General features: G+C 46.8%; 51 protein-coding genes and 1 pseudogene. 32 read left to right on the top strand and 20 right to left on the bottom strand.

Annotated elements, in window-relative coordinates; translation table 11 throughout:
- The first annotated feature begins 79 nt into the window (after nucleotides 1-79).
- Entirely contained in the window at nucleotides 80-1,603 is a 1,524-nt protein-coding gene (locus GWK48_RS00530) for a 4-hydroxyphenylacetate 3-hydroxylase family protein (RefSeq protein WP_174628623.1), read from the top strand.
- A gap of 304 nt (nucleotides 1,604-1,907) precedes the next feature.
- Here the strand turns inward: GWK48_RS00530 and fdhD are convergent, their stop codons facing one another.
- Genes fdhD through fdhF form a run of 3 tightly spaced genes read right to left on the bottom strand, consistent with a single transcriptional unit; the run spans nucleotide 1,908 to nucleotide 5,909 of the window.
- Complete coding sequence (fdhD, locus tag GWK48_RS00525) at nucleotides 1,908-2,672, bottom strand: formate dehydrogenase accessory sulfurtransferase FdhD (protein WP_174628620.1); 765 nt, start codon at nucleotides 2,670-2,672, stop codon at nucleotides 1,908-1,910.
- Complete coding sequence (locus tag GWK48_RS00520; RefSeq protein ID WP_174628618.1) at nucleotides 2,653-3,009, bottom strand: helical membrane plugin domain-containing protein; 357 nt, start codon at nucleotides 3,007-3,009, stop codon at nucleotides 2,653-2,655. The genes fdhD and GWK48_RS00520 overlap by 20 nt, the downstream gene beginning before the upstream one ends.
- Nucleotides 2,973-5,909, bottom strand: a complete 2,937-nt coding sequence (gene fdhF, locus GWK48_RS00515; protein ID WP_174628617.1) for a formate dehydrogenase subunit alpha — start codon at nucleotides 5,907-5,909, stop codon at nucleotides 2,973-2,975. Before fdhF ends, GWK48_RS00520 begins: the two co-directional genes overlap by 37 nt.
- Nucleotides 5,910-6,167: 258 nt before the next feature.
- Here fdhF and GWK48_RS00510 point away from each other — a divergent pair, with 258 nt between their 5' ends.
- The gene (locus tag GWK48_RS00510) at nucleotides 6,168-6,794 is read left to right on the top strand and encodes a ferritin family protein (RefSeq protein WP_174628615.1); all 627 of its coding nucleotides are present in this window, start codon (nucleotides 6,168-6,170) and stop codon (nucleotides 6,792-6,794) included.
- A 396-nt stretch (nucleotides 6,795-7,190) separates the two neighbouring features.
- Here the strand turns inward: GWK48_RS00510 and GWK48_RS00505 are convergent, their stop codons facing one another.
- On the bottom strand, nucleotides 7,191-7,643 hold the full coding sequence (locus GWK48_RS00505; RefSeq protein ID WP_174628613.1) for a peroxiredoxin: 453 nt from the start codon (nucleotides 7,641-7,643) through the stop codon (nucleotides 7,191-7,193).
- An 84-nt stretch (nucleotides 7,644-7,727) separates the two neighbouring features.
- Here GWK48_RS00505 and GWK48_RS11630 point away from each other — a divergent pair, with 84 nt between their 5' ends.
- Nucleotides 7,728-7,853, top strand: a complete 126-nt coding sequence (locus GWK48_RS11630; protein WP_281359986.1) for a hypothetical protein — start codon at nucleotides 7,728-7,730, stop codon at nucleotides 7,851-7,853.
- Nucleotides 7,854-8,024: 171 nt separating this feature from the next.
- On the opposite strand, the gene GWK48_RS00500 is transcribed toward GWK48_RS11630, so the two are convergent.
- Complete coding sequence (locus tag GWK48_RS00500; protein ID WP_174628611.1) at nucleotides 8,025-9,191, bottom strand: glycosyltransferase family 4 protein; 1,167 nt, start codon at nucleotides 9,189-9,191, stop codon at nucleotides 8,025-8,027.
- A 231-nt stretch (nucleotides 9,192-9,422) separates the two neighbouring features.
- Here GWK48_RS00500 and GWK48_RS00495 point away from each other — a divergent pair, with 231 nt between their 5' ends.
- Entirely contained in the window at nucleotides 9,423-10,604 is a 1,182-nt protein-coding gene (locus GWK48_RS00495; protein WP_174628610.1) for a mandelate racemase/muconate lactonizing enzyme family protein, read from the top strand.
- Nucleotides 10,605-10,673: 69 nt separating this feature from the next.
- On the opposite strand, the gene GWK48_RS00490 is transcribed toward GWK48_RS00495, so the two are convergent.
- Nucleotides 10,674-11,300, bottom strand: a complete 627-nt coding sequence (locus GWK48_RS00490; RefSeq protein WP_174628608.1) for a PIG-L deacetylase family protein — start codon at nucleotides 11,298-11,300, stop codon at nucleotides 10,674-10,676.
- A 340-nt stretch (nucleotides 11,301-11,640) separates the two neighbouring features.
- Nucleotides 11,641-11,766, bottom strand: coding sequence for a hypothetical protein (locus GWK48_RS11625; RefSeq protein WP_281359985.1), 126 nt, complete (start codon nucleotides 11,764-11,766; stop codon nucleotides 11,641-11,643).
- Between the two features lie 437 nt (nucleotides 11,767-12,203).
- Here GWK48_RS11625 and GWK48_RS00485 point away from each other — a divergent pair, with 437 nt between their 5' ends.
- Genes GWK48_RS00485 through GWK48_RS00475 form a run of 3 tightly spaced genes read left to right on the top strand, consistent with a single transcriptional unit; the run spans nucleotide 12,204 to nucleotide 14,185 of the window.
- Nucleotides 12,204-12,845, top strand: a complete 642-nt coding sequence (locus GWK48_RS00485; protein WP_174628606.1) for a type 1 glutamine amidotransferase — start codon at nucleotides 12,204-12,206, stop codon at nucleotides 12,843-12,845.
- Between the two features lie 32 nt (nucleotides 12,846-12,877).
- A complete protein-coding gene (locus tag GWK48_RS00480) occupies nucleotides 12,878-13,531 on the top strand; it encodes a cyclase family protein (protein WP_174628604.1) in 654 nt (217 codons plus the stop codon).
- A gap of 42 nt (nucleotides 13,532-13,573) precedes the next feature.
- Nucleotides 13,574-14,185, top strand: coding sequence for a helix-turn-helix domain-containing protein (locus GWK48_RS00475; protein ID WP_246263847.1), 612 nt, complete (start codon nucleotides 13,574-13,576; stop codon nucleotides 14,183-14,185).
- Here the strand turns inward: GWK48_RS00475 and GWK48_RS00470 are convergent.
- On the bottom strand, nucleotides 14,168-15,229 hold the full coding sequence (locus tag GWK48_RS00470; protein ID WP_174628602.1) for a nitric oxide response protein: 1,062 nt from the start codon (nucleotides 15,227-15,229) through the stop codon (nucleotides 14,168-14,170). The two genes, GWK48_RS00475 and GWK48_RS00470, sit on opposite strands and share 18 nt — an antisense overlap.
- A 91-nt stretch (nucleotides 15,230-15,320) precedes the next feature.
- Between GWK48_RS00470 and GWK48_RS00465 the strand changes: the two genes are divergently transcribed.
- Entirely contained in the window at nucleotides 15,321-16,046 is a 726-nt protein-coding gene (locus tag GWK48_RS00465) for a hypothetical protein (protein WP_174628600.1), read from the top strand.
- 40 nt (nucleotides 16,047-16,086) lie between these two features.
- On the opposite strand, the gene GWK48_RS00460 is transcribed toward GWK48_RS00465, so the two are convergent.
- A complete protein-coding gene (locus GWK48_RS00460) occupies nucleotides 16,087-17,094 on the bottom strand; it encodes an aminobenzoate oxygenase (RefSeq protein WP_174628598.1) in 1,008 nt (335 codons plus the stop codon).
- Nucleotides 17,095-17,421: 327 nt separating this feature from the next.
- Here GWK48_RS00460 and GWK48_RS00455 point away from each other — a divergent pair, with 327 nt between their 5' ends.
- From GWK48_RS00455 to GWK48_RS00435, 5 genes are all read left to right on the top strand, one after another.
- Nucleotides 17,422-18,750 carry an MFS transporter gene (locus GWK48_RS00455; RefSeq protein WP_174628596.1) on the top strand — a complete coding sequence of 443 codons (1,329 nt, stop codon included), beginning with the start codon at nucleotides 17,422-17,424 and terminating at the stop codon, nucleotides 18,748-18,750.
- 95 nt (nucleotides 18,751-18,845) lie between these two features.
- A complete protein-coding gene (locus tag GWK48_RS00450) occupies nucleotides 18,846-19,712 on the top strand; it encodes a bifunctional 2-dehydro-3-deoxy-phosphogluconate/2-dehydro-3-deoxy-6-phosphogalactonate aldolase (protein WP_174628594.1) in 867 nt (288 codons plus the stop codon).
- Nucleotides 19,709-20,656, top strand: coding sequence for a bifunctional 2-dehydro-3-deoxygluconokinase/2-dehydro-3-deoxygalactonokinase (kdgK, locus tag GWK48_RS00445; protein WP_174628592.1), 948 nt, complete (start codon nucleotides 19,709-19,711; stop codon nucleotides 20,654-20,656). The genes GWK48_RS00450 and kdgK overlap by 4 nt, the downstream gene beginning before the upstream one ends.
- A gap of 5 nt (nucleotides 20,657-20,661) precedes the next feature.
- Nucleotides 20,662-22,179 carry an NADP-dependent glyceraldehyde-3-phosphate dehydrogenase gene (gene gapN, locus GWK48_RS00440; RefSeq protein WP_174628590.1) on the top strand — a complete coding sequence of 506 codons (1,518 nt, stop codon included), beginning with the start codon at nucleotides 20,662-20,664 and terminating at the stop codon, nucleotides 22,177-22,179.
- A gap of 317 nt (nucleotides 22,180-22,496) precedes the next feature.
- The gene (locus tag GWK48_RS00435; RefSeq protein WP_246263846.1) at nucleotides 22,497-23,225 is read left to right on the top strand and encodes an SRPBCC family protein; all 729 of its coding nucleotides are present in this window, start codon (nucleotides 22,497-22,499) and stop codon (nucleotides 23,223-23,225) included.
- A gap of 81 nt (nucleotides 23,226-23,306) precedes the next feature.
- Here GWK48_RS00435 and GWK48_RS00430 read toward each other — a convergent pair whose 3' ends face one another.
- The 3 genes from GWK48_RS00430 to GWK48_RS00420 all read right to left on the bottom strand — a co-directional run bounded on the left by GWK48_RS00430 (nucleotide 23,307) and on the right by GWK48_RS00420 (nucleotide 25,778).
- Complete coding sequence (locus GWK48_RS00430) at nucleotides 23,307-23,477, bottom strand: hypothetical protein (RefSeq protein WP_174628588.1); 171 nt, start codon at nucleotides 23,475-23,477, stop codon at nucleotides 23,307-23,309.
- 101 nt (nucleotides 23,478-23,578) lie between these two features.
- A complete protein-coding gene (locus GWK48_RS00425; protein ID WP_174628586.1) occupies nucleotides 23,579-24,637 on the bottom strand; it encodes a glucose 1-dehydrogenase in 1,059 nt (352 codons plus the stop codon).
- Between the two features lie 169 nt (nucleotides 24,638-24,806).
- Nucleotides 24,807-25,778 carry a radical SAM protein gene (locus GWK48_RS00420; protein ID WP_174628584.1) on the bottom strand — a complete coding sequence of 324 codons (972 nt, stop codon included), beginning with the start codon at nucleotides 25,776-25,778 and terminating at the stop codon, nucleotides 24,807-24,809.
- A 1,156-nt stretch (nucleotides 25,779-26,934) separates the two neighbouring features.
- On the opposite strand from GWK48_RS00420, the gene GWK48_RS00415 reads away from it, so the two are divergent.
- Nucleotides 26,935-28,392 (top strand): ABC1 kinase family protein, encoded by a 1,458-nt coding sequence (locus GWK48_RS00415; protein WP_174628583.1) that lies wholly within the window; start codon nucleotides 26,935-26,937, stop codon nucleotides 28,390-28,392.
- On the opposite strand, the gene hsp14 is transcribed toward GWK48_RS00415, so the two are convergent.
- The gene (gene hsp14, locus GWK48_RS00410; RefSeq protein ID WP_174628581.1) at nucleotides 28,373-28,744 is read right to left on the bottom strand and encodes an archaeal heat shock protein Hsp14; all 372 of its coding nucleotides are present in this window, start codon (nucleotides 28,742-28,744) and stop codon (nucleotides 28,373-28,375) included. The genes GWK48_RS00415 and hsp14 overlap by 20 nt on opposite strands.
- 166 nt (nucleotides 28,745-28,910) lie before the next feature.
- A complete protein-coding gene (locus GWK48_RS00405) occupies nucleotides 28,911-30,575 on the bottom strand; it encodes an AMP-binding protein (RefSeq protein WP_174628579.1) in 1,665 nt (554 codons plus the stop codon).
- A 308-nt stretch (nucleotides 30,576-30,883) separates the two neighbouring features.
- Between GWK48_RS00405 and GWK48_RS00400 the strand changes: the two genes are divergently transcribed.
- The 4 genes from GWK48_RS00400 (at nucleotide 30,884) to GWK48_RS00385 (ending at nucleotide 35,861) form a co-directional block, all read left to right on the top strand.
- A complete protein-coding gene (locus GWK48_RS00400) occupies nucleotides 30,884-31,714 on the top strand; it encodes an SMP-30/gluconolactonase/LRE family protein (protein ID WP_174628577.1) in 831 nt (276 codons plus the stop codon).
- 273 nt (nucleotides 31,715-31,987) lie between these two features.
- Complete coding sequence (locus GWK48_RS00395) at nucleotides 31,988-33,673, top strand: MFS transporter (protein WP_174628575.1); 1,686 nt, start codon at nucleotides 31,988-31,990, stop codon at nucleotides 33,671-33,673.
- A gap of 144 nt (nucleotides 33,674-33,817) precedes the next feature.
- The gene (locus GWK48_RS00390; protein ID WP_174628573.1) at nucleotides 33,818-34,528 is read left to right on the top strand and encodes an ABC transporter ATP-binding protein; all 711 of its coding nucleotides are present in this window, start codon (nucleotides 33,818-33,820) and stop codon (nucleotides 34,526-34,528) included.
- Nucleotides 34,518-35,861, top strand: a complete 1,344-nt coding sequence (locus tag GWK48_RS00385) for a hypothetical protein (protein WP_174628571.1) — start codon at nucleotides 34,518-34,520, stop codon at nucleotides 35,859-35,861. Before GWK48_RS00390 ends, GWK48_RS00385 begins: the two co-directional genes overlap by 11 nt.
- 40 nt (nucleotides 35,862-35,901) lie before the next feature.
- On the opposite strand, the gene GWK48_RS00380 is transcribed toward GWK48_RS00385, so the two are convergent.
- The gene (locus tag GWK48_RS00380) at nucleotides 35,902-36,108 is read right to left on the bottom strand and encodes a zinc ribbon domain-containing protein (RefSeq protein ID WP_246263958.1); all 207 of its coding nucleotides are present in this window, start codon (nucleotides 36,106-36,108) and stop codon (nucleotides 35,902-35,904) included.
- Nucleotides 36,108-37,241, bottom strand: a complete 1,134-nt coding sequence (locus GWK48_RS00375; protein WP_174628568.1) for a thiolase family protein — start codon at nucleotides 37,239-37,241, stop codon at nucleotides 36,108-36,110. Before GWK48_RS00375 ends, GWK48_RS00380 begins: the two co-directional genes overlap by 1 nt.
- 281 nt (nucleotides 37,242-37,522) lie before the next feature.
- Between GWK48_RS00375 and GWK48_RS00370 the strand changes: the two genes are divergently transcribed.
- From GWK48_RS00370 to GWK48_RS00355, 4 genes are read left to right on the top strand one after another with little or no spacing between them, the layout of a single operon-like run.
- A complete protein-coding gene (locus GWK48_RS00370) occupies nucleotides 37,523-38,932 on the top strand; it encodes an ABC transporter substrate-binding protein (RefSeq protein ID WP_246263845.1) in 1,410 nt (469 codons plus the stop codon).
- 5 nt (nucleotides 38,933-38,937) lie between these two features.
- The gene (locus GWK48_RS00365; protein ID WP_174628566.1) at nucleotides 38,938-39,762 is read left to right on the top strand and encodes a carbohydrate ABC transporter permease; all 825 of its coding nucleotides are present in this window, start codon (nucleotides 38,938-38,940) and stop codon (nucleotides 39,760-39,762) included.
- Nucleotides 39,759-40,559 carry a carbohydrate ABC transporter permease gene (locus GWK48_RS00360; protein ID WP_174628564.1) on the top strand — a complete coding sequence of 267 codons (801 nt, stop codon included), beginning with the start codon at nucleotides 39,759-39,761 and terminating at the stop codon, nucleotides 40,557-40,559. The genes GWK48_RS00365 and GWK48_RS00360 overlap by 4 nt, the downstream gene beginning before the upstream one ends.
- Complete coding sequence (locus tag GWK48_RS00355; RefSeq protein ID WP_174628562.1) at nucleotides 40,556-41,530, top strand: ABC transporter ATP-binding protein; 975 nt, start codon at nucleotides 40,556-40,558, stop codon at nucleotides 41,528-41,530. Before GWK48_RS00360 ends, GWK48_RS00355 begins: the two co-directional genes overlap by 4 nt.
- A gap of 150 nt (nucleotides 41,531-41,680) precedes the next feature.
- Here the strand turns inward: GWK48_RS00355 and GWK48_RS00350 are convergent, their stop codons facing one another.
- Entirely contained in the window at nucleotides 41,681-42,760 is a 1,080-nt protein-coding gene (locus GWK48_RS00350) for an MFS transporter (protein ID WP_174628561.1), read from the bottom strand.
- Nucleotides 42,761-42,935: 175 nt separating this feature from the next.
- Here GWK48_RS00350 and GWK48_RS00345 point away from each other — a divergent pair, with 175 nt between their 5' ends.
- On the top strand, nucleotides 42,936-43,937 hold the full coding sequence (locus GWK48_RS00345; RefSeq protein ID WP_174628560.1) for a hypothetical protein: 1,002 nt from the start codon (nucleotides 42,936-42,938) through the stop codon (nucleotides 43,935-43,937).
- A gap of 1,260 nt (nucleotides 43,938-45,197) precedes the next feature.
- On the opposite strand, the gene GWK48_RS00340 is transcribed toward GWK48_RS00345, so the two are convergent.
- Nucleotides 45,198-46,388, bottom strand: coding sequence for a divalent metal cation transporter (locus tag GWK48_RS00340; protein WP_174628558.1), 1,191 nt, complete (start codon nucleotides 46,386-46,388; stop codon nucleotides 45,198-45,200).
- Between the two features lie 82 nt (nucleotides 46,389-46,470).
- Nucleotides 46,471-47,043: a DNA protection during starvation protein gene (gene dps, locus GWK48_RS00335; RefSeq protein WP_174628556.1), complete on the bottom strand. Its 573-nt coding sequence runs from the start codon at nucleotides 47,041-47,043 to the stop codon at nucleotides 46,471-46,473.
- 186 nt (nucleotides 47,044-47,229) lie between these two features.
- Between dps and GWK48_RS00330 the strand changes: the two genes are divergently transcribed.
- Complete coding sequence (locus GWK48_RS00330; protein ID WP_174628548.1) at nucleotides 47,230-47,562, top strand: Rieske (2Fe-2S) protein; 333 nt, start codon at nucleotides 47,230-47,232, stop codon at nucleotides 47,560-47,562.
- Here the strand turns inward: GWK48_RS00330 and GWK48_RS11805 are convergent.
- Nucleotides 47,555-47,869: pseudogene (locus GWK48_RS11805) on the bottom strand (acid phosphatase); the annotation flags it as partial. The gene GWK48_RS00330 and the pseudogene GWK48_RS11805 sit on opposite strands and share 8 nt — an antisense overlap.
- Nucleotides 47,870-48,508: 639 nt before the next feature.
- Between GWK48_RS11805 and GWK48_RS00325 the strand changes: the two are divergent.
- The 8 genes from GWK48_RS00325 to GWK48_RS00290 all read left to right on the top strand — a co-directional run bounded on the left by GWK48_RS00325 (nucleotide 48,509) and on the right by GWK48_RS00290 (nucleotide 57,608).
- Nucleotides 48,509-50,017 carry an APC family permease gene (locus tag GWK48_RS00325; RefSeq protein WP_174628546.1) on the top strand — a complete coding sequence of 503 codons (1,509 nt, stop codon included), beginning with the start codon at nucleotides 48,509-48,511 and terminating at the stop codon, nucleotides 50,015-50,017.
- Between the two features lie 363 nt (nucleotides 50,018-50,380).
- A complete protein-coding gene (locus tag GWK48_RS00320; protein WP_343044014.1) occupies nucleotides 50,381-51,403 on the top strand; it encodes an AAA family ATPase in 1,023 nt (340 codons plus the stop codon).
- 34 nt (nucleotides 51,404-51,437) lie between these two features.
- Nucleotides 51,438-51,671, top strand: coding sequence for a hypothetical protein (locus GWK48_RS00315; RefSeq protein WP_174628544.1), 234 nt, complete (start codon nucleotides 51,438-51,440; stop codon nucleotides 51,669-51,671).
- Nucleotides 51,672-52,098: 427 nt separating this feature from the next.
- A complete protein-coding gene (locus GWK48_RS00310) occupies nucleotides 52,099-54,156 on the top strand; it encodes a xanthine dehydrogenase family protein molybdopterin-binding subunit (protein ID WP_174628542.1) in 2,058 nt (685 codons plus the stop codon).
- Between the two features lie 151 nt (nucleotides 54,157-54,307).
- Nucleotides 54,308-55,306 carry a tellurite resistance/C4-dicarboxylate transporter family protein gene (locus tag GWK48_RS00305; RefSeq protein ID WP_174628541.1) on the top strand — a complete coding sequence of 333 codons (999 nt, stop codon included), beginning with the start codon at nucleotides 54,308-54,310 and terminating at the stop codon, nucleotides 55,304-55,306.
- Nucleotides 55,307-55,495: 189 nt separating this feature from the next.
- Nucleotides 55,496-55,858: a DUF302 domain-containing protein gene (locus GWK48_RS00300; RefSeq protein ID WP_174628540.1), complete on the top strand. Its 363-nt coding sequence runs from the start codon at nucleotides 55,496-55,498 to the stop codon at nucleotides 55,856-55,858.
- A 429-nt stretch (nucleotides 55,859-56,287) separates the two neighbouring features.
- Entirely contained in the window at nucleotides 56,288-56,440 is a 153-nt protein-coding gene (locus tag GWK48_RS00295; protein WP_174628439.1) for a hypothetical protein, read from the top strand.
- Between the two features lie 181 nt (nucleotides 56,441-56,621).
- Nucleotides 56,622-57,608: an alcohol dehydrogenase catalytic domain-containing protein gene (locus tag GWK48_RS00290; RefSeq protein ID WP_174628539.1), complete on the top strand. Its 987-nt coding sequence runs from the start codon at nucleotides 56,622-56,624 to the stop codon at nucleotides 57,606-57,608.
- Nucleotides 57,609-57,671: the final 63 nt, after the last annotated feature.

Genomic DNA, 57,671 nt, shown 5'->3' with positions numbered 1-57,671 from the left:
CAATCTACATCTTTAAATTGAGTATCATGAACAAGAACATTATACTAAACTTTAAAAACTTTAAACCCTACTCTATCTCATGGTCGTTAGAACGGGAGATAATTACCTTCAGTCCATAAGTAACCGTTCAAAGGTAGAGATCTATGTCATGGGGAAGGAGGTGAAAGACGTGACCAAGCACCCCTTCCTGAAGCCCTCCGTTATGTCTTTTAAGGCAACCTTTGACGCGGCGTGGGAGGAGGACACTAAGGAGCTGGGGAGGGCGTGGAGCCCCTTCTTGGAGGAGGAGGTTAACAGGTTCAACCACATCCACAGGTCCCCGGAGGACCTAGCTGCGAAGGTGAAGTTACTGAGGAAGCTGAGCCACAAGACCGGGGCCTGCTTCCAGAGGTGCGTAGGTTGGGACTCACTTAACACCCTGAACATAGTCACGACAATGATGGCCAGTAAGGGGAAGAAGGAGATAAGGGACAGGTTCGTGGAGTACCTCAAATACGTACAGAAGAACGACCTAGCCCTAGCCGGTGCTATGACAGACGCCAAGGGGGTCAGGAACCTGAAGCCCAGTCAACAGCCCAACAAGAACGCCTACCTGAGGATAACGGAGGTCACAAAGGACGGTATATACGTCTCCGGTGCAAAGGCGAACATAACAGGAGTAGCTGCCACTGAGGAGATGGTGGTCCTTCCCACTAGGGCGATGGGACCAGAAGACAAGGACTACGCAGTGGCGTTTGCCCTGCCCACGGACAGCGAGGGGGTGAAGATAGTCGTGGGGAGGCAACTGAACGACGCTAGGAGGATGGAGGAGGGGGAGATAGACGGCCTACCCTACTTCTACAACCACGAGGGTCTGGTAATCTTCGACAACGTGTTCGTGCCCATGAACAGGGTCTTCCTAGCTGGGGAGTGGGAGTACACTGGTACTCTCGTGGAGATATTTTCAGCTTACCACAGGCAGGGCTACGGTGGTTGCAAGGCAGGGCTTGGGGACGTTATAATAGGGGCGAGCGCGGACCTGGCGAAACAGATAGGTGTGGACAGGGCCTCCCACGTCCAGGACAAGCTTACGGAGATGATATTCCTGACTGAGACCATGTACTCAGCTGGGATAGCGGCTAGCCTGAACGCGGTGAAGATGTGCGACACCTGCTGGTGGGTAAACCCAATGCACGCCAACGTCACCAAGCACCTCGTAGCGAGGTTCCCAGCACAGATAGCTCAGCTCTCCATTGATCTGGCAGGGGGAGCTGTAGGGACTGCCCCGAGCGAGTGGGACTTAAAGAACCCCAAGCTGAAGGAGTACATCTCCAGGTACCTGCAGGGGGCTGAGGACTTCACTGCTGAGGACAGGTTGAGGATGATAAGGCTAGTTGAGAACGTGGCTATGGGAGTAGCGTTCCAGATAGAGTCCGTCCACGGGGCTGGTAGCCCAGCTGCGCAGAGGATAATGTTCTCGAGGCTCTACGACATCAACTTCGCTCAGGAGGTGGCTAAGAAGCTTGCAGGGAGGAAGAGCGAGGTCAAGTTCACGCCCAAGGCTGAGCCCTGGAGGGACAGCCAGTCTGAGGCAGAGGCTAAGGAGCTAAAGACCAAGAGTTAGCTGAGAGACCTTTTTTGTTGTTTGGCTTAATGAATGATCAACGCCATTAGGGGCTTCACCCTAGCTCGACGTTTAACCCCTAAAGTCCTAGTAGGTCATGGACTTAAACGACTGGGTACCTGTACCCCCCTCAAAGGGTCGGTCTCTCAGACCAGGGAGTTCATCGGTTCCCGAGTTAGCGAACTAGAGAGAGTCCTGAAGTGCAAGGCCATGGGGGTGCGACGTCATTGAAACTTCTAGGTACAAAGTTCGGAGACTACGCTCTTCACCGTACCGTGAAGCTTCACCTGCTCACCGGTAACCACTAGATCAACCTCTCACCGTGCGCATAAACGTTAAAGTAGCCATCCCTCAGGAACCCTATCAAAGTTACACCTGATTTCTTTGCAATCTCCACTGCGTAACTTGTGGGTGCTGAGATCCCGCTTACGATCGGGATCCCCGCCATCACTGCCTTGCTGACTATCTCATAACCTACCCGACCGCTGACCTGGAGGACGTATTGGCTCGCAGGTAACCTGTCCTCCCTGAGGAGGCTACCCACTACCTTGTCGACAGCGTTGTGCCTCCCTACATCCTCGGAAATCGCGACCAAATCTCCGGAAGTGTCCAGGAGGGCCGCAGCGTGGAGCCCACCAGTCACGTTGAAGGCGCTCTGGTATTCCCTCAGTTTACGTGGGAAGGAGAGTATAGCCCTCTTCTCTACCTTGACTTCACTCTTCAATATCTCCAGGGTGTAGAGGAGCCTCCTACCGCAAACTCCGCAACTCGAGTTCACCACTATGTGTCTGGGCTCAATTTCAGCCCTTCTGGTCAAGTATACCCTCACCTCACCGTCACCTGCTGTAATCTCGCGTACGTCCTTCGAGTTATCTATTACCCCTTCCGAGAAGAGGAAGCCCAGGGAGAGCTCCTCGTCTTGGCCTGGAGTTCTCATGATGACGGCGAAAGTCCTGCACTCCTCCTCACATATCTTGATCTCAAGCGGTTCCTCTACAGCTACGTAGTCCTCCTCGAGGCTCTCCCCGTTTTCCCTGACCTTAAGGATCTTAACCTTGTCTACTTGCACTCCCTATCGCCCTTAACACCTTTAGTACCAGTCTTAGACCTCTCCTCACGTCTGGATCGTTCAGCTCCTTGATCAACTGGGTAAGGGACGCGTCCTCCACCTCCTCATCCCCGTTGAGTACTGAGTACAGAACGCCCAGGGTTTTGATTAGTCCCCTATTCTCCTCTGACAGGGTGGAGAGCGTCCCCTCAAAGTTTTCCAGTAGCCCAGTCATCAACTGTAAAACCCCGGACTTGTGGAGGGCCCTCACGAACCTCAGGAACTGCTCTAGGGATTCAGAGTCCTCCCCAAGCAGAGAGATCACTCTATCAAGGGTCTGAACTCCGTCCTCTTCCATTTCTTCTCGACCTCTATGCCTACCTGGCTCCTCCTCTCCTTTACGTGGTATCTCCAGTTGTCCCTGGGCAACGGTCTGTCCCCTGATTGGCTGAGCTTCTCGATCATCACTGGCGTGTCCTTGTATCCGGGTGTCCCGGAAGCCTTGTCCACCTCCGTCCCAGTTAGGTTGTTCACGGCATTCCTAGGGTCTGAGGCGAAGAGAGGTATGAAAACCTCCTCCCCTGTCACGCTATCGCTGACCAACGCCCTAGCTTTTATCTCCCCTCCGGACTTGGACTTAACTAGGATTAGATCTCCGTCCTTTATGGAGTACCTCTCGCTTAGCTCTTTTGATACCTCTACGAACGGTTCAGGGAACTTTCTCCTCAAGCCCTCAACCCTCCCAGTCATGGTCCCACCGTGAAAGTGTTCCAGGACTCTCCCAGTGTTCAGGGTGATTGCGTGGGTCTGGTCCCTCAGGGAGCTTGGCCTCCAACTTAGCGGATAGAGCGTGGCCTTCCCGTCGGGAGTAGCGAAGGAGTTCACATAGAGCAATGGGGTGTCCCCCTCCTCAGTCACAGGCCAGACTAAGCTGTTGAAACCCTCTAACTTGGAGTAGCTAACTCCTGAGAAAACTGGGGTCAGCCTAGCCACCTCGTCCATTATCTGGGACGGGTGGGAGTAACTCCAGTCTGCTCCTAGAGCGTTCGCTATCATCTGTATGATCTCCCAATCAGGTTTTGCGTCTCCCAAGGGTTCCATAGCCTTATAGAACCTCTGTATCCTCCTCTCGGTGTTCACAAAGGTACCCTCCTTCTCCAGGCTGGGAACAGCCGGTAGAATGACGTCTGCGAGCTTAGCAGTCTCAGTCATGAACACGTCTTGGACCACTAGGAAGTTAACGCTCTCTAACGCCTTCTTGGTAAGGGGCGTTCCGCAGTCCACCATTACTGTGTCTTCCCCTACTATGAAGAGGGCGTGGATCTTTCCCTCCAGGACGCCCTCTATCATCTCCGGTATTTGGAGACCAGGCCTTCTGCTGAGCTTCGCCCTCCAGGCGTCCTCGAACTTGGAGATCACGTTCTCCTCGAGCTTCTGGTAACCGGGGAGGTAGTTTGGCAGGCACCCAAAGTCGCTTACGCCCTGGACGTTGTTGTGGCCCCTCATGGGAAAAGCCCCAGTCCCTGGCCTCCCGTAGTTCCCCGTGAGGAGGAGTATGTCAGAGATTATTGTAGAAGTGTCCGCTCCACCAAGGTGCTGGGTGACCCCCATCCCCCAAAGGAAGGAGACCGACTTAGCCTCGTGTATCATCTCAGCTAGCCTCACCAACTGCTCCCTCGGGACCCCTGTGACCGACTCCACGTAGTCTAGGGTGAAACCTTCCACTGACTTCTTAAACTCATTGAAACCCTTGACCCTTTCCAGGAACTTGTGGTCGACCCAGTCCATGTCTATCAAGTACTTGGCCACTCCAGCGAGCACTGCAGCGTCAGTACCGGGCTTAGGTCTTATGAAGAGGTCAGCCCTCTCAGCCATCTCGTGCTTCCTTACGTCTACAACTGCTATCTTAGCCCCCCTGATCTTCTTCGCCCTCTTTACCTTGCTACCAACCACTGGGTGGCTCTCTGTCGTGTTGTGTCCTACTATGACTATCAGGTCAGAGCTCTCTATGTCCTTAATTGTCCCAGAGTCAGCCCCAATACCTACGGTCCTCCACAGGCCCACAGTGGCTGGGGACTGACAGTACCTAGACGAGTTGTCGACGTTGTTTGTGCCCACAACTGCCCTAGCCAGCTTCTGGAGGAGGTAAGCCTCCTCGTTGCTCATCTTGTCTGAGGCGACGAACCCCAAGGAGTCAGGACCGTACTTCTCCTTGATCTCCTTCATCTTCCTAGCTACTAAAGAGATCGCCTCCTCCCAAGTTGCCTCTCTGAACTTGTCCCCATCCCTAATCAGGGGGACCCTCAGCCTGTCCTCGCTGTTCACGAAGTCCCAGCCGAACTTCCCCTTGACGCAGGTGAGGACTCCGTTGGCTGGGGACTCCGGCCTAGGTTCTATCTTCAGGATTTTCCTCCCCTTAGTCCAGACCTCGAAGGAGCACCCTACCCCGCAGTAAGTGCAAACGGTCTTAGTCCTCTTTATCCTGGTCTCCCTAGCCTTAGACTCCAGCTCGCTCACCAACATGAGCAGGCTGAAGTTGTCCTCAGTCTTGCCCACGTCCTCGATTAACTTCCTCTTCACGTCATCCCTCATCCACGTGAAGAAACCAGCCTCTCCCAGCATCCCCTTCTCCATGAGGGCGTTGACTGGGCAAACTGTAACGCAGGTACCGCAGTTCACACAGGAGGAGTTCCCAATGGGGTTACCGTTGTCCCACACCACCCTAGGGGGGTCCAAGTCCCAGTCTATCCAGATAACCTCGTTCACTGCGAAGTCCTGACAGGCCTCCACGCACCTTCCGCAGAGGATGCACTGGGCAGGGTCGTACACGTAGAAGGGACCAGCGTCTACCGAGTAGGGCTTCTCCCTATAGCTCTGGTGGTAAACCTTCTCCCTTATGACAGCCTCATGTAGTTGACAGCCTAGGTTGTTGTCGCAGAGGGTGCAGTAAAGCTTGTGGAGCCCCAGGATCCTGGAGATCGCCTCCCTCCTAGCCTTCTTTGCCCTTTCGCTTTCGGTCACTATCACCATGCCTTCGCTTACCTCCGTCGAACAGGCCCTCCTTAACTTTCCGTTGACTTCGACAAGACAGGTGTCGCAACTGTTCAGTGGTACCAGTCCCTCACTGTAACACACGTGGGGCACGTAAGTCCCAGACCTCCTCAAAAAGTCAAGGACGGTCTCGCCTGGGTTCGCAACTCCCTCTCTTCCATTTAACTTTACAGGAATCGACACATTTGTGGATTGATATTTTAACATAAAAGAGTTAGTTAGGAACATTAGGAAAAAGATATTCTCCTTATTTTTTATTTTTTGGAGATAAACCTTAACTCGTGGACGGACTAGTAGACTAGGCCCTTTCCCCAACTCTGGTTCAAGATCTTCCTCACTTAGTACCTTCCTTGGAAACTTTTCAATTTTAACGACCTTTCATGAAAACAGTTAATAGTGATAAAAGTTTTCTTTAATATGGTTTTTATGAAAAAATATTTAAGTTCCTCTTTCTTTAGATATAGTATGGACAGCAATTGGGGCTCAGTCCCATCAGAGGTAAGGTTTGGGATAAGGTATCTGTCTGCCCACTTCTACCCAAGGAAGTATATGTCGAGGTGGGGGGTCCTTAAACCTCTTTCCGTTAAGTTCGTAGGTAAGGTGATGGGGTACTCCCCTCAGCAGTACCAAGAGGAGCTTCAACACTTCGATTTCTTTGAGAGGTACTTCAAGGGCGAACCTCTAGACCTGGAGTTGCCCGAGTCATATATACGCTTTTTCGATAACCTCACTGAGGACTTCAAGAGCGGTGACGTCCAGAGGATAGTCACCAGGTTTCACATGGTGACGGAGGGGGTGTTAGCTACCACAGGACTTCACCTACTGAGGGAAGCGGGGGAGAGATATGGGCTTAAGGAGTTCACAGCTGGTATCAGGAGGATAGTGGAGGACGAAGCTAGACACATTAACTTTGGTCTATCCCTGGTGACCGATAGGGAGTACGCAGTGAAGAGGATAGAGGAGCTCTACCCTGAGGCCCTTCAGATCGTCCTGGACGGGAAGGAGACGCTCAGCTCGTTGGCTCCATTCGAGGAGATCTTGGGGATGATGGAGGAGCTTAAGAGGGCTAGGCTAGCTAAGGTTATGTCGTGAAAGTCCAGGGAGGAATTGACTTCTTCCCTGCCCTGCGAGGGGTCCCTCAGTTTGTGATTTTCCATGGGCTTTATCTGAGGCGACGCTCCCCCTTTTAATACCTCGGTTTAGATACCTAGGGGCCAGGGTCTTCGTTTTCGTCCATCGGTTTAGCTACAACCATTTAATAGTCGAGGGGCGATAGAATGTCTTGGTAGATGGGTTCACGTCCACTTAAAAACATACTTTCCACGGTCTTATCCCTTGGAGTAGTCCCACAGAGTAGGTTTATTGAAGACCTTGGCTTAACCCCAACTGAGCACGTAGGTAAGTTAGTTCGATTGGATCAATATGCTTTAAGGTACCTCCATTCAGCTATCCCTGTCTCTTATCAAGGGGGAGGACAACCTCCTAGCTTTACCTTTTTTCAGGGATTGGCAGCACCTTCAGGACTTCCTTGACGTGAGAGGTCGGGTTCATCTGGGAGGAGTAGACCAGCCTGACCTTACCTTCAGGGTCAATTACAAAGGTTACCCTCCCAGGGATTAGGAAGCCCTTAGCTCCATAAAGCTCCCTTATTCTGTCACCCTCATCACTGATTAAGGAGAAAGGGAGCCCGTACTTCTCCTTGAACTTCCTGTGGGACTCAGGAGAGTCTCCGCTGACCCCTAAGATCACTGCCCCCCTCTTAACAACCTCGTCCCAGTTTTCCTTGAAGCTTAGCGCCTCTGCCCTGCAACCTGGTGTGTCGTCCTTAGGGTAAAAGTAGAGCACTACGTATTTCCCCCTAAGGCTCGAAAGCTTTATCTTTTCGCCGTTCTCGTTCACACCCTCGAAGTCTGGAGCAATGTCCCCGACTTTAATTTTCATGATAGAAATAATGGTGAACTCGGTTATATGTCCTTTTTAATAAGATTATAAAAAGAAAAGGAGAACCTCGGTACTTTAAACGTAATGAGACTGGGGATAAAGAAACTCGTAAGCGTACTAAAGAAGCTCTCCTTCCTCATAGTGTCAAACGTAGTAACTCCCGTAAAGGGGAGTAACACTTTAGACCTCGGTGGAACCCTCGCCCTTTAGGGCGGGGAGGAGGTCAGATTCAAATAAAAATAAATCTCAGCTACACTTCAAAAAAACTTAACGCGATTGTCAGCGTGCACTTCATACCCTCGGATCCACAGTCCTGCGTCCCAGGATTTATAGGCTAACCGTCCACATACTGAAATGGGATCTGATCGTCCCATCAAATAATTAACGGAGAATAAAGTTTCTTATCCTCATTATGGACATAAGCTCGGCTTCAACGACCCTGTCCCACGAGAGAAACTTCCGCACGAATCCCTCCCCTACTTCTGCGTTCAACCTTAACGCGGCCTCAGCCATCCCCTTGATATTGTCCTCCTCTATCTTTACCACTCCCCTCTCCTCTCCAAAGATTTCCATCATCGCTTGGGTCCTGTAAGCCAACACTGGCGTTTTAAGACCAAGTGACTCTAAAACGACTAGGGAAAAACTATCGTAATGTGAAGGGTACAACGTAAACCTTGCCCTCGACACTACCCTATATAGGTCCTCCCCCTCCTTGAAGCCCAAGTATTCAACATTAACCTTGAGCCTGTCCACCATGTTCAGGAAGTCCACCTTGTCCCTCTCGTCTTGGAACTCCCCCATGACGTAGAGCCTCACGTCCCTCCTCTCGTTCACCCTCTTCCAGATGATGGGGACCTCAAAAAGTCCCTTCTCTGGGATAAGCCTAGTGAAGTATACCGCGAAGTCCTCCTTTTCGTCCTCCCTGAACTTCATTATCCCCTCCGGTAAGGCGTTGGCTGGGGAGGGGACCTCGTACGGTAGGTAGGAGTCTAGGCCTGAGTTCAGGAGAGGGATTCTGCTCACCGAGATCGCGAAGTTCAGGTTTCCCTCAGAAATTAGGCGGAGCCATACCTCTCTCTCCCTTCTGGATTCCCTAAGAGCCCTTTCGAACTTCTCCAGGGCTCGCCCGGTAGGGCCCCTGAACTTTATCCTAAAGAGGGTCGAGTCCCTTAGATAGAAGGGCTCGAGTTGAAGTTGTACCCCCAAAGGGGCGTCAGTAATTTTTCTGGCAAGTCTCACGTTCTCGGAGGAGTTGCTGTAGACGACCGCGACGTCGTACTCCTCCTTCCTTAAGCGTGACTCAAACTCCTCAACGGAGTTGGAATCCCTTATGTTGTCCATGAGCTCCCCAGATGTGGAGTTCAGACCTTTCAGGACGGAGACCAATTCCCCCTTCCTACCGTAATTAAAGGCGTAAGAGAGGTTTCTAATGGAGGGAACTATGTTAACTTTGGCGAGCTTTGGGAGCCTGCCCATTATCTCTAGATTCCTTTGATATCCCCCACTTCTCTCGTTCAAGCCGAAGTCGACAACGGCAAGAATTTTCAACCGAATTCACTAAAACTGGGTAGGTAGTAAAAATAAAGTAGACTACCTTAAACCATGTTAGCGTTTAAAGGTGGGAAAGCCTGGCCCTTTACGGCAGGGAGTTAGCCAAGAGGGCCGGCAAATTGAACAAGGGAGGGATCCCTCATCGTCTTTCGGACGTTTTAAATCCCTTTAGATTTTGAAACTCAGGTTATGAAATGATTTTTATATAGAGTTGAAATAATAATGTCTATGAAAATCCAAGAAATCACCCCAATAGTACTCTCCTCTAAGGAGAAAGGAGCTGCCACTTGGGCTTCCACAATGATAGTGGTGAAGGTAGAGACCACTGACGGAATGGTGGGCTATGGAGAGGCTGTCCCTACCCTGAGGGTAAGTCAAGTGTTCAGTGCCCTCAAGCAGGTGAGCAAAGGCTTCATGGGCCAGGAAGTGGAGAGGGTCGAGAGAAACTACCACAGGTGGTACACTCAGGACTTTTACCTGTCCAGGTCGTTCGAGTCAGCGACATCCTTGAGCGCCATTGATATAGCCCTTTGGGACCTATTGGGAAAGGAGCTAGGTGCGCCTTTGAACAAGCTCCTTGGAGGAAAGTTCAGGGACGAAGTCCCAGTCTACGCCAACGGTTGGTATAAGGACTGCGTCACACCCCAGGACTTTTCCGTGAGGGCTAAGGAAGTCGTAGGAAAGGGGTACAAAGGGTTGAAGTTTGACCCCTTCGGCGCATACTTTGACTGGATAGACGAGAGGGGACTTAAGCAGGCAGAGGAGAGGGTCAAAGCAGTGAGGGAATCGGTGGGAGACGAGGTTGAGATCATGATTGAACACCACGGGAGGTTCAACGCTAACTCGGCCATCTCCATAGCCAAAAGGCTCGAGAAATATAACCCGCTCTTCATGGAAGAACCTGTCCACCACGAGGACATAGAGGGCTACAGGAAATACAGGTCACACACCCAAGTTAGGGTAGCAATGGGGGAAAGGCTGATCGGTCTCAAGGAGACCCTCTTCTACCTGAGGGAAGGTTTGGTCGACATCCTCCAGCCCGACATAACCAACGTTGGCGGTGTCACAGTGGGTAGGAAAGTGGCGAGCATGGCTGAAGCCTTCGATGTGGAAATAGCCTTTCACAATGCGTTTGGATCAATACAGAATGCCGTCTCCATCCAGTTGGCATCAGTTATACCGAACCTAGTTATCTTGGAGAACTTCTACGACTGGTTTCCTAAGTGGAAGAGGGACTTGGTCAGGAATGGGACTCCCGTGGAGAACGGAAGGGTGAAGGTCCCCGATAGACCGGGTATAGGTGTAGAGGTAGATGAGGAGCTCTTGGAGGAGCTAAGGGCAGATCCTGTCCCCCTGGAAGTCTCAGATGAACCAGTGTGGGTGGTTGGAGGTACCTGGAGAGGTTATTGAGGGTAGGAAAAGGGCTGGCTCCAGCTAAATCAAGTCTCAAATCCATTCGTAGATCAACCAAAGCCAGTCCTAAGACCGTACGAGCTGGTAAAACGTCTCAGTTTTCCCAGTAAATCGCCTCATCATGTCTCCAGACAGACCTCCCAATTGGGAGGAGTAGCACTTCATTGCCCTGAGTTTAGTCTCCCTATAGCCCTCAATGTCAACTATCACTTTGCTCCACTTTCTCAAGTAGACTAGACCTCTCCTCCGTGGGTCTAAAGACGTTGGAACCCAGATGATGTAGAACCTAGCTCGTGGGAACAGTCCAAGAGTTATTTTGCCAAGAGTTGCATGATCGTCGTGCATATCAAAGGGAACCGGTGAGTACACTATTTCTGGGGATAGCTCCTTAATCCTCCATCTGAGTGCCTCCTGTGCTTCCCTCCTCCTCGACTTTACCCTTCCGTCCTCAAATCCTAAGTACCTAACATTTGCCTTATCAACTCCCAGGACACTGAGGGCACACTCGATCTCCCTTGTCCTAATCCTCACCAACTCTTCGGAACCTCTCAGCTGCTGATCCGGAGACCCATATCTTCCATCGGTCACTACATCCACGTAAACTTCGTCACCTCTTCTCAAGTGGTTCAAGATGCTTCCGCCACAGCAGAACGTCTCATCATCTGGGTGAGGGGTAACAACTAGAACTCTCAAGCTTAGCCCAAAATTATTTTCTTCACGTTAATAAAAAGTTCACATTAACCAGTTTTCCCTCTATGACCTCTTGGAAATATCCTGAGGTTATATGAGATAACCTGAGCCAGCCCATACTACGACGAACGTGGTTGCTATGAATACCCCATAACCCCACCGTGTTCCACCGTTGATCCAGGAAAGGAAACTCGCACTGCACCCCTCTGTCCTTGCTTGGACAGAAGTAAGCCGAGAAGTTCCAAGGACCCTATTATGAAGGGGTTTGGGTTTCATCGGGTCTCATATAACTTGCTATAAACCCTCAACCCTTGGGCTTCACGGGAGTCGAGCGGGTCTTCCTTCACCCTCCTCCGCCCCAAGGGGTAACCCCGACCCATCTAGATGGGATACCGTCTAAGTGGGGGAACCCGCACATCTTGGGCTGTCCATGAACACGCCTTTCGGGATACATACCCACATCCGGCATTATGTAAAAACATTAGATGGAGTTATGCTTAGCCCTAGAAGGAAAGCCAAACTCCTCAGAGCGAAAAAAGAGACCTTCGAGCCCTCAGTTGCGTGGAAACATGGATGAGTTCTAGGAATACGAAAAGGATTACTCCTAGATTTATCCCATAAAATAGAGAGATCCTAGTTTTGTTGAGCGCCTCACGCAGTTGGATAGGCTATCCAAATATAAAAGTCTTGCCCTCTAGACGAGGTCTTATACGTCGTTTAGTTCCACACCGTGACCTCTGGAGTTTACCAAGGCCCTAGGCTGACCTCCTCCCCGCCCCGCGAGGTTTACTGTTCTTCTATCAGCTCCATGAACGCTGTATCCTTGACTTTATAAAATTAATACTTTAATATAATTAATAAAATCTGAACAAAAAGGTTAATAAACGGCATAGTTGAGCAGTATTCATGTTGGTGGTTCTCAACCATCCGGAGGAAGGGCCTGGGACCTTAAAGGAGATGTTAACAAGTCTAGGTTTTGATGTGAAGGAGAAGCACGGAAGGGAATTAACCGGAAAGGAGGATCCTGACGATTTAGTCGTGATGGGGGGACCCATGGGGGTATACGAAGCAGAAAAGTACCCATTCTTGATCAAGGAGGTGAATTTGATAAGAAGGGCGTTAAGCGAGGGCAGACTCGTACTAGGGATATGTTTGGGCTCTCAACTTCTCTCCTTCGCCTTGGGAGGTGATGTAAGGAAGGGAAGTTTCGGAACCGAACTGGGAGTTGGTAAGGTTAAGTTACTCGATGAGTTTAAGGAAAGGATTGGTGATGAAGTGGAGGTTTTTCACTTTCACGGGGACACGTTTACGATACCCATGGGAGCTTCTCTGCTGGCGTATTCAGACAAATATTTTCAAGCTTTTTACGCAGGGAAGGCCTTAGGTTTACAGTTTCATGTTGAAGTTGATGGTAGAATGATCAAGAGGTGGGCTGAGACCTACGGTTTAGACACAAAGCTGGTAGAGGAGGTCAAGGAGAGGGAAGAGGAGTTTAGGTCAACGGCGTCCATTATTTTAAAGACCTGGTTGGAACGGTCAGGTAGGTGAGCTTATTTAAACTTTAGGGAGAATTTACCATCATGAAAATAAAGAAAATTTTCGATTTAAGCGTGACTCTATCTCCCTATATGCCAGTTTGGCCTACCAACCCACTGGTTGACATAAAGCCTACTGGAATACTAAGCAGGGACGGTTACAACGTGGAGTTCGTTTCCTTTGCGACCCACACTGGAACCCACGTTGACGCCCCGTATCACTTTGACGAGAGGGGGGCCACTGTGGACAAGCTTGACCTCAACGTTCTCATCAGTCCTGGATACAGTATCTCACCTAAGGTATCGCAAGGGGAGATAGGGGAGCGGTCCTTGAGGGAAATATGGAGGCCTGAGTACGATAATAAGGCGATCCTCTTGAGGACAGGTTGGGACAAGAAGAGGGCATACACCAAGGAGTTCCTCTACGAGTTCCCAGGGCTCTCAATGGACGGAGCTGAGTTCCTAATAAGCAGGGGGGTCAAGCTCATAGGTATTGATACTTTGGGTATCGAACCCTACTCTCACTCAGACTTCTCAGTCCACAAGAGGCTCCTGAAGCAAGGGGTGGTAGTAGTGGAGGACCTTGCTAACCTAGACCAGTTACAAGAGGGTAAGGAGTACCTTGTCGTGGCTCTACCCATAAAGATCCTTAACGCCAGCGGTTCCATGGCCAGAGTGGTAGCCCTGGAACTTGAATGACGTCTTGAGGCTACAGTTCGCTCCCTCGTTTTGGTGTGAGCTATGAGAGGACCCATAGAGGTTGACCTTTACGTGCGGAGGGGAGACTGCAGAGTGATGGGAATCCTGGGTGATAAACATACTGTCATAGAGAAAGTTGACCCCCAAACGGACTTCACCAATCACATAATAAAGGTAGACCTCCTCGATAGGGAGACCAAGAGACTCCTCACAATTGGAGGAGTCAGGATCGTTGAGCTTAAAGGTGGGAAGCAGATATGGGCTAAGGCGCCCTCCTGTTCCTCATGTAAGTTTCTCTCCAAGACTGAGGTGATGATCCTTAACGCCAAACCCTTAAGTCAGAACGAGATCGTTTATAAGTTACTTGTCCCCTCTGTAGGCTATCTTAAGACTGTCATCACTGAACTGAACTCCCTGGGATTGAAGCCGAGGGTTTTAAAGACCGACAAGCCTAGGGAGGACGATCTGGAGTTAACAGATAGGCAATTGCAGATACTTCTTCTCACTTACAAGAAAGGTTATTACGACGTTGAGAGGAAGGCGAGCTTAACTGAAATAGCCAAGGAGCTCGGTATCTCACCCTCCTCAGCAGAGGAACTTCTGAGAAGGGCTTTGAAGAAGGTAGTTGGCAAGTACCTAAACGGAACTTTTTAGTTGAGGTAGAACTTGCCTGAAGACGTTTAGGTAAAAGGAGAGTATACCAATACCTTGAAGGGGAGCTGAGGCAATGAAGAGCGAAGACGAGATCCCCAGATCGTAGGCTATCCTCATGGAGAGCCCTATATTGAGCAATATTATGGGTAAGTAGGAAGGTCTAATGGATAACCTCTTACCAGAGATTCCTATGAGCATGTCCATGAGGACAGCATCTACGCCGAATACAGTGTCAAAGAGGAAACCTACAGCTATGGAGTGCACAAAGGCGTCATAACTTAACAAGGAGAAGAGTGAGGAGAGAAGCAACCAAGTCCACGCGATACTTAGGCTCACCCTAGGGTACAGCCTCCCCTTTGACCTCAAGATCCCAGATCCGTGCAGGGAGAACACCCAGCTCAGGAAGAGGAACAAAGACGAAGCGTAGGTCGGGTAGGTCACTATCCCCAAGAGTAGGCTGAGATAGGCCAACGTCATTTCTTCACCGTTTATCTTTTTCCCTCCAAAGACCAACCCTATATCCCTGCTCATTATGGCGAAGATCGTTAAGGATGGGAAGACCAGTGAAACCCAGGGGATATCCATTACCGTTTGAAAGGAAATAACAAATACTGTGATGATCAAGGTAATAAAGAGAAGGTAATTGTAAGTGGTGGGTTTAAGCCCTAATTTTGAGGGGGAGAGATAAACCCTAGAGTAGAAAATGAGCGTTCCGATGGGTAATAATAGAACGTACAAACTGTAAGGAATTAGGTTAAGCTCAGACATTATCACTGCTATCAGAGCTGAGACCCCAGTCACCGCTATGTAGACCTTGGGAGCAGGTCTCCCTCTCCATTCGTTGCTCAACGCTACCAGGATTTCGTTTCCAATCAGGGTTAGGAAGAACCCGTACACCATGACTATCCAGTGAGCGTTGAAAAGCGAAGTTGGTAAGGGATAGGGAAACCCCTGCATATCCATGAAGTTAAAGACTGCCGGAATCCCCCCAATCAGGAGGAATGATATTCCTTCAATTAAAAGAGCTAAGTTGCTAAGCTTCATGAAGAGAAAATATTACGAGCCTTACACATAAAATCAACCCCTTAATATTTGGGGTTTTACTTAATACTAGAGAGCTAAGATCAGAGACCAAATGTCCGGGACAAGGATAACCAACAAGGGCGCCTTAAGCCTGTTTACGACGACCTTCATGCTCTCAGCAATTTTGACAGATAAATTGACTACCTTGCTTTACCTCGTTCCTTTAGCCATCCTCAACGCATTTACCATAGAGAGACTTTACCCCAAGTTGATCTCCTGGAAGTTTGAAACCAAGGACTACCTGCTTGCTGGAGCCAATGTCATCCCCTACGCTTTCCTGTTTAACGTATTCCTTCTACTCCCCCTAGCCTTCCTGGTCTCAGCCTACGTATTGTCTTACTTTAGGTTTAGGATGGCCCCAGTCCTGCTAGGTACTTACGCGGTCAGTTCCTTTTATTTGCCCTGGACTGACATGCTCGCTAGCGTAAACTTCGGGGTTTATTCCATATTCTTGACGTGGATGCTCTACACCTTGACTCAATCCCTCCTGGTGGAGTACAAAGCCCCGTTCAGGAAAAACGTGAAGAGCAATCACGTGACGGTTTCCTGGATTATCTCATTAATAGCCTTAATCCCTCTCTCTTCGATTTTCCTTCCAACCCTGTTGTTAGGTCTAATTGAGCCAACGATCAGGTTCTTGAGACCGGGCTCAAAACTGTCCTCAGGTAAGGAGATGAGAAGTTTAGGGAGGGAGCTCTCCAAGAGGACCATGATACTTGTGTCAGTTTTGGTAATTTCAGAGATCTTAATAAGATTTAATCTAGTACATGTTCTATAAACCTTGAGTTGAGTAAAAAAGATTTTTAGCTTAAGCCCTTTTAAAAAACCGGAATGAAATCTTCTTCCTTTAGGTCCTTCACTTCCTCACCGGTTATGCCTAGCTCTGGGATGGCAGGCATTGGGACTCCGTACCTGGAGAGAGTTGCACCTACCCTCATTATGGCAGTCCTCCACGCTTCCTCCTTTTCCTTGATCTCTGGGATGTAGAACCCTCCAGATCTAGCTAAGTCCTCCATCTTTTCTGTGACCTCATTGAACCACGGAGGTAACTTCCAGAAGTCCTTTGGCGGTCTGTAGGTAATCATTGAAAGGAACACGAAGCCAGCCCTCACCTGTTTAGATACTAGTTTCTTCCTTTCTTCGTCCATTTTGGACGCGTTGCTGGTCATTATCAAGTGAGTGAAAGCGTAGTGCCTGGTCTCATCCACCGCGGTGTTCTTGAAAAGCTTTGAGAACTGGTCTATTTTTGACCCCTTGGACATGGTAGAAAATACCGTGGTAGCGGCAGCTTCACCCATCATGAATGAGGTGAACAATACGTCCATAGTGTATTTATGATAAGCTTCAAGGTATGCCTTCCAGTACCTCGAACCATTATACCACGCCCATAGGGTGGAGAGTTTTACTTTTCTCTCCAGCTCGTCCTGGGGCTTGAAATCGAAAGGATATCCAGGGAAGACGTTATTGATAGCCAGTCCGCACATCACGTTGTGCCTGTTCTCGTCGTAAGTTATGGTAGTTATTACTCCCTTCACTGCTGTATCTAGGTGTAGCTCGTGGGACTTAACTAAGGCGTAGGCGAAGACAGGGGTAGCGTTGTCAAAGGTTGATAGAAGGGTCCACCAGTAGGCGATAGCGAGCCTCTGCTTCCTATCCAAACCTGACGCGATCTCCTTTACCTTTTCCCAATCAATGTCCTGTTCGTCCCACTGCTCCCTCTTGGCTCTCCTGTACAGTTGCCACGCCCTCTCGTTGTCAAAACTCCATCTAGGAGGATAGACGTTGAATTCAGGAAACTCGGGCTCCTTTTCGAAGTCTAGAGACAACCTTTCACCAATATTATAGTGATTATTTGAAGTATATAAATGTTATATAAACCCTATATATGAGTTAGAAAAAAATTAAATAAGAAGTTATCATCCCGAGCTCCTCCAGAAAATCCCGGAGAGGGGCTAGTTCCAGACTGGGTTAATTGCGAAGGGAACGGTAAGCAAAGAGTCCATGGGAACTCCTAAATTCCGTAAAGAGATCAGTTGATTGGTTACTTTGTTTCTCCTGAATAAAATAGGTTCATTTCGAGAACGTAAAGATATAACTTTTAATCACTAATTTGTATGACAAAATTAAATAATGGACAAACAATTATGATAACTATGGACAAGTGGACTAGAGAAGGAAAGCTTGCCCTAACTTCCCAATTTTTAGGTTTCATGTTAGATGCGTACGATTTATTATTTGTTTCCGCATTAACGCCTTATATACAATATAATATCCTCCCGAAGAATTTATCTGGCCTACTGGGGTACTTCGTGACCTTAGCTATAGGCCTAGGTCTGACCCTCATAGGGCGACCTTTAGGGAGTGCAATATTTGGGAACTTTGGTGACAAGTGGGGCCGGAGGAAGACCCTCATGGTCACGATCTTGGGATTTTCCATAATGAGCGCGTTAATAGGGCTTCTTCCAACTTACAAGATACTGGGCTTACTAGCACCTACCCTATTTGCCATATTTAGGTTTGTTGAGGGGGTTTTCATAGGGGGCGAGTACGCTGCAGGACATCCCTTCGCCATAGAGTTCGCGCCAGATAAGTGGAGGGGGCTAGCCAGTGGTATAGCCCAAGGAGCGTTCTCTTGGGGAGTTGCTATCGGGGCTGCAGTAGTGTACGCAATATCCTCTCTGTTGGGTGAGAAAGCTATGTACGACTACGGATGGAGACTGGTCTTCTTCACGGGGCTCATTCCAGCTGCGGTAGCTTTAGGCATTAGATACATCTCCAGCGACACTCCTGTATTTGAAAAAGTCAAGGAAGAAGGAAAAATAGAAAAGATTCCTTTCTTCTCAATTTTCAAGCCACCGACCCTGTTTACTTTCATTAACGTGTTCGTCCTTATGACAGGACTTTTCTTCAGTTCCTACTCACTCTTCGATTTCGCAACTGGTATTATGACTCAAGCTGGGCTCTCTCCCTCCCAAGCATCGCTCTATTACTCGTTAGCTGGTGTAATCGCTGCAGTGAGCGCCACATTGTGGGGTGTATCTTCTGATTTCATGGGGAGGAAGAAGTCCTTCCTAGTAGCTGCCGTCGTCACTTTCGTCCTGGCTGTCCCTGGGGCTTACGCTCTTTACTTGGGAGCGTCGACAGCTAGCGTGGGAATGTTAGTTCTCGGAGCTTCACTCATAGGCTGGCTTACGCAGTGGCCTTGGGGACTCGTCCCAGTCTATCTGTCCGAGAGGTTTAAGGCCAACGAGAGGTCAAGTGGGGTCGGCTTCGGATACAGCTCTGGGGTTTTCATAACGGCCTGGATGCCCATCTACTCCATTTACCTCTCCAAGTACTTCGTGGGGATTGAAGGGAAGGATCCTTGGTTTATAGCTTCTTTCTTCCTAATGCTCGCTTCAATACTCTACGGGGTCGCAGCTGCAGTTGGACCAGAGACTAAGAACGTGGACCTAACACAGGTGGGTGAGAGAGTTAAATAAGTGGGTAATTTTTCCCTGCATAAAACCAAGTTATCATCCTTGAAGGTCTCAGGATAACACAATATTGTTTTTACCTCCCAGTGCAAGTACACTGTATGGAGGTAGTTGTTCCCGTATTAACCCCCTTCAATAAGGAGGGGTCTATAGATAAGGATCTCCTAAAGTCACACGTCCAGAACCTGTTGGACAAAGGAGTGGACGCGATCTTTGTTAACGGTTCCACTGGACTAGGTCCTAGCCTCTCCAAGGATGAAAAGAAACTCACGTTGAGTACTGTAGCTGGAGTAACCAATAAGGTGATTTTCCAGGTTGGAGAGCTCAACCTGAACAACGTTTTGGAACTTGTCAAATTCTCATCCGACTACGATATTATGGCCATCGCTTCTTACTCTCCTTTCTACTTCACTAGACTTCCAGAGAAGTGGCTTGCCAACTATTTCAGTTCCATCATCTCGGCTTCCAAACACCCAGTTTACCTCTACAATTATCCGCTGGCTACAGGTTATGATATTTCAGCTAAAGTGGTATCCAAGTACAACCTGGACTTTGCAGGAGTGAAGGACACAAATCAGGATCTGTCCCATACCCTCGAGTTCAAGTCAACCTTCCCGAAGATGAAGGTATTTAACGGGTCGGACACCCTAGCTTTCTACTCCCTCCTGACCCTGGATGGTACAGTCGCTTCCATGGCTAACCCCATCCCTGCAGTTTTCAGTAAAATGAAGGAATATGTGAAGAACGGTGACCTGAGATCGGCCTTAAGTTTGCAAAGGGTAATTATTTCGTTAGTGGAGATTTCACGAAAGTACGGTCACCTGGCGTCCCTCTACGTTATGACTGAGACCGTCCAGGGCTATTCCGTGGGATATCCGAGGCCCCCGATCTTCCCCCTGGACGACTCAGAGTCCAAAGCGCTGAAGGGAGAAATTGAGAGCTTCGTCAAGGGTCTGATGCCAAGATGAAGACCATGGTCGCCTTAGGGGAGATCTTAATAGAGCTAAACTCGCTAAGTCCAGGTCCTCTAAGGCACGTGACGTACTTCGAGAAACACATCGCAGGTAGCGAGGCCAATTATTGCGTTGCCTTCACTCTCCTAGGGAACAGGTGTGTGTTCGTGGGCAGGGTAGGGGATGACGAGTTCGGTCGCAACGCAATTGAGTGGTTGAGAGGCAAGGGAGTTGACGTCGGACGCGTGAAGCTGGACCCCAACCCAACAGGGATTTTCTTTATACAGAGGAATTACCCAGTCCCGGACAAGAGCATCTCAATTTACTATAGGAAGGGGAGCGCAGGGAGCAGGTTGAGCCCAGGGGATTTGGACGACGATCTCTTGAGGGAGGCCGATGTCGTCCACAGCACGGGTATAACTCTAGCTATTTCCGAGACTGCTAGGGAGGCTGTATTTGAGGCATTCGAAAGGGCTAAGGTTACGTCATTCGATACTAACATAAGGCTAAAGCTCTGGTCACCGGAAGAGGCTAGGGAGACCATCATGAACCTATTGAGAAGGGAACCACTCAAGTTCCTAATCACCGACACTGACGATTCCAAGGTCTTGGTAGGTGAAAGTAACCCAGACGAAGCTTACAGACTGCTAAGTCCTTACGCTGAGTTGGTGGTAATGAAGCAGGGACCGAAAGGGGCCACTGTGTATTACGAGGGGGAAAAGTACTTCTCACCTGGATATACCGTGAAAGTTGAGGACGTTGTGGGTGCTGGGGACGCCCTAGGGGGAACGTTCCTATCCTTGGTCTTGAGCGGATTCCCCCCTAAGAAGGCTTTGGACTACGCAATAGCGAGCTCAACGCTAAACGTCACAATGAGAGGTGATCAGGAGCCCCTTCCAACTTTGCAGGAGCTGGACGAGTTCTTGAGGGAAATGAATAAAGTTCCCGGAGTAAGATAGGAAGCATGGTTTCTCTAAAGGAACTTTCACCAGAATTAAAGGATATAGCAACTACGGACTCTGGGTCAATCTCCTTCAAAACGTATTTGGCTGGAGACTGGGTATCATCCAAGGAGCTGGAAGAGGTACAGTCGCCCATAGACCTCTCTGTGTACTGTAAGGTTCCTAGACTTCCAAAGGAGATGGTAGACCACGCTATAGACAAGGTATTCCAGACCGGTAGATGGGCCGTTAGGGACTTTCCTGGAGAGAAGAGGCTAGAGGTATTTCATAAGATGGCTGAATTGCTGAACAAGTTTAGAGACGACTTGGTTGAAGTCTTGGTGATAGGGAATGGTAAGACTAGAGCCTCAGCGAACGGAGAAGTGAACGCCTCGATTGAGAGGTTGATTAGGGCAGACTTGGACGTCAGGAAACTTTATGGGGAGTACGTTCCTGGGGACTGGAGCTCAGAAAGTCTAGAGGCGGAGGCGATAGTTAGGAGGGAACCGTTGGGAGTTGTGTTGGCCATAACTCCCTTCAACTATCCGTTGTTTGACGTCGTGAATAAGTTCGTGTACTCCACCGTAGCAGGGAACGCCATACTTATTAAACCTGCGGGTAGAACTCCGGTCCCTGCCCTCCTCTTCGCAAGAATTGCAGAACTGGCAGGTTTCCCTAAGACTGGACTCGCCGTTCTCACAGTACCTGGGAAGGAGATGGACGCTATAGTTTCCGACCAAAGAATTGGGGTAATTTCCTTCACAGGAAGCACCGAGACAGGTGAGAGGGTAATGAGGAACGGAGGAGTAAAACAATACGTTATGGAACTCGGAGGAGGGGACTCTGCCATAGTCCTTAACGACGCTGACCCGGTAAGTGCAGGGCAGAAACTGGTCACATCCATTACTTCCTATAGCGGACAGAGGTGCGATTCCGTGAAGTTCGTGTTCTCAGAGCCCCAGGTTTACGACAAACTAAGACAAGTCATGGTAGAGGAGATTAAGAAGATCAAGGTTGGAGACCCCAGAGACGAGGTCAATATGGGTCCCGTAATTGAGAAGGGAGCGGTGGAAGAACTCGAATTTGCAGTAAAGGACGCCACGGATAAGGGAGCCAATGTCCTTTACGGCGGTAAGCGAATTAAGGATAACTACGTTGAGCCAACTCTTCTGGAAGTCGAGAAGGGGAAAGTCAAGAGCTTATACCTTTACAGGAAGGAAGTTTTCCTCTCTGTCGCTGTTTTGACTAAGGTGGAATCTGTGGATGAGGCAATAGAGTTAAGCAATGGGAGAAGGTATGGCCTCGACGCCTCAATCTTCGGGAACGACATAAATAAGATAAGAAGAGCGATAAGGCTGTTGGAGGTTGGCGCAGTATACATTAACGATTTCCCAAGACATGGGATAGGTTACTTTCCCTTCGGGGGGAGGAAGGACTCTGGCCTGGGAAGGGAGGGAATAGGGTATACCATAGAGTACGTTACGGCTTACAAAACGGTGATCTATAACTATAAGGGGAAGGGCATATGGGAATATCTCTGAGGTCTAGGTAATTTTCGCGTTTTTCCTCTCAGCTGGGAAAAGTCAGATTTACGGTCAGAGTGACTTTAGTGATAAAAGAACGGCAAACCTCGCCCTTTATGGAGGGGAGGAGGTCAGAAGTTCATTATAGAGTTTAACGGGGAAGCATCAGTCCCTCTCGTTAGATAACAGAGTGCCCGCTTTCATAACCTAGCGGCCTTCTCATTTCTAGCAACCTGTAAATTGTAAGTCTCGTACTCTGAAATTGTGTTGATTGTTTATATCCTAAATTAGTCCAAGAGACTTTATTTAAATTTAAGAAAAAGAGATAATATTCTATGGAAGTGACTTACGACTTCGATGTGATGCAAGAGCAGGAAGTGGTTAGGGAGTACCTTTCAAATCCAAGGAATCTGATGAAATATGTACCTGCCTTTGATGATTTAATCGATTTAGGAGAGAATGAGTGGGAGTTAAGGGTTTCATGGCTGATCACTCTAAAACTTAGAGTGACTAAGCAGGTCACGAAGGACGAGATCACTTATCTTATAAAGAAGGTGGACGGTCTAATAAAGATAAACTCCTACTTACGTTTCACTATTCTGCCTACAATGGGCAGGACGGTGGTGAGACTCACATTCTTCTATAAAGGTCCATTGGAGACAGTTGCCAAAAAACAGACACAGGATTTCTATAAGAGGGGGGTGGAGATATTTAAGAGAGATATGGAAGGTATTGAAGCTAAGGAAAGTATTGAAGCTAAGCCAAATCCAGCAACGAGGCAACCCTCTTTAAATGTGGAGAGCAGATCCTCAGCCTCGTATGACGATACATTCCCCTCAATTTTAGAGATGAAGACTGTGTCAAGCAAGAGGGTTACACTTAAGGATGTGGATAGCGTTCTGGAGGAAGCTGTAGTAAAGAGCATCAACTCCCCAATTCTAGTATTGTTGTCGGATGGGACTAACATTGTCGAGCTGAGGTTTAAAGGTGGAGACCTGGTGAAAATTAAGGGCGATCTGTCATCCTTGAAGGAATCGGTGGACGTCATCCTTAAATCTAAGTGAGGGCGTTAAGATCGAGAACTTCATCTTATTGAAGGTTGAACATCTCCTCTAGGCGCAACAATTTTCTTCGAGGTTTTGTTTTTAATCTTCTTTCCAAAACTTTGCCATGAATAGGTAAATGGCTATCCCCCACACTAATGCAATTATTACTAGGATTAGGCCTACCGTAAAATCCCTTAACCCCAAATATACCCCTAGAGCGGCGAGGAATATGAGACCTGAGACTATGAAAAGAATCTCTTCGCTCTCCAACAATATGGATCTATCAGATAAGATAATAACTTTATATGAGAACAAATTTCGCGAGTAGACTATTCACTTAAATTCTCGACGTATTGAACTGTAGACCCTACTCACTTCCACTTAATTACAGTCTTGATTTCTCCAGGTACCTTATGCTCCAGAACTTCCGGAGCCTCCTCTACGCTGACTTTCCTAGTAATGAATTTACTCATGACCTCGCCGTACATCTCCTTCCAGGTAACCAATAGGTTACCCCCTTGTTGGAAGTCGTCCTTAGACGCGTTCACGCTCCCCATGATTACGACGTTGTTTTCCACTATCCTAGTCACATCTTCAGCGGTAATTTCTGCCCTCTCTTTCCCAGTTGTCCCGAAGAGGACTAGTGCACCGTTCTTTCTTATCTTTTGGAGGAGAGGGACGAATGCTGAAGGGTGCCCGGACGTATCTACAAGGAGGTCCATTTCAGGTAGTTGCTCAGATGACGTGTTAATGAAAATAGAACCTGTGGCTTTCACTATCTCCTCCTCCACCGAAGAAGGAGGTCTCCTGTTGGCAACAATAACGTTGAACCCCATGGTCTTCAGCGTTAGTGAGAAGAGGAGACCAATGGGACCACTCCCCAAGACTACGGCGGTCCTGCACTGGTAAGTCGAGTCTTCACACCTCCATAACATTCTTCTCTGGATTGATTCCAGTTCACGGGTAGCTTTGACGACGTTGGACAAAGGTTCTAGAAGAACCCCTATCTCTCCAATTGAGGGGGCGACCTTAACTAAGTTCTCCTCCGAGTCCCAGAACTCCTCTCTCATGGTTCCGTGTGCGCCTCTGATGCCTATCTCAGTGAACTTCCCAGTCTCACAGAAGTCCTGATGACCTACTTTACAGTTTAGACACTCCCCGCAACCCCTCCTAACGACTGGCACCACGAGGTCTCCTTTCCTGAGCCTGTCGTTACCTTCGACTACCTCTCCGAGGGTCTCGTGGCCTAATACCAAATAATCATTGCCTGGGGGAGGGCGAGCAAAGTCTAGATCACCGTTCACTATCCCTCTATCCGTACCACAAAGTCCGCTCAACCTGGTCATAACCCTGATCTCTCCCTTCTCTTGGATCTCAATTTCCCTGATGTCCACACCGGGTTTTTGGGGAGTTACGACTATAGCTTTCATAAATTACTTACATCTCTCAGGTATTAAACTTGTAGGGTAGGCTTAGAGATGTAGAGAGCGACTTAAATTTTTCAATGAAGATATAACTCCAGTAGGGGTCTCGTAGTCCTTTCGCCTGTCGGGAGCACTATGGATTCTAGGGTTCAAACACTAGAGGTGAACTAATTAGTTAAGCCTTACCGGTAAACGCCCATTTTCCCATCTCCCTAGCGTATTCTGCTAGGTCTTTTATGCTATTGAAAGACGCTGTTTGTAAGTGCAGGTATTCGTACCTAGCAGAGTTCTCCATCATTTTCCTTCTCAGTTCCTTAGCCCTATAGGAGTTGAGAAGTTCCCCCAACTTATTCTGGGACAGATTCCCTATCACCTCTCCGTTGATATCATCCGGGTAGGGGAGATCACCGTTGGGGTAAATGGTTATGGCGTAACTAGTTAACCTCTTTGGGAACTCCCCCTTTAGGGCCCTGATGAAGCCCCACGAGTTATTGAGGGTGGAGCCGTATTTCCCCTTTAGGTAGGAGAGAACCTGATAGAACTGCTCCTTGTCAGGCTCAAGTTTCACCTTTGAGTCAGGGTAATCCACAGCCGGCATGAGGAGGATCTTGTAACCGCACTCTCTCACCTTCTTTACCTTGTCCTCGAGAGTGTTTATGTTGTACCTAGTGACAACTGTCTGCACGTTAACCTTTAGGCCAAACTCCCTAAACTTGCATAGGTTATCTAAAGCCTTAAGGTTCCAGTGATACTCGTCTATGGAGTAATGGAGGAAATCGATCCTCTCCGAGATCTTGGAAAGGAAACTTGGATCACCGAGCCTGTACCCGTTGGTGGTTAGCATGACGTAAAAGGAGCCGTCATGGGCGTACCCAAGGAGATCTAGGATATCAGGGCGTGTAGTGGGCTCACCGCCTTCGAAGGAAAGGACTACCACTGATGAGTCCCTCAAGTTATCTATGACCTTCTTCAACCTCTCTGTGCTCCCTTCCTCTAAGGTCCCGCTATAGTAAGCTGGGTTACAAAAGGTACACTTTAAGTTACATTTTGAGGTAACCTTAAAGGTAGCGTAAGCTACGTTGTACCATTTTCCAAGAAGTTGGGTATTAATGAACCATTTAATGGCTTTGATGTTCCTGTTGGTCAAGGGGAACACCCCAAGACTATCGAAATCATAAATATCAATTGCAATTTAACTTTAAAACCTTCATCGATACGGAAAAGCGGGAACTACGTGGTCAAAAGCTTGGGTAAGGTCTCGATTCCTCTAAAGGGGTTTCGGTTTAACTTAGTTACCCTTACTCCATCTCCCAGGGCAAGGGTAACAAGTTCACTGTGAACATATGGTCTTACCACGAGTTAATTGAGGCTATACTCTTCAAGCTCCACGAGCATGGTATAAAGGTGTTTCTCGTTGTTGAGTATAATACTTCGAGTATAATACTTCAATGGTCTGCGCCTTTTATAACGTTCAAGTGAGTGGGAAGCCTAGGGGAGTAGTTAACTGCCCTTTAGGTCACAGACTACACAGTGACGTTAACGGTGCTTTAAACGTAATGAAACGGGGAATAAAGAGAGTCGCAAAAGTTGAAAACACCTCTCTCTTTTCTCCTCTCTTCAAACGGAGTAACTCCCGTAAAGGGAATAACACCCAAGACCTCTGTGGAACCCTCCTTTAGGGCTGGGAGGAGGTCAGTTAACACAAACCTAACCTCTGGACTTCAGGGGAGTTGAGGAGGACTCCCCTCATACCCCTCTGACTCATTAAGGGAAACCCCAATCTATCAAGTAGAAAAACCCAGACATCTCTGGTGTAATGGCCGTAGTAAACAGTTTCCTTGACCCCATTATGTCTATATGATCTGGACTGTTGAGGACTTTATATACAGCAAAGGGTCTTGCCCCGGATGTCGGTCTGTATCTCGAAAGGTAAGTAAGACATATGGACACCCCAAGGTTTTCGGGTTTCCCCATCTAGGTGAGTCGGGGTCACCCCGCTAAAGGGGCTAGGATGGGTGAGGGCGAGTCCCTTGCTCGACTCCCGTGTCAAGGGTTTGGGGTTGATATCAAACAACATGAAACCAGGTGAGGCCCAGACCCCTAGCTCCTGAGGATATAAGCCCACATCTAGGGGAGGTCTCTATACCTAGGTCACACCATCATATATGGCTGACATGAGGTTAAATGAACTCAAAGGGTTCACGGAAACAGTAAACTTCGGCCACTGTTCAGAGGGTCCGGGGAGCTCTACTCCCTACCTCCTTGAGATAGCTATTTTATGTTTTAGTTTGCATTCATTATGAATGGCTATCAAGAGGGGTTTAGTAATATTAAGGAAAATGACACCGAGGCTACTGAAGTACAGGAGCATAAGGAAACGTATTCTTCAGAACAAGGAAGTCCCCAAAGAGGAGATTGAGGAGGAAGCTAGAAAGTTTGTGGACACCATGATAGAGTTAGGGCCAACCTTCATAAAGTTAGGCCAGGTTTTATCAGTTCATCCGGACGTCCTACCTCAGGAGTACATGAGGGAGTTGCAGAGGTTACAGGACGAAGTTCCCCCAGCCCCTTACGATCAGGTGAAGGAGATGATATTTAAAGAAGCTGGGGATATAATTCAAGATGTTGATCCAGAGCCAGTAGCAGCTGCGAGTCTTGGTCAGGTTCACGTAGGCGTCTTAAAGGACGGGACTAAAGTGGCGATCAAGGTCAATAGGCCAAGGGTGGAAGAGGTACTCAAGGAGGACATCTCTCTCATAAGAACTTTCCTGCCCTTCACTAGGTTACTCCTGGATGCAGGGCTTGTAGAGGCGCTTTCCCTCATCTTCAGGCAGTTCTCCACGAGGATATTTGAGGAGCTGAACTACGAGAAGGAAGCCTTTTACACTTCCAAGATCAAGGACGAGCTCGAGGGATTTAGGGTTAAAATTCCCAGGACTATAAAGGCCAGCAGACACGTGCTAGTCATGGAGTATCTCCCAGGGTTTAAGATAACCTCCAAGGAAGCTCTGGAGAGTTTCGATAGAAAGAACTTAGCGTGGAGAGTCTTTAAGGTATTTGTCTACCCCGTTTTGAAGGGGGAGTACTTTCACGCTGATCCTCATCCTGGAAACATTTCCATCGACCAGGACGGTAACATCATCCTCTACGACTTCGGTATGTCAGGTTACATAGATAGGGAAACTAGAATCAAGCTCATCAGGATGTACGTTACCATCAGTAGGGGGGACCCTATAATGCTCGTAAACGTTCTAGACCAGTTAGGGGCTATCCAACCCTACGCGGACAGGAAACTGCTGGCTAAAGGTTTCGAGCTAATGATAAAGGGGATTAAGGGGATCCCAGTGGATCAGTTAGAGCTGGAAGAGTTCAACAGATTAGCGAGCGAAGCGTTCTTTAAGTTCCCCTTGAGGCTCCCTGAGAGGATCGCCCTGTACTTCAGGATGTCCTCAGTCCTCGAGGGAACCTGCAGAATGATTGACCCGGATTTTGATTTCCTCCCCAACCTAGTGAGGTTGGTGGAAGAGGAGGGACTGTTGAGGTTAGCTTTCGTTGATGAGGTGATGGACTACGTTAACTTCTTGTCCACTGGGATGAAGGAAAGAATGCTTAAGTCTCCTCAAGGGGAGGTGAGGAACTCAAGAAAATGGGTCGGGATACCCATAGTGGCAATGTCCATCCCGACCTACCTCCTCGTGGGTGACGTCACAGCAATACTGGTGGCCTTGTTAGGGCTAACTGTCACTCTATCTTTACCTTAGCAGCACCTTCAATGGGGATCTTGAGGGTCAGAACACCGTTCTCATACTTACCTGAGACCTCAGCGTCCTTGGGAACCTTGACAGGTAACTTTATTTCCCTTGTGATCCTAGAAGGTCTCTGCGCCACGTGTTTTATCCCTGCCTGGTCGGTCTCTCTCTTCCCATCTATCCTCAGAATTCCGTCGGAAGTCAACCTGATGGATATGTCTGACTTCTGAAAGCCTGGCATGTCCACCGTAACAACTAGCGTATTCCCCTGTTCGAATATGTCAATAGGTGGGAGGACCCTCTCATAGAACTCCTTGGTTAGATCATTTATTTGTTTACTTATCTCTCGCAATATGACTTCCATGGCATATAATGCTCATGAGGGAATAAAAAACCTTGTTTACTTTCTCCTCAGTAGCCTAAGGATTCTGAGAAGAAAAAATAGGAGTCCTAACCTTGATCTCCTGTGTTTCATAAATGTACTTAGCTTTCGTCATTTAAATTCTTGATCCTGAACCAGCGGTACAGTGTCACGTTCGGTCAATAAGGGCCCTCTTAATCTCCTCCACCACCTCAGGGTCGTCCAGAATAGAAGGATCCACGTGCCTCCCCAATACGACGTCTTTAAGTATTCTCCTCATGACCTTCCCGCTCCTGGACTTTGGGAGCCTATTCACCTTGACGACCTTGTCAACTAAGTATATCGGCCCCAACCTGTTTCTGATCTCTCTTACCACATCCTCCTCATGGACGTCCCCTACTATGAAGAGAACCAACTTCTCTCCCTTTATCTCATCAGGAACCCCAACGGCCCCTACGTCCTTTACTCCAGGTATCTCAGAAACAACGCTCTCAACCTCTCCGCTCGTTATTCTGTGTCCTGCAACCTTGATCATATCATCGCTTCTTCCGACGATCTTTACATACATCCCATCCATAATCCCCATGTCCCCAGTATCGTGCCCCCCGTATTTGAAGTACTCCTTAAATTTAGCCTCATTGTTCCACACCCCCACAAACTTGGTAGGGAAAGGAGACTTGAGTACCAAATGCCCAGGAGTTCCCTTGACCTCCTTACCTTCATCGTCCACGGTCACAAGAACTGCCCCCGGGAATGGTACTCCAGCGAATCCTCTCCTTGACTCAACCCCCAAGGAGAAGGGGGTGCCTACCAAGTACCCAGTCTCTGACTGTCCGTAGATATCTGTGACCTTGTCGGCTACCCTCTCTGCGTAGTCCCACGACTTATCGTCCATGATTTCACCGGCAGTCGCTAGGTACTCAACTCTCCTAATCTTTAGGTCCATGATTCTCAGCATCCTGAGGAGAGTCGGGGAGGTGAAAAAGACCTTAGGGTCTTCCATTTCCACTATTGAGCCTATCCTGTCCTTGGGGTAGTCTGGCGCTCCCTCCATGAACACCAGCTTCCCCCCGTGTAGGAGAGTTCCGTACATTATCCTGGAAAACGTTATCCACCCCACGTCAGCGGTTGTGAAGACAGTATCCCCTTCTCTCAGCGAAAAGAGAATTTGAAAAGTGGTATAGTGGCCCACCATCCATGAGCCGTGGGGGAGAACTATACCCTTAGGTCTCCCAGTTGTCCCTGAAGTATACATAACCATCATGGGGGAGTTGGACTCCACCTGTACTGCCTGCGTGAAATCTCCGTCCCACCCTGGCGTGTTCCTGTCCAGCAGGACGTCCCCGAATTTTAGTGGAATTTTCTGTCCCCTCCTCTTGGTGTAAGATGTGGAGAGCACTAGTTTAGGAGAGAAATCCTGGATCCTGGACTTTACAGCCTCCTCCCCTAGACCCGCGAAAATCACTGTGTAAATTACGCCCATTTTGGCGCAGGCTAAAATTGAAGCGATGGTCTCGGGGATATTCGGCATATGTATGGCAACCCTATCGCCTGGTTTAACTCCTCTCTCCTTCAAAATGTTTACAACCTTCTCCGTGAGGGAGGCAAGTTCAGAGTAGGTTAACTCTCTCCTCTCCCCCTCTCCGTACCACACTAGGGCTATTCCTTCGTGGGAGAGAACGTTATCGGAGATGTTGGTCATTCCGTTCAGGAACCACCTCTGCCCAGACAGCGTGGTGTCCCATTTCCTGGACCAGATAAGCCTGGACGCGAATGAATCCCAATAGAGACTCGGTTCGTCAATTGCCTTAGCGTAGGCTGAGCTGTAGTCCATGGTATTGTATAAAAACTCACGGTTAAATAACCATGACTACGATCGACTCGGGTTGAGCAAAAGGTCTATGCCATTATCTCATGTCAGGCGGAAAGCCCTTTTTCGGTCGTAGCTTTTATAAAAGGAAAAGAAAGCCTGCCTTTAGGGCGAGGAGGAGGTCAGACAAACCGAAAAGGGATAGATCTGGACGCTTCAAGTAGGGTTGGAGGAAAAGCAAAAGAACTGTCTGTGGGAGTTTCACTTACCAGTCCCTCTGATCCCTGAGAGTTAACATCATGGCTTTTATCGCGAACCTGTAATCGTATTTAATGAACCCTAAAATACTATTGAGGACTAGAGCCTCATTGGGAGAAGGACCAGTTTGGGATCCCAAGATGGAAAGGCTTCTCTGGGTCGATATTGAGGGAGGTAAATTACACATAACAACTAACGTGGAGGGCGAAGTTTCAGACCAGGTCCTGGTCGCTCCTGAGATGGTCTCCTCTATAGGTCTTACTGAGAGCTCCTTCCTGGTTTCCGCTCGTCAAAGCCTGTACAGATACGACGGGAGTTTCAAGGAGCTAGGTTCCATTAAGGACGTTCCACAAGTGAGGTTTAATGACGGGAAGTGCGGACCCGACGGTAACTTCTGGGTCGGCACAATGGACCTAGGAGAGAAGGACGAGATAGGGAAGCTCTACGTTTTCAACGGAAGGTTTAAGGTAATTGTGGATAAGCTAATTATTTCCAACGGGTTGGATTGGTTTAGGGACGTCTTCTACCTTGTGGATAGTCCAAAGAAGAGGGTCTACGCCTTTAGGGTCAAGGGAGAGGAACTCGAGAGCTTGGGGGTTGCAGTGGAAACCTGGGACTACCCTGGCGTCCCAGACGGTATGACTGTGGACTTGTCGGGTAACCTGTGGATTGCCCACTACGGAGGAGGAATTATAACCAAATGGGAGCCATTCTCCAGAAAGCCCATCTTGGAAGTTAAAATGCCAGTGAAGATAGTTACATCTCTGACCTTTGGAGGGAAAGACCTGGATAAAATTTTCGTCACATCTTCGTCTAGGGCTGGAGAGGAGCTCGGCGGTTCCCTCTTCGTTTTAGAGACCGACGAGAAGGGTAGGGAGCCACACCTATGTAAGGAGTGGATTTAGCTCTCTGATCAGCGAAGTCATGAAAGAAGAGTGAATCAGCGATGTATTGTAATGTTCCACGTTGCATTCTAAATTTCGGGTATTTCTTTTTATAGCTATATTTTTTAATATTTCAGCCTCATCCTTAGCTAGATAAACCTCGTACCCTTAGTTTCTTGACGTCTTCAGCTAGTTCTCTCGACAAAATTGGTCATTTTGAAAGTTCCGTTTTTTAATCAGTCATTTACACTTCCTAAAGAAACTTTAATATATGATGATTAGCCCTTTAACTATATGGTTCAGTACAAGTGGGTAGCATTATCTAACACAAGCCTTGGCGTTTTCATGGGCTTCATGAACGCCAACATAGTTCTCATATCTTTGCCAGCAATATTTAGGGGTATAAACGTCAATCCTTTCAACTCCTTTCAGTACCTCCTCTGGATACTGTTTGGGTACAGCATAGTGTCAGCTATCCTTGTTGTGAACGTCGGTAGGCTGTCTGACATATTCGGTAGGGTAAGGATGTACAACCTCGGTTTCCTCATATTTACAGTCGCATCAGTTCTGTTGTACTTAACTCCAGGACAAGGGTCAATAGCAGCGTTACAGTTGGTGATTTACAGGATAATACAGGGGATAGGGGGCTCATTCCTGATGGCAAACAGCGCTGCCATTCTCTCTGAGGCTTTCCCGCCTAAGGAGAGGGGCTTTGCATTAGGTCTCAACGGCGTCATAGGGATATTTGGAGGAGTTGCAGGAATAATTATAGGAGGGATCCTTGCCTCAATATATTGGAGGGACGTTTTCCTAGTCAGTGTACCTATAGGTATCCTGGGAACCCTCTGGTCAATGAAGTCCTTAAGGCAACTCTCGAAGCCAAACAGAAATCAGAGGTTGGACATACCGGGAAACATAATTTTCGCAGTTGCTTTAATCCTTCTTCTTGTGGGAATCACTTACGGGATCTTACCTTATGGTAGCCAAGTCACCGGTTGGGGAAACCCATACGTTATATCAAGTATTCTAGCAGGACTCGTGATGTTGGGCGCTTTCGTTTACGTAGAGTCGCGGTCTAAGGACCCAATGTTTAGAATCGAGTTATTCAAGATAAGGGCTTTCTCGGCCTCTGCCTTCGCCATCCTCTTAGCTCAACTTGCCTTCGGGGGTCTACAGCTCATGTTAGTTTTATTACTCCAAGCTATATGGCTTCCCCTTCACGGTTACAGCTACGCAATTACTCCATTTTGGGCTGGGATATACTTGCTACCTCTATTGGCGGGCTTCGGTATCATGGGCTCCATCGCTGGAAAGCTCTCAGACAGGTATGGGGCTAGGGTTCTCTCTACACTAGGCTTGATTATCATGGGAACCGGTATGTTGTTTCTAACTCAGTTGTCCTATAACTTTGATTACCTACAGTTCGCATTGACCATATTTTTCATTGGGGTTGGTAACGGTCTTTTCGTTTCTCCCAACATGGCATCCCTCATGAACGCCTCTCCTCCTCAACATAGAGGTTCAGCTTCGGGGATAAGGGCGATGCTGACTAACACTGGAAGTACCCTGAGTATAGGGATATTCTTCACCATAGTGATAGAGGTTCTATACCTAGCCGGTCCCTCCTCAATTAGCTCTAGTCTGTCAGCTGCCGGTGCTTCCCAGTTGATCCCCTATTTCTCAAAGATACCTCCAACCGCGTCAATTTTCGCGGCATTCCTAGGGTATAACCCAGTGTCAGCTATTTTGTCCCAGCTACCAGCCAGCGTAGCCAGCAGCATTCCCAGTTCCGTGGTCTCTACAATAACTTCCAACACCTGGTTCCCCCAGGCCATAGCTCCCGCTTTTATGGGGGCTTTGAGAACAGCGTTCCTGATAGGAGCTATACTAGCATATGTAGCTGCAGTCTCCTCCGCACTGAGGGGGAGAACTATAATTTATGAGGAAAGGGTTATTGAGAGCAGCACAAACCAGAAGTGAGGTCTCAATCTCAGTGGTTTAAATCTAGGCAATTACAAAACGATGAAAGCCTCGCCTTTCAACTGGAAGTCAACTATACTCAGGATCCTCATTCAAGGTATATTTTGCAAAACCATTTTACTCTATACATTCCTAATTGTTCTTATGGATTGTATCGTTCTCAGCAACGTTGTGAAAAGGTTCGGTAACGTATACGCCATCAATGGACTTACCTTTTCCATTCCCTGCGGGGGTAGATACGCTCTACTTGGCCCTAACGGTGCAGGTAAATCCACCACCATGAAGATACTGGCGGGTCTAATAAAACAGGATAGCGGTGACGTCTCGATTAAAGGGATGAAACCTGGGACCAAGCAGGTCAAGAAGTTCCTTGCTTATCTCCCTGAAGATCCGGTGCCCTATAGGATCCTCACGGCAAGGGAAAACTTGGAGTATTTCGCCTCATTGAGGGGGATACCTGACCCCAAGGGAAGGGCAGAGGAGCTTTTGGAGTTGCTGGACTTGAAACAATACGAGAAGGTCCAGGCTGGTAAACTCTCTAGGGGGAACCAACAGAAGTTGTCTCTTGCCCTAGTATTGATACATAACCCTGAGATAGTTCTTCTGGACGAACCCTTGAACTACCTGGATATCCCCACACAGGAGAAGGTCATTGGACTCTTGAGAAACTTGAACTCCACCTTCCTCATCTCAACGCACATTATGTCCATCGCCTCAAGGCTCACAGACCACGTGGTCATGATATCCAAGGGTAGAGTAGTGTGGACTGGTAGCATATCAGACCTTAAGGCTATGGGGAGGGAGGACGAACCAATAGAGAGCGTTGTCTCCAGGATGATGAGCAATGATCTCTAAGCTTGTGAAGACCATAATATTTTCGAGGTTTCCAAAGAGCACTATTCTAGTAATTTTAGCCATAGACCTCTTGCTGGTCTTGAGCGACTTCCCCTCTCACCCAGTTTCGAGGGCTTTATCCCCAGAGTTCTCCCTTTTGTCCATTACGTACATAACGTTTCTGGTCGCCATCTCTCCCTTCAACTCTAGGTTCAATCTGGTCACCAAGTCGGACTGGGACTTCCTCATCATGGTTCCAGCAGATGATAGGGAGTTAATCTTGAGCTTGGTCTTGGGATACTTTCTAGTGAGCCTCCTGTTCTCAGCAGTGTTTCTAGCCTGGTTCCTGTTTGCTCTGGGACTGGTCGGATTGCTGATACCCCCCTTCCTTGCCCTTATAGTCTCCTCTGCGTCAGCGTCGGTCTACAATCTAGGCCTCAAGTTTAAGGCTTTAGTCAGCGTTTTAATGGGCATATGGTTTGCGTCAGCCCTCCTCAGGTTCCCTTTCAGTCCCCTCTCCATGTTCGAGGGTTACCCCTACGGGTACTTCATTTTGCCCATATTTTCCCTCACCTTATTTGGGATAGCCCTCAGGAGGTTCAACTTCACCAATTTCTCCACCTTGTCTTACACTCCCCCAGGCAAGCAGGAGATCAAAACGGAGATATCCTTCAGCTCCAGAAATCCTCTCCTACTTATGCTGACCAAGAACCTGAAAATATTTGAGATAGGCGGAAGGATGAATCTCATGGGGAGCTATACCTACGTCTCCAGGAGGATTGAGTGGTGGAAGGTCTTGGCTATATCAACCGCGTCCTCCGTGGCTGCTTACTTCCTGGCGTCTAGGTTTCCTGGAACTGTGTTCTACGTCGCTTTCGCAACTTGGCTCTTCTCAGTTTCCTATTCCAATTCAGCTTTCATGTCAGAGCCAATCTGGCTTGACATGAACGTTATGAACCCCATTGAATTTGCGAGGTACTATCTGTTGAGCAAGTTACTCTCCATGGTCTTGGTACTTCTACCGGTGTCTATTTCAGTCGCGGCACTGGGATACTTACCCCTTGGGATAGGTATTCTAGTAGACGTTCCCTTGGGCTCCATAATGATCATGTCTCTCTACGCTAGGTTCTACCAAATAAACCTCCAAAACCCCATGACGTTTTCCCTGTCAAGATACTTGGTTGGGTTCCTAACTTTCCTCCCCTTCGTTGGGGTCTTAATACAGTTCTTCCTACCCTTGATCTCGGTAACCTTAGGAGCTACGATCTATGAGGCCATAATATCTATTCCCTTCCTGCTTTCAAAGGGGTATTGGGAAAAGGTCATAGAAAAGTACGTGACAACAGTCACCTAATACGGATTAAGTACGGTTAACCCACAGGAAAAACCCACGTCTACTCCACCTCGAAAGCGTTTGTCTTCCCTGCTTTGGATAAACAGAAAGTAATTCTCTCCGGAAAACCTGAGGGGGTCACCTTGAGCTCAACGCATATGCCCCTTTCTACCTCCCTCTGAACCTCCTCAAACTCATCAGAACCGCATTTGCAAACTCCTCTAGGTTCGAAGTACTCCCTTCCGCAGGACTTGCAGGAGTGGATCATCACGGTTCATCACCAAATATAGCTACCGTTGCCGAGTTGCCAAAACCGGCCATGCTAAGGGTCAGCCCAACCCTCCCTTTAACCTGTCTAACACCTGCCTCGCCTCTTATCTGTAGGTAAGCTTCCACAGCTTGAGCCACTCCGCTAGCTCCTATGGGATGGCCTTTGGAGTTCAGCCCCCCACTTGTGTTTATGGGGATATCCCCGTCGATCTCCGTTCTCCCGTCAAGGTAATACGTCCAGCCCTTACCCCTCTCCAGGATACCTAGGGCTTCTCCCTCAGCAATCTCAAGTATGGTTGCCATGTCGTGGAGCTCAGCGAAGTCGACCCTGGTCACTTTAGCCTGTCTCATGGCTAAAGCCCCTGCGGTCCTGACTGACCTCATTTCTAGAATGTCTTCCCTATCCGTTATGTGTGAGGAGTCTGACGCCATAGCTATCCCCTTCACGTAAACGGGCTTACTGGTGAAGCTCATCGCGTCCTCATCCCTCGTCATGAGGAGGGAGGCTGAACCATCGCTTATGGGACAGAACTCGTATTGCCTAAGTGGATCAGCAACCACGTTTGACCTCAGAACTTCTTCTACGGTTACCTCTTTCCTTATGTGGGCGAAAGGGTTCTTAGCCCCGTTCTTGTGGTTTTTGACAGCTACCTGAGCTATGCTCTCCCTTGTAGCGCCGTACCTCTTCATGTAGAGCCTAGCCATGAGAGAAGCCAATGAGGGTACTGAAATCCCCGCTGACCTCTCTCTAGGAGGTAAAAGGGAGGATATGACCGAGGTCACTTCCCTTGTATTCATAGTGGACATTTTCTCAACTCCGATCACTAGGACTGATTTGGCAACCTGAGATTCCAGTAGGCTTTTGGCTACTAGGATTGCGCTCCCTCCGCTACCGCTTGTGTTATCGACCCTAATGGAGGGAATGTAATCCAGGGAGAGGTAGGTTGAGATGAGGTTATTTATCCCTGAGACCCTGCTGAACTCCCCCGAGTAAGAGTTAGATACCACGATGAAGTCGACCTCCCCTCCGAATTTCCTTAGGATAGGAAGTGAGGATTGTTTTGCCAACTGGAAAAGGTCTTCCTCCCTTTTGCCGAACTGGGTAAGGGAGGCATCTACTATTGCTACCATCTACCTAAGAAGAGGGAGTTTGTTTAAATTTCTTACTTAGTGCTTTTACCTAGGACAGTATATTAGATAAGTAATGATTAATTACCAAACATCTCACATTATCATAACAATCAAAGAGTAAGCCTTCCTCTCCGAAGGACTGTCATTCCACTTAACCCTTTGTGCTTTTACTCTTGTAAAAGAATTTAAATATTTCAAATACAATTTGTCTATTTAATAGTATGTATAAAAATCTGAGATATATTTAAATAACATGAGATCCAATATGTTGGAGTGATACCTTGAATTCCACGATAAGTTTTAAAAAATTGGCCCGTGGGATCGGAAAAACTGTCATAATAGGTATAGTAATTGTTATAATAGTTGTGGGGGCCATAGCTGCCATAGAGCTAACCTCAAGTCACAGATCAACTACGGTAACAACTCCAACCAACGTCACAACCACTACGCCTCCAACGACATCTCAAAACGTCACAATCACGTATTTTGATGACCTGTCACAATCGGAGGCGTCGGTTATGCAGAACGTGATAATTCCGCAATTCGAGAAGGAATACCCCAACATTCACATTAACTACGTGGACGAAGGGGCAACCGACATAGTGAAGAGCGTGGAGGAGCTGGAGCTCAGCGGTAACGTTGGACCAGTGATAATTGGTGAGGACAATCTAGTAATAGGGGAACTTCTAAACGGAGGTTACTTAATGAACATCACTCCTTACTCTAGCCAGATCCTAGCCAACGTCTCCCTGATACCGTCTATGATAAAACTAGTTCAATATGAGCAGACTGTTTACCACGGAGAGTTCTTCATTCCTCTGAGAGGAAACATTCCACTGGTCTGGTACAACGCTACCCTGTTCAACCAGATGGGAATAGCCCCACCTCAAAATTGGTCTCAACTTATGCAAGTGGCCTCGGAGATAAAGGCTAAGACTGGGGTTGCCCCCATCATGTTCCAAGGGCATGGCGGTGCTAGCACCTATACCGAACTTTACCAGTGGATGGTTCAAGCTGGAGGAAATCCATTCCTATTCAATGACTCTGGGGACGTCTTGGCCTTCCAGTACCTGTACAACCTGTCCCAGTACTTTACCCCTGGTTACGTCCACGGCTATTGGGGGAGCTACAAGGGTCTCCTAAGCGGTACATACTACATGATAGACTATCAGTGGCCCTATATCTACAGCGTAATCTCTAGCGAGGGGGCTAACATAAGTCACGTAGGGTTCTATCCAGGGCCAGTAGGACCTGCTAACGGGGACCATTTGGTCGGAGGAGACGTGTTAGCAATACCTAAGGGAGCTACTGATATACCTGATTTGATACTTTTCGCCAAGTTCCTACTTTCGACGCAGGTACAGAGGGACTTCATCATTTACTTATCATGGCCAGCGGTGAACCAGCAGGCTTACAACAACCTGCCCAGTAACATAAGCGCGCTGTACAAGGCTGAGGAGGAGGCAATGAACAACGCTTTCTTCAGAGAGCCCGTGCCTTGGATCACTGTGTGGGGACAGATAGCTGACAAGGTTTTTGATACCATAATAGTGGATCACGCGCCCTATAGTCAGATACCCAGCATCCTGAGCCAAGCCAATCAGGAGATGTACAACTATCTAGTTCAGAACTACAATAGCACGATAGCCCAGAACTATGAACAAGGAGTTTATGGTCCGCTCTACGGGTGATGGGAGTGAAGTTAACCCCTTTTTTACTTGTTCTCCCAGCGGTGGGGTACATAGTAGCTTTCTCTTTTTTTCCAACAATTGATGCAGTTTACTTGAGCTTTCAGGACCCTCATGGAGGTCTCTCCCTGCATAACTATCAGGAGCTCTCATACTTTAACGTGGGCGGGGCCATAGTGGACACTGTCCTGGTAACCGTAGGAGCGCTACTTATACAACTGGCACTGGGTTTCCTGGTAGCCTCGGTACTGAGCAGGGAGTTCAGGGGGAAAAAAGCCCTTTCCACGGCGGCCATAATCCCTATGGGAGTAGCTACCGTGGTAGCTGCCATTACGTTCAGCTTCATTTTCCAAACTTCTGGAGGATATGCCAATACAGTGGTGCACTCAATCCTCGGGACTAACGTTAACTGGTATCAGTCATCCCTCTCCTCCTTACTGGTGGTCATGATAGCTGACAGTTGGAAGAACACTCCCATAGTTTCCTTAATACTCCTTGCTGGGATGTCCTCAATACCTAGGGAGTTGTACTACTCAGCTGCCATAGACGGTGCAGGACCAGTGAGGAGGTTCATCCATGTGACCCTTCCCAACTTGAGGAGTTTCATAGGAGTTGCCCTGATTCTGAGGGGAGTCCAAGAGTTTAACATATTCGCCTTACCCCTTATACTTGTGGGGGACCACCCTCCCTTGTTGACCACCTTAGTTTACAATCTTTACACAACAACTTTCCCTGAGGTGGGGCTTGCGTTGGCAGCTGCGACCGTTCTCTTGGGTTTTATCCTAGTCTTCATGGGCGTAGTGATTAAGTTGACTGGAGGTAGAACAACGTGAAATGGGCTTACATAGGTGCAATATTCGTTGGGGTGTACTTCCTTTTACCCTTGTACATCCTCTTCCTACTTGCCTTCAATACCCCTCAGTACACGATCTTGGCTAGGTATCCCAGTTTCGCCCCCATATCCCTGACTCTGGCTAACTTAGCTTCGTCACTGCAGGGATCGTCCTTCATAGATCCTCTTGTGAAGAGCTTAGAGACCGCAACTTTGGTGGGCATAATAACTGTGATACTAGCTATACCCGCAGGCTATGGTTTAAGTAGGCTACCAAGGGGGGTTGCTTATCCAATCCTGGTTCTCCTACTTGTGACTAACATGATGCCAGCTATCGTGATAGGCATTCCAATCGCTGTGGAATTCATAAAGCTTCACCTCTTCGAGACCGTGGAAGGACTTTCCCTAGCCCAGACCCTTATTACGTTGCCTTTGGCAACCTTTATACTACAGGGAACCTTCTCTTCAATTCCTGTGGATCTGGAGAACCAGGCGAGGATCGATGGAGCTGGCCTTCTTAGAAGGCTGTTCTCTGTTCTCCTTCCTTTAGCAGCGCCTGGTATAGCTGCAGCGTTCCTAATTTCCTGGATGTTTTCATGGGACGAGTTCACGTACGCGATCCTTTTGATTCCTTTCCACTCTACCTTACCAGTGACTATTTACTCCGACGTAACAAGAGGGAATCTACTGGCAGGTGTTGCGTTTTCGCTAGTATTCACCCTACCAGTAATTGCTCTCACTTTAGCATTACAGAAATACTTGAGAGGAGAATATTTAGCAGGGGGTATTAAGGGATGACGGTAGAACTCATTGAGATAACGAAGATTTACGGGAACAAGAAGGTTCTGGACGGAGTAACTGAGAAGATAGAGAGCGGGGAGTTCTTCGTAATTCTAGGTCCAAGCGGAGAGGGCAAGTCTACGCTATTGAGGATAATGGCGGGGATAGAGAAGCCAGACAAGGGGAAGATGGTGGTCGATGGTAAGGAGATTACCAACTTGCCTCCAGAGAAGAGGAACGTAGCTATGGTTTTCCAGAATTACGCTCTCTATCCCAACATGAGCGTAAGGGACAACATAGCGTTCCCCCTTAAGATGAAGGGGCTCAAAAGGGAGGAGATAAATGAGAGGGTGGAAAAGGTAGCCGGTCTCCTGGGAATAGCTGAGATCTTGGATAAGAAAGTGACTAAAATTAGCGGAGGGCAACAGCAGAGAGTCGCCATAGCTAGAGCCATAGTGAGGAGTCCATCATATTACTTGTTAGATGAGCCTTTGAGCAATCTAGACGCGAGGATGAGGACCGTAGCCAGAGGAGAACTTAAGAGGATTCAGAAGGAACTTAAAGGAACGTTCATATATGTTACCCACGACCAGAAGGAAGCCCTAAGTCTTGCCGACAGGGTAGCTGTTCTTCATGCAGGTAAGTTCGAGCAGGTCAGTAAGCCAAAGGATCTGTACGACTATCCAAGGACAAAGTGGGTTGCAGAGTTCATAGGGGATTTCCCAATGAACTTCCTACCGGGTGAGGTCATTGGCGAGAAATGTCAGGAAGTTGGATTCAGACCAGAGTGGGTGAGTGTTGGGAAGGGAGAGTACACATGTTCCGTTGAGGCTGTGGAGGCCGTGGGCGATTCGAGATACCTAGTCTGCGTGTTTAAGGGTTATGGGATAACCATACTATCTGAGGATTATTATGATGTTGGGGACGAAGTTAGGTTCGAGGTAAACCAGTTCAGAAAGTTCAAGAACGGACTCCTCGAAGAGTATTAGACAGTATTCAAGTCCTTCAAGAAGTTAGACTTTTTAAGAAATCAGGGCTTAGGGACTTAAGCGGGCCCTTCGACAACTCCATATTATCCGGTAAACATATTTAGGGAGGTTTCATTTCATCTGGACTTCCCTTACTTCAATGGGGGTCTGCTAAACGGATATTATGGAAAGGGTAACATAAAAAAGTGAAATGAGAGGTAACGCCAATATCGCATACTCACCCCTGGATAGGAGCAGGGAAGCTAGAACCACGGAAGTTCCGCCAGAGAACAACGCAGAGAGCTGATACGCTAAACCTGTCATGGTAACCCTATGTTTAGGATCGTAGAGTTCAGCCAGGTAGGCACCCTGTGGGGCGTAAGCCAGGGAGTCCCCTATCCCGAACATGAGGAAGGAGGCGTAAACCAAGTAATTCCACCTCAAGATGAGGGATAAACTCAGGAGGACAGCTGACGAAAACATGACCATCATCCCCGCTCTAATGATCTGCCTCCTTCCCTTGATGTCAGACAAAGCCCCCATGGGCACCATCAGGAACGTCTCCTCAATCGCCATGGCGAGGACAGGGAGCACTCCTACCCTAAGACCAGCCTCAAGGATCAGGGGAAGGGAGAAGGACGTAAACAAGTAAAAGTTTGAGCTCTCTCCTGCCTTGACCATAATACCCTTAACAAGTCCCTTTACACCTGAGAGCTCCATGCCTAACTTTACTCCCCGAGTATCGGGGATCTTGAAGGAAATGGCTATGAGAGAGGCTGAGGTCAGTGAAGGGATTAACATGAGCCTTGGAGACAAGCTCACGGTGAGCGCAAGTATAAGACCGAAGGGGACCGAAAGCTGGACTAAGCTCGTCCATGTACCTCTCAAAGTTCTTACCGCTTCAGCGAGGAGGACGGAGGAACTACTCCACCCGCCTCCTAGGGCTAGCCCTATCATGAGGGTAGAGGGAACTGCTAAGATGGGGGTTCCAGCTGAAAGTAGACCGTCTCCTACCGCTATTAAGGAAAGAACTGATATGACCGAGACGCTCCTTCCCCTCTTATCTGCCACCTTACCTAGGACGAAAGCCCCTAGAGGTCTGCAGACGAAGCTCGTGAAGTAAAGAAGTGCAGATCCTACTATGGACAGGTACCGAGGAAAATATAGGGCAGAAAGGAAGCCCAAAGAGAAGAAGGAGTACCAGGAGAGCAGGGTTGTGAGGAACGCTATTGCTGGGATATACTTGTTCACATGATCAAGTCTTTGCTAGAAATTTAACTTATGAAGGTTCAGTGCTTCCTTGCATGGGTCTGAGTTTCATGGGTTTTCATGATAGAATATGAAAAATGTTGACTACTACCTTTAAGGTATAAGACTTTGGTAACTTACTCATTTAGTTTTTAACCATGAGGAGGACACTGACTATATGGACTGCACGGGTTCAATTCTTTCGCTATCTGAGAAAGTGGAGGAGTGCTTCTATGACCGTTCCCATTACCTAAAGTACAGGCTTGCCCTCTCCATTAAGGTAAACGCGTTTCCACTTGAAGGTTTCCTGTACGTCGAGACCAAGGATCCAAACATTGACTTTGTAATTGGTTTCTCAGAGAGGGCTTTCATCAAGGAGATAGATAAGGACTGCGTGAAGTTTGAGAGGGATTTGAGGAAATGTTTGGGTTTTGATCATCTGTACAGTGATGCCAAGTTCCAACAGGGAAAGAGAATATACTTCCCTGACTTAATCCTGGAGGTGGTGAAGGTCTTTACAGGGGAGGAGATCCGGGAATACCTTAAGGAGGAGGTCAAAAACTACGAAATGAAGGACTACGCTACGCTTGAGGGTGTCGAGACTTTTTCGAACCCTTACATAGAGTTCGTCTCGAAATTGAGAGATAAGGACCTAGAGGAACTCGTTTCCATTTCCTCAATTTATCGGTTGCTCAATAACGTCAGGGACAGGATGATGGACTACGACCAGAAGTTCGAGGAGTTCTTCAGGGAGATGGAGGACAGGGTAATTGACATAGCATCAAGACGCGGAATTCCTTTAGATCGGGGAAGGGCTGTGACTTACGATAGGGACAGGATATATGAAGACGAGGAGCACATAGGGGAAATCAACGAACCCTTGAACATTAACTCCATATTGTCGAGGGTTAGGGGTCAATTGGTAACCGATCGGATCAAGGAGTTTCAGGATTACGTGTTGGGGAAAGTAAGGGATAACGAAGTTACCTTGGGGAAGTACCTCATTGCCTTTCGAGGAGTCGTCCTTGACAATTTTGAGAATAGGAGCCTTACCGTTCTTTTGCTGGAGAGACAGCAAGTCCTCCTGAAAACAAGAGAGAACGAGTTCCATTTCAACGTTGAAGGACCTTCCGTCCTCCTCTTCAAGACCTCCCAAGGTAAGATTGAGGTTGTGAGGTGATAAGAGAACAGCAAACCTCGCCCTTTAGGGAGAGGACGGTTTTAGTTTTCTACATCTAAAATACATGCCCCAGGATTTAAGGGTCGGGTTCGGAGGTTTGAGCTCATCTCCGGAATCCGGTCGTTCAAACTCTTTAAAAACTTAGATTTCAATTTAATCAAGTTTTTGGCAATTACCTATTGTGTGGACAACAATTTCATCTACCCCATAAAATTCGATTTTATTCCAACTTATGCTAATAGATTTAGAGTAAATTGTGTTGCGGAAGAACATCTTTAGCCATCTCGTTATTGTGTTCCCTGTTGAGTTCGATGTGAAGTGCATACTTGCTAGCCTATGTTTTAGGCTTCTGAACACTAGTTCTACTAAGCTTTTCTTGCCAAAAGTTTCAACCTCGCGTTTAAACCATGAGAATGCCCTGTAGCCTTATCGTGTAGGAAGACAACTTTATCCCTCCAATTCTCAAGCTTAATACCATTTAATATTACATAAACGTGGAGACCACTCCTAAGACTAGTTAACATGAAGAATTAGCCCAGACTCGTAATGCCTAACAACCCATAAGTAGTAATACTAACCATTAACCCTCAAGACCTCATCAACGAGCAAACGATTCCCCTGCTCAACATCAACCTTAACATCGTAATTAACATTAGCCAACTTATGAAGAGCAAGGTAGTGTGAGGTAGTGAAGTCCTCCAACTTGACAAGTATAATATCAAGGCTAATACAATCTCATCCAAGGGATGAAACCTAGGCTTAAAAGGGTAGAGATAATTTGGGTGAGGGCGAGGAAAAGAAACCTGTTCATCTTCTCACCCTAACAAATAACCTTAAAAATACTTTTCTACAATAAAGAATATTCAATTTATATCAAAACAACCAATTTGTCCACACACCCGAATATCTACGCTTGTGAAACAAGAATTAAGAAGATTAATGAGCTATCTCATGAATTTATTGGAAAGTTACTGTCAATAGACTCCCCTAAGATTAAACTCATTTTATACTTTGTTAACACTTAGAGTGCAGTTACATGGTATAAAAATCAGTCTCTACCAACTTATGAACTAATTTTCTTAAATTCTCTTACTATACACACATTTTATAGCTTATTATATGCCTTCAAAAGTGCGCTAAATACTAAGCATAAAGTTGAATAAAACGTATTTTTCTGAAGTTTATCAACACTTAAGATAAACCATATTTAATTAAGCTTATGTTATATGCAGTTTCATAGCAAATCATTGCGTTCCACTTCTAGGTTAGGCTCATTACTCCAATGATTCCACCTATGAAAATTAGCGCTACAGTTAAGAAGTAAATAGACATTCTAAGTCTCGAGTATGCGTGGTCTTTCATTATGTTCCTATTCGAGACGAGTATTCCTAAGATTGTTGCAATAACTGTGAAAACTATAGGGGCTAAAGTCAAAAGGGTTATGGCGAACTGTAAGACCTCAGAATAGTTGTAGCTATATAAATAAACTACTATGATAGCTGGAATTGATTCTAAAGAGTATATTTTCAGTAAATTTCTTGTGTGATTGTCCTTTCCTAGAGCCTCTAATACACCCCAAGCACTACTTAATGATACTACTATTAGAGCTAAGAAACCAGCACTTATTATGAGTATCCCAAAGATCATAGGCAGGACGCTGAAGATTGATCTTAAGACGGATGAAAGTTGGAAAGTGTTAGTTGGATCTATGCTGTTTAATCCAGTTCCTATTGCCTCGGCGAAGACGATTATTAGTTCAGTGCTTATTGCACCTAATGCTGTCTCTCTAGTTATCCATGATAGTTTATCTTTAACTGTTATCTCGTTTACTCTGTTATATTTTAACGATGTAGCCGAGGATTGGTAAATTAACATGCAAGGTGGAGTCACTACTGCACCTATGTTAATTGCCAAATATGTTAGAAAATTGTTTGAAGTAGAGATATATGCTGAAAAGTGTAGTTGAGGAGATTTTGGGATTATAGCTACAATAGACGACAATATTAGCAAAAACGAGATGAATAATAATGTCTTCTCTGTTTTCTCATAATTTTTAGTCATTATGACGAGAAGATGGAGGATGAAGAATGTCATCAAGCCTATGAATGGGGGAATTCCTATTAGGTAACTCCCTAATGCTATTCCGATGTATTCGCTAATGTAAGTAAAAACGTCTATGGAAAATATGGGAAAGGTAGCTAGTATTGCGATTTTTTTGGAGTAGTGAGTTCTAATTATCTCTCCTAAACTTTTCCCAGTAATTGCTGATATTCTTCCTGCAGCTTCTTGGACGATGAATAGAGGAAGTGCGAGGAGTAGGACAAACCACATGAGACCTAAGCCGTATTGTTTTCCCGTAATTAGACCTCCTATTATGCTAGCAGCATCTGCATCAGCAAGTAGTGCTATCCATGCAGGACCAAATAGTCGTGCGACTTCCCTTCTACTCATAAGATAACCCTTCTTGTTGAGTTTTATAACACAAATATATAAAATATAAAAATATTAGAGTAAAAAGAAATTAAAAAATTTTTTACTCGAATTTAGACTTTCTGGATCGAGGACCTTCACCAGGATATGATCTTCTGAAGTGTCCCGATGGTCTACCGTAAAGTAGTTCTAGGAACCATGCCTCATGTTCTATCTCTTCTTGCAGTATTCTTTGGGCTAAGTCGTAAGTTCTAGGATCTTTGCCATACGTCATGTCACATACTTCTTTCCAAGTTCTTGTTGCACACTGTTCAGCCTCCAATAATACTTTTAAAATTTCTTTTGGATCTTTCCAGTTCTGTGGCAAATAAGCGTCTGCACAAGCTGAAATGTCTGCTACTTCCCTCATATCTCTAGGGAGAGATCCACCTAACTCATATACCCTTTGTGTCATTAATTCAAAGTGAAGTCTATCTTCAAGTCTTGCATCTTCAGCTATTTCCTTTAGTCCCTCACCCTCTATTCCAGTCAGATGCATCCTTAGTATGGTATAGTAATAGTAGGTTGTGAATTCAGCTGCTGTGGCTTTAACTAACTTATCTATTAATTTTTTCACATCTAATCCAGATTTTTCTAGGATTTCTACTCCAACCGGCTTTACTTCGTTTTGACTCACTTGTTTTTCACCTATTAAATAGATTCTAGTACTAGATTATAAAGCTTTCTAATTAAAAGTTACTTTAAATTAGGAGTTAGTGCAAATGAACTGCTGTTACCACACAGTGTGAGGGGAAATTAAAGTTAATTTTAAATAATATACTATCTTAATTAAAAGTTAATATAAATAGAAGGTGAACATAGTTTGATTACATGCACTGGACTGCGAGAGATACAAGAAGGTAAAATGGAAACTATTGAAATAAGAGGAAAAGATTTGATAATCACAAATATAAGGGGAAAGCTGAAGTGTTTTTCAAGATGGTGTCCGCATAAAGGTGGAGATCTGGCTTACGGTGATCTTATTGGAGATAATCAGATTAGATGTCATCTTCACGGTTACGTTTATGATCTGAATTCAGGGAAACCTGTGATGGTACCTTACGTTAATGATTATGGGAAATGGAAGGAGACGTCTAACTTGGAAATATATGATGTAATTATAAAGGCGGGTGAAATTTGTGTGGAAATTATATAAAAACGTAAAAAGATCCTTGTCTTTTCCTCATTACTAAATACGCGCTAAATAGGATTACAACGAAGATTACTACAATTATTATCATTAAATTATCGGTAGAATAATTACCTTTAGGTGTTTCAGCGTTTGCAACTTTAAAGAAGAGTGGAGGGCTATAGTTTCCTTTATCCATTAATTTGTACAACATTTGATACGCTGTGTAATTATCATTTATAGTTGCTATGTACCCGTAATGTATTGGATATTGCAATCGTAGAGGATAACTCCAGTTCTCTAGAGTTAATATTATTGGTTTTCTTGGCGTTTGAGGTGTGTGGACAACAATTTCATACACTTCGATAAAATTCAATTTTATTCCAACTCAATCCAATAGATTTCGAGTAAATCGTGTCGTGGAAGAACATCTTTAGCCACCTCGTTATTGTGTTTCTTTTCGAGTTCCGTGTGAAGTGCGAGTCCATACTTGCTAGTATGTGTTTTAGACCTTAACGTGAACACAACTAGCTAGCCCGTAATGCCTAATGACCCATAAGTACTCACCATTAACCCTCAAGACCCCATCAACGAGCAAATAATCCCCATACTTAACATCCTTGACCCCATAACTAACATTAGACTTATGAAAGTAGTAGAAAGGTACTGTGAGGCAATGAAGTCCTCCAACTTGACAAGTAAGACGTCAAGGCTAATATAACCTGATCCAAGGGATGAGACCTAGGCTTAACGTTTATACTTTAAAAGGGTAGAGATGACTCGGGTGAGGGCGAGGAAATCAGACCTGTCCATGTTCTAACCTAAATAAACAACCCGCCCTCACCCTAAAAATACTTTTACACAATAAAGAAAATTCAATTTATACCAAAACAACCAAATTGTTGTCCACACATATTACCTATCATCATAAATACTAGAAATACTTTATAAACCCAGTTATGAACTCAGATATATGGCAAGGTTTTTGAGGCAATCTTCAGGTCTCGTAAAGCAGGCTTCCTTGAAGGACCTGGTAATGCTGAACGTAGCTAATATGGGGGCGGGACTCGCGGTATTTGAGGGAATCTCCCCATATATTGTTTCAGGGGCTAACCTATGGTTGGCATCCCTCTTGACTTTCTTAATTTCCCTGCCCCTCGTCCTAGTCTACACTCAGCTCATGCTTAGGATGCCTAGGACAGGCGGGGATTACATCTGGCTCTCTAGGAAACTCAACGGAACCTTAGGAAGTATCATGGGAATCGCTCTGGCTTTCAATATGCCACCCTTCTTTGCGCTCTCAGCCTTCTTCTCAGTAAGTGCCATTAACGCAGTTCTCCTGGAGATTGGTACACTTGATAAGTTACCTTCCCTAACTTACCTTGCCAACAACGTCTTTGTCAATCCTTACGGTACTCTTACCGTATCCCAAGAAGTCCTCATCTACGCCCTCTCAGCTTTAGCGTTTGCCGTTATCATCGCCATTAACGTCGTTAAACCCAAGTGGGGTTACTCCCTCACCACATGGTTAGGGTTCATATCCTCAGCAACTTTGATACTTGGAGTTTTGGCGATCGCCCTGAATGCAGGGTCCTTCCATCAAGACGTCCTTAGGTTCCTCCAAGAGGAGGGGGTAACTACGCAGACCTATACCGGTCCTAAGTTCAGTTGGGGCTCGACGATATACATGGTACCCTACTTTGCCTCCTTCGCCTACATATGGCTCTACGCTGGCCCTGCGGTGGCTTCCGAGGCCAAAGACGGCTCCCTAAAGTGGAACTTGATCCTGGGGAGCTTGCTCACTACTGCCATGATAACTCTGCCCTTCCTGGTCATGGACCTAGTGGGTGGGTATACGTTCAACGCTGCGTATTACCCTACCTTCACTTACAATTTCTGGTCGGCGGCCATAGCTGTATCCCCTCCAGTGCTTCAGTGGGTTTTGGGGATAGGTCTCATCTCCTGGAACTTCTTCGTCATGGCTTTCGGGGTGATCGTGTTCTCTAGGTATGTGTTTGCCTTTTCCTTTGATAGGGTATTCCCAAGCTTCTTCGCTAAGTTGAACAAGGCCTCCTCCCCATACATGGCCCACATATTGGATATGGTGCTGACCTTGATCTTCCTATCTATCCCCCTCATATCAGTAAACGGGGCTGAGTCGCTTTACGCCTATACCCCATTAGCTGCCATATATCTCTTCCTGATTGGACTAACTGCGATGAAGGTAGGTTGGAGGGAAAGGAACAGCGTCCTCATTGCGGGAGGTGTATTGTCTGCAGTTTTCATGGCCTTCCTAGCCTTTGAATCTGTTACCAACCCGTTCTTCGGGGTGATATCTACCTCAGGGATTAACGTCATAGGCACGGGGTACTTGATTGCGTTAGTAGGGTCGGGGGCTGTTATATATCTGGTAGCTGACCTGAAGAGGAGAAAGGAGGGCATAAGGCTAAAGGAGATATTCCAAGAGATACCTCCAGAGTGAACGGAAATCCTTTTCAGCTTTGTACTGTGAAAGATGGTATTACTGACCGTCTACCTGGGACATCTCTTTTTATCTCTCAAGGCAAGGGTAACAAGTTGGCTACGTTTGTCATGGTAAATTCGGATAGTGTTGTCCTAAGGAAACCTCTCTTCAAAGGGGTACACTACAATTTAATTATTGACGATTGACTCCACTCATCTCTCATGTTGTGAGGGATAGGATCTCAGTTGGAATAAGGTCATAAGTTGGAAAAGGTCATAGCTCATTAACTTCTAGGGGTAGAAGTTACTTCTGGGGGTAGAAGTGCTATTTGATCCATCACCCAAGAAGGTAAGGGCTGACTTTTACGACTGAGAAAAGGAAATAGATAGTGTAAAGTCCCTATCGTCGCCTCTGACCATAGTTTCAGGTTTAAGGAGAACCGGGAAATCCTCGGTCGTAATGATTTCTATCGGCGAATTGAAATTTCCTTATATTTATATAGACCTAAGGAGATTTGAGGAGAAAAGTTACTTTTCTTACAAAGACTTCTTGATCGAGATAGAAAGAGAGGTTAATAAGCTGGTCAAGAGGTTCCCTTCGCTCTTAGACTTCCTAAAGGGGGTAAAGGGCCTGAATGTCATGGGGAATGAAGTTAAGTTCAACTGGGGAAGAAAAGAGAGGTTGAGCTTCTCTTTTTTGTTAGAGGCTTTAAACGACTGGACTAGAGACGTAGTCGTAGTTGTAATGGATGAAGCTCAGGAGTTGATAAACCTCAGGGGCGTGAACTTGCTATACCCGCTAGCTTATTCTTTTGATAATCTTAGCAAGGTTAAGATTATTCTAAGTGGGTCAAAGATGGGGTTGCTTTACAGGTTCTTAAGGGCAGACGATGCTAACTCTCCGTTGTTTGGCAGAGCGATGAATGAAGTCGAACTCCATCCTTTTAACAGGGTTGAAAGCGTGAACTTCTTAAGGAAGGGATTTGAGGAGCTTGGAATAGAGTTTAAGGATCATGAGAGGGTTTATGAGGAAGTAGGAGGAATTCCTGGTTGGTTAACCTACTTTGGTTACTATTATTATAGGACAAGAGATTTCAATGACGCAATAAAGAGGACTACTGATAAAGCCAGAGACTTGACGGTTAACGAGTTTAACAATTTCTTGTTGAAGAGAACTATAGCGAAAGATAGATACATGACTGTAATGAGGACAATAGCGAGGGAATGTAGTAGGTGGAGTGAAATAAAGTCGGCCTTAGAGGTTAATGAGGGTAGAGAGCTAAGCGACTCTGAAATTTATAATTATTTAAATAGGCTTATGGACTCGTCATGGATAGTAAAGCGAGGGGATCTATATTGCCCTGCGGAAAAGTTGATAAGCAAGGTGTTCAGAGAGCTTATCTAAATGACAAGGACTGAGGAGTAAGGTTTGTAAGGGCATGTTTTACACCGTTCTATGGACACCCAGTGTGAAGATGAGGAACGTTAGGGAGGTATTAAGAATGTTGATGAACTTGGTATTGGGATCTGGAGCATCAACGATCTTCCCGGGATACCAACTCTCCATCTCCCGGAAGAAGGGCAATAAGTTCACTTCAAACATCTGGTCTTACCGTAAACTCGTCCATACTATAACGTTTAAGCTCCACGAGTATGGGGAAAAACGTACTTAGTAGTTGAGTACAACACTTCTAGACTCTGCACTTTCTACAGCGTTAAGGTTTAGAGGAGGCCCAGGGTAGTAGTCATTAGTCCACAACGCCACAGATGACAGAGGGACGCTAGCAGTGTCCTCATCATTGTGAAGTTAAGGATAAAGAAAATAGTAGTCTGATGATAAAGCCCCTCTCTTTTTTCGTCTCCTCCAATGGACTAACTCCCACAAGGGGAGTAACCCTTTAGACCTCAGCTAAACCTTCGCCCTTTAGGGCGGGAGGAGTGAGAACCGTGTATTGGTAAAAGTCCAACTGGTAGAACAACCACTCTAGAAAGACGGAAACCTCTCCCTTTAGGCAGATAGGTCGGTTAAGCTTTCTCCACGTTCAGGGCTGAAACTGATTCGAGAAATGCTTTTAATGACACTCGAGAGAACTTTTAGCTATGTCCAACACGGTCAGACTAAGAGAACATTTAGACTCTTTAACAGGAATGGGAAAGTATGTAGACGATGTATCTTTAGAGGGTACAGTTTACCTGGGAGTTCTTAGGTCTCCCTATGCTAGGGCTGAAGTAAAGGACGTAGCGAGGAGCGATAAAGCCCTCCTATTCCTAGACTGGAAGAACGTAGGAGTCTACATGCCTGTCCGCCCCGATCCTAGGACCAAGAACTTGGTAAAGATGCCAGTAGTTAGTGACGGAATGGTAAATTTTGTGGGTCAACCAGTCTCGGCTTTCGTAGTCGAGGACAAGTATGAGGTTGAGGACATCCTGGACGAAGTGGGGGCTGATTACGACCAGCTCCCTCCAGTGACCACCATAAAGGAGTCATTGAAGGAGGAGGTGAAGATCCACGAGAAGGGGAATGTCGCTATAGACCTCAGCCTCTCCGGGGGTGATCTAGAGCAGGTGGCCAACTCTGAGGTAACTGTGGAGAGAGAGCTCCTACAGGATAGGATAGTTCAGCACCCAATGGAACCTAAAGGCGTAATCTCCTACTTCAATGGCGAGACCCTAACCGTCATAGGCTCTTTCCAGTCAGCCTTTAGGATAAGGGCTGACCTACAGGAGGCCCTTGGGATCCCACCGGAGAAGATCGTGGTCTACGCACCACAAAACGTAGGAGGGGGTTTCGGGAACAAGGTACCTGCGTACCCCGAATACGTCTTAACTTCCATAGCTTCCATGAGGCTTAAGAGACCTGTGAAGTGGATAGAGACCAGGAGGGAACACCTAACCAACCCTACCCAGGGTAGAGGAGTCTACTCCAAGGTGAGGCTTCACGCCAGGAGAGACGGGACTATCCTCGGTATAGAAGGGGACGTTGTAGTTGACCTCGGGGCATACGCCTTCACACTTAACACCACAACACCCTCATTCATAGCCTCCCTCCTTAACGGTCCATACAGAATGAGGTTCGCTAAGCTGAGGGCGATGGGGGTTTACACTAACAAGCCCCCAACAGGACCGTATAGAGGTGCAGGTAGACCTGAAGCGGCGCTCATACTAGAGACCTTAGTTGAGGACCTCTCCCAAGAGCTCGGCATGGACCCTGTGGAGGTCAGAAAGAAGAACTTTTTGGACGGTGAGTTTACCACTCCCCTTGGGGTCAAGATCGATAGGGCAGCATATAAGGAAATGATCGATAGGGGAGAGATGATTTACCGTTCATTAAAGGAGAAATATAAGGATAAGGCCGTCTCCTTTATAGCGTTTACTGAGGTCGTGAGGAGCTCTCCTGGAGAGGGGGCTAAGGTAAGGGTGGGGAAAGGCGAGATCTTCGTGGCAGTGGGAAGCGGACCCCACGGACAAGCCCACCGTTCCACCTTTGCGCTTCTTGTAGCTGAGAGGCTTGGCGTTGACGTTAACAGGGTTAGGGTGGAGCCCAACAACACCTCCTTAATCAAGGAGGGGATAGGTAGTTTTGGAAGTAGGTCTGCTGCAGCCGGAGGATCTGCAGTCATTGAAGCTACATTGGCGGTCTTGGAGAAAATTAAAAGTAAGGGTATGACAGTGGAGGAGGCAATAAATTCCCAAGAGGTTACAGAGGCGGAAGTGTTTTCAAAGACCTCAGACCTGTACACACCTGGAGTGCACATGGCAGTCCTGGATGTAGATAAGGAGACTGGCATGGCAAGGGTGTTGGAGTATTGGGCAATAGATGACGTAGGTAGGGCAATAATACCCTCTGAGGTAGAGGGGCAGATAATAGGTGGAGTCCTGCAGGGTTCGTCTCAAGTCTTACTTGAGGGAGCTATTTACGACGAATCGGGTAACCCAGTTTACAGTTCTATAGCTGAGAGCGGAGTGCCCTCTGCGGTAGAGGCTGTGAGGAAAGTATACATGGAGACCTTTAACACGCCTTCCCATACCTTGAGCCAAGCTAGGGGAGTAGGTGAGGCTGGTACCACTGGAGCATTACCTGCCGTGTTCATAGCTCTTGAAAAGGGACTTGGGAAGAAGTTAAAGGGTACCCCATTCCTCCCCCAAAGGTATTTGTAGTACTCGGGGAGGTTAATAGTACGACCTTGACATCCAGGACTCTCTAAGCTTTCTCCGGGTTTACGTCATAAATCCAAAAATAGTTTTTCTTAACTTCGTGTTAAATTGTGAACCTAACAGGATTTATTTTAGGATGGATGTTTAGTAAACCATGTTGAATAAGCTTGAACTCAAGGTCTCTATACTATCCCCATCTTACTTCGGCATGGTAATGGCTACTGGTACCACTGTCATCGCTATGCATCTATTAGGAATAAGATATCTACCCTTGATTTTCACTTTTCTGAATTTCTTCGTGTACTTGGTACTAGTTGTCATGAATTTCATTAGAATACTAAAATTCTGGCCCAACATGAAAGCTGATCTAAGGAGTGCGGACAGGGGACCAGGTTTTTTCACTTTTGTGGCTGGGACTGATGTCCTTGGGGATCAGGCTGTGTTAATCCTTCACAACCCATTCCTGGGTTATGTCCTATGGTTTATTGGCTTCGTTTCATGGGTGATCCTCCAATATCCCCTTGTTTTCCTCCTATTGATAGGGGAGGGAAACGTAAGCGCTAACTGGTTACTCATCCCTGTTTCGACCATGACAGTTTCCGTGCTCAGCGCCGATTTGGGCAAGTTTAACGACTCCCTGGTTTACGTCTCTCTGATCTCATACTTTATGGGCTGGGCGGTCTATTTCCTCTTTACTTTCCTCCTGGGCGTTAGGCTCTTCCTCCATAAGGTAACGGAGGAGGACTTGATACCGAGCCTCTGGATTAACGGAGGTTTCCCTGCATTGGCTTCCCTCTCATCTTCCCTCCTACTCTTGAACTTCGGGAACTCCCTCGGGTCTTTGACTGGGGTACTCCTTGGGACTTCCCTCCTTATATGGTCTTATGGGACTTGGTGGATCCCAATACTTTTCCTAGCTTTCCTTTGGAAGCACCTGGTCAGGCGGGTCAGTCTCCTTAGGTATGACTTCCAGTTCTGGAGTGCAGTTTTTCCAGTAGCAGTGTATGGAGTCGGAACCTACTTTCTAGCTAAAGTCTCTAGGATACCAGGAATTCTACTGATATCTCACATTTTCTTTTTCATCACCCTTGTCCTATGGATCTATCAGATGGGTGGATTTCTATACAATTTAGTGGAGGTTCTGAGGAGCTAAAACGTCGTGAGCTTTAACTTGGTTGCAAGGGTTAGCGGGTCATGAACTTGATTTAGGCTGAGCCTGTTCCACTTAAGTTTTCATATTCATAATAAATATTAACTCAAATTTCAAAATAGCTCTAGTTATACGCTATTTTACTAGAAATTCGGGAAAAAGCTTAATTAAATTATATCCTGTGGACACAGTATGATAATAAAGGAGTGTAAGGACTCATTTGATTCCTGCGTCCAAAGGGTAAAGGAAAGGATAGTCAAAGCCGGTTCAGTAATTTTTGCCGAAATAGATCACTCTAAGAACGCTAAGGAGGTGGGAATGGAGTTAGAGCCAACTAAAGTACTCATATTTGGAAACCCGAGGGTGGGGACTATACTGATGCGTGAAAAGAGGGAGATCTCATATGAGTTACCTTTGAGGTTGGTCATATGGGAGTCGTCTGGAAGAGTTCAGATAGGGTACAGAAAGCCGAGCCATGTTGCCCAAGAATACGGTTTAAACAATGAAATATTGAAGAAAATGGACGAGTTCATGGAAAACATTACTTCCGTTTAAGACTCAACACACATAAAACATTTCATTACTGAAGGAGGAGAAGGTCTATTCAAGGGCACTTTTTAGGGAAGAGTTGGTTTTACACTGGTCAACTCTACAGGGAGTCATAACTTATAATCTTGAGGACTACCTCCTTTCATAGGTGGAGCTACGCTGAACTCCCTTTGAGGAAGTGAGGACAAGCCTTACTCTTTAGGGCGGGGAGTAGGTCAGAATGTCCCCTTGACGGTAGAAAGGTCTCAATCATTCTGGCAGTTAGGGAGACCATTCAAAAAAGTCCCGTCCTAACTTAGTTTCTTATTTGGTTCGTGGACAATCAATTAAAAATTCTTAATTTCCTTCTAGTATTCCGTACTCTCGACTTTAGGTAAAAGTATACTTATACACCACGGGATAATCTTTTAACCGTTCTAGTATAATATAAGTTAGATGGTAAGTATGATAAAACTGCAAAGAAGATCAAGAAACCAGGAATATGATCTGGCAAAGCTCCCTGAGGATTTCGTAAGACTTGAGTACCCTGAGTATTACGATACCGTGAGAAGGAACAAGTTCAAGGATCCTCTAATGTACCTCTCCTAAAAGTTAGGGGTTATTTCGACTATCTCATTTTCTTGGACTCCTTTTTAGACCCGGTTTTGTCTCTTTGCTCCATGGTCCTCACCTTGTGCCTACTATTTGTTGAACTTGTCGTTAAAATCTCTCCAACCTTCATTCCTCATATGAGATAATTTTAAAAGGAAGTTTAGTTTATACTTTACTAATGAAAGCAGTTATATTTGAGAAATCTGGTTTAGAAAATCTCAAGATAAGTGAAGTAAAAGACCCTGAGCCGGGTCACCACGACGTGGTTTTAAGGGTCATAGAGTCCGGTGTAAACCCAATTGACTATTTTGTGGTGTCCTTTATCCCGGTTCAGCCCATGCCCCACATTCCCGGTGCTGAAATTTACGGAGAAGTAGTGAAGGTAGGGGAACACGTTAAGTCTGTCAAACCAGGGGATAAAGTCGTAGTTTACAACAGAGTTTTTGATGGGAACTGCGACATGTGCCTTAGGGGTAACGAAGAGCTCTGCAGAAATGGAGGAATCATGAGCCTGATAACGCAGGGAGGTTGGGCGGAGAAGATGATAGTTCCGGAGAAGAACGTGGTGAAGGTTGACCTTGAGCCTTCGCTTGCTGCTAGCCTTCCCGTAGCAGGGTTAACTTCCTATCACGCCTTGAAGGAGGCAGGGGCATCCTTAGGGAAGACCGTAGTTGTGTTCGGAGCTTCAGGGAACACGGGGATGTTCGCTGTGCAGTTGGCTAAGAAAATGGGTTCTAAGGTAATTGCGGTGAGCAGGAAGTCGTGGGTCAAGGACTTCGGAGCTGATGCGGTAGTGGAATCTTCTAAAGTTGTGGACACCGTGAGACAGATGACCAACGGTAAGATGGCAGATATAGTAATTAACTCCGTGGGAGCATCTGTGTGGGACATTTCCATGAACGTTTTGGGGCCTAGAGGTAAGTTGGTACTTTTCGGTACTTTGACTGGAGGTGAGGTCAAACTGGATCTCTCGAAGGTGTACAGTCTTCACTCTCAGATAGTCGGTACAACAGGAGGCACTAGGGCTGAGATCGCTGAGCTAGCTGAGCTCTGCAAGGACTGTAAGGTAAAGGTTTATAAGAAGTACCCACTCGAGGAAGCTGCTGAGGCATTAAAGGCCCTAATGTCAGGAGATAGGGATGGAAGAATTATGATAAAAGTTTAAATAAACTAATAAAAATTTTAATAAAGATCTATCATTTTTATCTAACTCCCTCCCAACCCTAAA

This window comes from Metallosphaera tengchongensis, from assembly GCF_013343295.1.
GTDB lineage: Archaea > Thermoproteota > Thermoprotei_A > Sulfolobales > Sulfolobaceae > Metallosphaera > Metallosphaera tengchongensis.
Note: the sequence above shows the minus strand (reverse complement) of the source record. Positions and strands in the feature narration are given on the sequence as shown.

Bases quoted from the DNA above. Each gene is read 5' to 3' on its own strand.
- GWK48_RS00300 (WP_174628540.1), top strand. From the start codon at position 55,496: ATGATAATAAAGGAGTGTAAGGACTCATTTGATTCCTGCGTCCAAAGG.
- kdgK (WP_174628592.1), top strand. From the start codon at position 19,709: ATGAAGACCATGGTCGCCTTAGGGGAGATCTTAATAGAGCTAAACTCG.
- GWK48_RS00345 (WP_174628560.1), top strand. From the start codon at position 42,936: ATGGACTGCACGGGTTCAATTCTTTCGCTATCTGAGAAAGTGGAGGAG.
- GWK48_RS00395 (WP_174628575.1), top strand. From the start codon at position 31,988: ATGGTTCAGTACAAGTGGGTAGCATTATCTAACACAAGCCTTGGCGTT.
- GWK48_RS11625 (WP_281359985.1), bottom strand. From the start codon at position 11,766: ATGCCGGATGTGGGTATGTATCCCGAAAGGCGTGTTCATGGACAGCCC.
- GWK48_RS00315 (WP_174628544.1), top strand. From the start codon at position 51,438: ATGTTTTACACCGTTCTATGGACACCCAGTGTGAAGATGAGGAACGTT.
- GWK48_RS00305 (WP_174628541.1), top strand. From the start codon at position 54,308: ATGTTGAATAAGCTTGAACTCAAGGTCTCTATACTATCCCCATCTTAC.
- GWK48_RS00455 (WP_174628596.1), top strand. From the start codon at position 17,422: ATGGACAAGTGGACTAGAGAAGGAAAGCTTGCCCTAACTTCCCAATTT.
- GWK48_RS00290 (WP_174628539.1), top strand. From the start codon at position 56,622: ATGAAAGCAGTTATATTTGAGAAATCTGGTTTAGAAAATCTCAAGATA.
- GWK48_RS00405 (WP_174628579.1), bottom strand. From the start codon at position 30,575: ATGGACTACAGCTCAGCCTACGCTAAGGCAATTGACGAACCGAGTCTC.
- GWK48_RS00510 (WP_174628615.1), top strand. From the start codon at position 6,168: ATGGACAGCAATTGGGGCTCAGTCCCATCAGAGGTAAGGTTTGGGATA.
- GWK48_RS00520 (WP_174628618.1), bottom strand. From the start codon at position 3,009: ATGGAAGAGGACGGAGTTCAGACCCTTGATAGAGTGATCTCTCTGCTT.
- GWK48_RS00325 (WP_174628546.1), top strand. From the start codon at position 48,509: ATGGCAAGGTTTTTGAGGCAATCTTCAGGTCTCGTAAAGCAGGCTTCC.
- GWK48_RS00340 (WP_174628558.1), bottom strand. From the start codon at position 46,388: ATGAGTAGAAGGGAAGTCGCACGACTATTTGGTCCTGCATGGATAGCA.
- GWK48_RS00355 (WP_174628562.1), top strand. From the start codon at position 40,556: ATGACGGTAGAACTCATTGAGATAACGAAGATTTACGGGAACAAGAAG.
- fdhF (WP_174628617.1), bottom strand. From the start codon at position 5,909: ATGTTAAAATATCAATCCACAAATGTGTCGATTCCTGTAAAGTTAAAT.
- GWK48_RS00505 (WP_174628613.1), bottom strand. From the start codon at position 7,643: ATGAAAATTAAAGTCGGGGACATTGCTCCAGACTTCGAGGGTGTGAAC.
- GWK48_RS00415 (WP_174628583.1), top strand. From the start codon at position 26,935: ATGGCTATCAAGAGGGGTTTAGTAATATTAAGGAAAATGACACCGAGG.
- GWK48_RS00400 (WP_174628577.1), top strand. From the start codon at position 30,884: ATGAACCCTAAAATACTATTGAGGACTAGAGCCTCATTGGGAGAAGGA.
- GWK48_RS00390 (WP_174628573.1), top strand. From the start codon at position 33,818: ATGGATTGTATCGTTCTCAGCAACGTTGTGAAAAGGTTCGGTAACGTA.
- GWK48_RS11630 (WP_281359986.1), top strand. From the start codon at position 7,728: ATGAGACTGGGGATAAAGAAACTCGTAAGCGTACTAAAGAAGCTCTCC.
- GWK48_RS00470 (WP_174628602.1), bottom strand. From the start codon at position 15,229: ATGAAGCTTAGCAACTTAGCTCTTTTAATTGAAGGAATATCATTCCTC.
- GWK48_RS00450 (WP_174628594.1), top strand. From the start codon at position 18,846: ATGGAGGTAGTTGTTCCCGTATTAACCCCCTTCAATAAGGAGGGGTCT.
- GWK48_RS00485 (WP_174628606.1), top strand. From the start codon at position 12,204: ATGTTGGTGGTTCTCAACCATCCGGAGGAAGGGCCTGGGACCTTAAAG.
- GWK48_RS00495 (WP_174628610.1), top strand. From the start codon at position 9,423: ATGAAAATCCAAGAAATCACCCCAATAGTACTCTCCTCTAAGGAGAAA.
- GWK48_RS00480 (WP_174628604.1), top strand. From the start codon at position 12,878: ATGAAAATAAAGAAAATTTTCGATTTAAGCGTGACTCTATCTCCCTAT.
- GWK48_RS00435 (WP_246263846.1), top strand. From the start codon at position 22,497: ATGGAAGTGACTTACGACTTCGATGTGATGCAAGAGCAGGAAGTGGTT.
- GWK48_RS00385 (WP_174628571.1), top strand. From the start codon at position 34,518: ATGATCTCTAAGCTTGTGAAGACCATAATATTTTCGAGGTTTCCAAAG.
- GWK48_RS00425 (WP_174628586.1), bottom strand. From the start codon at position 24,637: ATGAAAGCTATAGTCGTAACTCCCCAAAAACCCGGTGTGGACATCAGG.
- gapN (WP_174628590.1), top strand. From the start codon at position 20,662: ATGGTTTCTCTAAAGGAACTTTCACCAGAATTAAAGGATATAGCAACT.
- GWK48_RS00295 (WP_174628439.1), top strand. From the start codon at position 56,288: ATGGTAAGTATGATAAAACTGCAAAGAAGATCAAGAAACCAGGAATAT.
- GWK48_RS00465 (WP_174628600.1), top strand. From the start codon at position 15,321: ATGTCCGGGACAAGGATAACCAACAAGGGCGCCTTAAGCCTGTTTACG.
- hsp14 (WP_174628581.1), bottom strand. From the start codon at position 28,744: ATGGAAGTCATATTGCGAGAGATAAGTAAACAAATAAATGATCTAACC.
- GWK48_RS00310 (WP_174628542.1), top strand. From the start codon at position 52,099: ATGTCCAACACGGTCAGACTAAGAGAACATTTAGACTCTTTAACAGGA.
- GWK48_RS00380 (WP_246263958.1), bottom strand. From the start codon at position 36,108: ATGATCCACTCCTGCAAGTCCTGCGGAAGGGAGTACTTCGAACCTAGA.
- GWK48_RS00475 (WP_246263847.1), top strand. From the start codon at position 13,574: ATGAGAGGACCCATAGAGGTTGACCTTTACGTGCGGAGGGGAGACTGC.
- GWK48_RS00375 (WP_174628568.1), bottom strand. From the start codon at position 37,241: ATGGTAGCAATAGTAGATGCCTCCCTTACCCAGTTCGGCAAAAGGGAG.
- GWK48_RS00530 (WP_174628623.1), top strand. From the start codon at position 80: ATGGTCGTTAGAACGGGAGATAATTACCTTCAGTCCATAAGTAACCGT.